At 71.0% G+C, this 55,913-nt stretch carries 55 protein-coding genes (2 of these 55 only partly in view); 35 read left to right on the forward strand and 20 right to left on the reverse strand.

Going from position 1 to position 55,913, the window contains the following annotated elements:
• A protein-coding gene (locus tag IE94_RS41510) for a hypothetical protein (RefSeq protein ID WP_280922656.1) crosses the window boundary here: on the reverse strand, positions 1–731 show its 5' portion. It extends 172 nt beyond the left edge of the window; only the first 731 of its 903 coding nucleotides appear in the window; its start codon is at positions 729–731; the stop codon falls past the left edge of the window.
• Between the two features lie 516 nt (positions 732–1,247).
• On the opposite strand from IE94_RS41510, the gene IE94_RS0100565 reads away from it, so the two are divergent.
• From IE94_RS0100565 to IE94_RS0100605, 9 genes are all read left to right on the forward strand, one after another.
• Positions 1,248–1,967 (forward strand): hypothetical protein, encoded by a 720-nt coding sequence (locus tag IE94_RS0100565; RefSeq protein ID WP_030145337.1) that lies wholly within the window; start codon positions 1,248–1,250, stop codon positions 1,965–1,967.
• An 18-nt stretch (positions 1,968–1,985) separates the two neighbouring features.
• A complete protein-coding gene (locus tag IE94_RS0100570; RefSeq protein WP_030145338.1) occupies positions 1,986–2,867 on the forward strand; it encodes a hypothetical protein in 882 nt (293 codons plus the stop codon).
• Positions 2,864–4,171, forward strand: a complete 1,308-nt coding sequence (locus tag IE94_RS0100575; RefSeq protein ID WP_030145339.1) for a TadA family conjugal transfer-associated ATPase — start codon at positions 2,864–2,866, stop codon at positions 4,169–4,171. The genes IE94_RS0100570 and IE94_RS0100575 overlap by 4 nt, the downstream gene beginning before the upstream one ends.
• A gap of 50 nt (positions 4,172–4,221) precedes the next feature.
• Positions 4,222–5,232: a type II secretion system F family protein gene (locus IE94_RS0100580; RefSeq protein ID WP_037921582.1), complete on the forward strand. Its 1,011-nt coding sequence runs from the start codon at positions 4,222–4,224 to the stop codon at positions 5,230–5,232.
• Positions 5,229–6,149, forward strand: a complete 921-nt coding sequence (locus IE94_RS0100585; protein ID WP_030145341.1) for a type II secretion system F family protein — start codon at positions 5,229–5,231, stop codon at positions 6,147–6,149. Before IE94_RS0100580 ends, IE94_RS0100585 begins: the two co-directional genes overlap by 4 nt.
• Before the next feature lie 89 nt (positions 6,150–6,238).
• A complete protein-coding gene (locus tag IE94_RS0100590; RefSeq protein WP_030145342.1) occupies positions 6,239–6,499 on the forward strand; it encodes a hypothetical protein in 261 nt (86 codons plus the stop codon).
• A gap of 208 nt (positions 6,500–6,707) precedes the next feature.
• Positions 6,708–7,088 carry a TadE family protein gene (locus IE94_RS0100595; RefSeq protein ID WP_245235163.1) on the forward strand — a complete coding sequence of 127 codons (381 nt, stop codon included), beginning with the start codon at positions 6,708–6,710 and terminating at the stop codon, positions 7,086–7,088.
• Positions 7,089–7,523: a TadE/TadG family type IV pilus assembly protein gene (locus IE94_RS0100600; protein ID WP_030145344.1), complete on the forward strand. Its 435-nt coding sequence runs from the start codon at positions 7,089–7,091 to the stop codon at positions 7,521–7,523. It begins immediately after the preceding gene.
• Positions 7,520–7,981 (forward strand): pilus assembly protein TadG-related protein, encoded by a 462-nt coding sequence (locus IE94_RS0100605; RefSeq protein WP_030145345.1) that lies wholly within the window; start codon positions 7,520–7,522, stop codon positions 7,979–7,981. Before IE94_RS0100600 ends, IE94_RS0100605 begins: the two co-directional genes overlap by 4 nt.
• Positions 7,982–8,026: 45 nt before the next feature.
• Here the strand turns inward: IE94_RS0100605 and IE94_RS0100610 are convergent, their stop codons facing one another.
• The 7 genes from IE94_RS0100610 to whiJ form a co-directional block, all read right to left on the reverse strand.
• The gene (locus IE94_RS0100610; protein WP_030145346.1) at positions 8,027–8,323 is read right to left on the reverse strand and encodes a hypothetical protein; all 297 of its coding nucleotides are present in this window, start codon (positions 8,321–8,323) and stop codon (positions 8,027–8,029) included.
• 24 nt (positions 8,324–8,347) lie between these two features.
• Entirely contained in the window at positions 8,348–8,689 is a 342-nt protein-coding gene (locus IE94_RS0100615; protein ID WP_030145347.1) for a hypothetical protein, read from the reverse strand.
• 22 nt (positions 8,690–8,711) lie between these two features.
• Positions 8,712–9,335 carry a hypothetical protein gene (locus tag IE94_RS0100620; protein ID WP_030145348.1) on the reverse strand — a complete coding sequence of 208 codons (624 nt, stop codon included), beginning with the start codon at positions 9,333–9,335 and terminating at the stop codon, positions 8,712–8,714.
• Positions 9,335–10,120, reverse strand: a complete 786-nt coding sequence (locus IE94_RS40805; protein ID WP_245235142.1) for a hypothetical protein — start codon at positions 10,118–10,120, stop codon at positions 9,335–9,337. The genes IE94_RS0100620 and IE94_RS40805 overlap by 1 nt, the downstream gene beginning before the upstream one ends.
• Positions 10,121–10,177: 57 nt before the next feature.
• On the reverse strand, positions 10,178–10,606 hold the full coding sequence (locus IE94_RS40810; RefSeq protein WP_245235143.1) for a WXG100 family type VII secretion target: 429 nt from the start codon (positions 10,604–10,606) through the stop codon (positions 10,178–10,180).
• A gap of 78 nt (positions 10,607–10,684) precedes the next feature.
• Positions 10,685–10,876, reverse strand: a complete 192-nt coding sequence (locus IE94_RS0100630) for a DUF397 domain-containing protein (protein ID WP_030145349.1) — start codon at positions 10,874–10,876, stop codon at positions 10,685–10,687.
• Positions 10,877–10,887: 11 nt separating this feature from the next.
• A complete protein-coding gene (gene whiJ, locus IE94_RS0100635) occupies positions 10,888–11,739 on the reverse strand; it encodes a transcriptional regulator WhiJ (protein WP_030145350.1) in 852 nt (283 codons plus the stop codon).
• Positions 11,740–11,951: 212 nt separating this feature from the next.
• Here whiJ and IE94_RS0100640 point away from each other — a divergent pair, with 212 nt between their 5' ends.
• Both IE94_RS0100640 and IE94_RS0100645 read left to right on the forward strand, forming a co-directional pair.
• Positions 11,952–12,377: an ATP-binding protein gene (locus tag IE94_RS0100640; RefSeq protein WP_030145351.1), complete on the forward strand. Its 426-nt coding sequence runs from the start codon at positions 11,952–11,954 to the stop codon at positions 12,375–12,377.
• A 33-nt stretch (positions 12,378–12,410) separates the two neighbouring features.
• Positions 12,411–13,316 (forward strand): RpnC/YadD family protein, encoded by a 906-nt coding sequence (locus IE94_RS0100645; RefSeq protein WP_030145352.1) that lies wholly within the window; start codon positions 12,411–12,413, stop codon positions 13,314–13,316.
• On the opposite strand, the gene IE94_RS0100650 is transcribed toward IE94_RS0100645, so the two are convergent.
• Both IE94_RS0100650 and IE94_RS0100655 read right to left on the reverse strand, forming a co-directional pair.
• Positions 13,306–14,415 carry a hypothetical protein gene (locus tag IE94_RS0100650; protein ID WP_030145353.1) on the reverse strand — a complete coding sequence of 370 codons (1,110 nt, stop codon included), beginning with the start codon at positions 14,413–14,415 and terminating at the stop codon, positions 13,306–13,308. The genes IE94_RS0100645 and IE94_RS0100650 overlap by 11 nt on opposite strands.
• On the reverse strand, positions 14,412–15,071 hold the full coding sequence (locus tag IE94_RS0100655) for a hypothetical protein (RefSeq protein WP_030145354.1): 660 nt from the start codon (positions 15,069–15,071) through the stop codon (positions 14,412–14,414). Before IE94_RS0100655 ends, IE94_RS0100650 begins: the two co-directional genes overlap by 4 nt.
• A 283-nt stretch (positions 15,072–15,354) precedes the next feature.
• On the opposite strand from IE94_RS0100655, the gene IE94_RS0100660 reads away from it, so the two are divergent.
• The 4 genes from IE94_RS0100660 to IE94_RS0100675 all read left to right on the forward strand — a co-directional run bounded on the left by IE94_RS0100660 (position 15,355) and on the right by IE94_RS0100675 (position 21,041).
• Positions 15,355–18,354 carry a bacterial transcriptional activator domain-containing protein gene (locus IE94_RS0100660; RefSeq protein WP_030145355.1) on the forward strand — a complete coding sequence of 1,000 codons (3,000 nt, stop codon included), beginning with the start codon at positions 15,355–15,357 and terminating at the stop codon, positions 18,352–18,354.
• Positions 18,351–19,157 carry a prepilin peptidase gene (locus IE94_RS0100665; RefSeq protein WP_030145356.1) on the forward strand — a complete coding sequence of 269 codons (807 nt, stop codon included), beginning with the start codon at positions 18,351–18,353 and terminating at the stop codon, positions 19,155–19,157. Before IE94_RS0100660 ends, IE94_RS0100665 begins: the two co-directional genes overlap by 4 nt.
• Before the next feature lie 77 nt (positions 19,158–19,234).
• The gene (gene mqnC, locus IE94_RS0100670) at positions 19,235–20,434 is read left to right on the forward strand and encodes a cyclic dehypoxanthinyl futalosine synthase (RefSeq protein WP_030145357.1); all 1,200 of its coding nucleotides are present in this window, start codon (positions 19,235–19,237) and stop codon (positions 20,432–20,434) included.
• A 7-nt stretch (positions 20,435–20,441) separates the two neighbouring features.
• Positions 20,442–21,041, forward strand: coding sequence for an imidazolonepropionase-like domain-containing protein (locus IE94_RS0100675; RefSeq protein ID WP_030145358.1), 600 nt, complete (start codon positions 20,442–20,444; stop codon positions 21,039–21,041).
• A 57-nt stretch (positions 21,042–21,098) separates the two neighbouring features.
• Here IE94_RS0100675 and IE94_RS0100680 read toward each other — a convergent pair whose 3' ends face one another.
• Entirely contained in the window at positions 21,099–22,103 is a 1,005-nt protein-coding gene (locus IE94_RS0100680; RefSeq protein WP_030145359.1) for a chitinase, read from the reverse strand.
• Positions 22,104–22,353: 250 nt separating this feature from the next.
• Here IE94_RS0100680 and IE94_RS0100685 point away from each other — a divergent pair, with 250 nt between their 5' ends.
• The 4 genes from IE94_RS0100685 to IE94_RS0100700 all read left to right on the forward strand — a co-directional run bounded on the left by IE94_RS0100685 (position 22,354) and on the right by IE94_RS0100700 (position 26,912).
• Positions 22,354–22,761 (forward strand): hypothetical protein, encoded by a 408-nt coding sequence (locus tag IE94_RS0100685; RefSeq protein ID WP_030145360.1) that lies wholly within the window; start codon positions 22,354–22,356, stop codon positions 22,759–22,761.
• Between the two features lie 18 nt (positions 22,762–22,779).
• The gene (locus IE94_RS0100690; protein WP_030145361.1) at positions 22,780–25,038 is read left to right on the forward strand and encodes a bifunctional polysaccharide deacetylase/glycosyltransferase family 2 protein; all 2,259 of its coding nucleotides are present in this window, start codon (positions 22,780–22,782) and stop codon (positions 25,036–25,038) included.
• Positions 25,038–26,147 (forward strand): acyltransferase family protein, encoded by a 1,110-nt coding sequence (locus IE94_RS0100695; RefSeq protein WP_030145362.1) that lies wholly within the window; start codon positions 25,038–25,040, stop codon positions 26,145–26,147. Before IE94_RS0100690 ends, IE94_RS0100695 begins: the two co-directional genes overlap by 1 nt.
• A gap of 69 nt (positions 26,148–26,216) precedes the next feature.
• Positions 26,217–26,912 (forward strand): demethylmenaquinone methyltransferase, encoded by a 696-nt coding sequence (locus IE94_RS0100700; RefSeq protein WP_030145363.1) that lies wholly within the window; start codon positions 26,217–26,219, stop codon positions 26,910–26,912.
• Here the strand turns inward: IE94_RS0100700 and IE94_RS0100705 are convergent.
• Positions 26,899–27,255: a PASTA domain-containing protein gene (locus IE94_RS0100705; protein WP_030145364.1), complete on the reverse strand. Its 357-nt coding sequence runs from the start codon at positions 27,253–27,255 to the stop codon at positions 26,899–26,901. The two genes, IE94_RS0100700 and IE94_RS0100705, sit on opposite strands and share 14 nt — an antisense overlap.
• A gap of 110 nt (positions 27,256–27,365) precedes the next feature.
• Entirely contained in the window at positions 27,366–27,878 is a 513-nt protein-coding gene (locus tag IE94_RS0100710) for a GNAT family N-acetyltransferase (protein ID WP_030145365.1), read from the reverse strand.
• A gap of 97 nt (positions 27,879–27,975) precedes the next feature.
• On the opposite strand from IE94_RS0100710, the gene IE94_RS0100715 reads away from it, so the two are divergent.
• Positions 27,976–29,268, forward strand: coding sequence for a geranylgeranyl reductase family protein (locus IE94_RS0100715; RefSeq protein ID WP_030145366.1), 1,293 nt, complete (start codon positions 27,976–27,978; stop codon positions 29,266–29,268).
• 99 nt (positions 29,269–29,367) lie between these two features.
• Here the strand turns inward: IE94_RS0100715 and def are convergent, their stop codons facing one another.
• Both def and IE94_RS0100725 read right to left on the reverse strand, forming a co-directional pair.
• Positions 29,368–29,994 carry a peptide deformylase gene (def, locus tag IE94_RS0100720; protein WP_030145367.1) on the reverse strand — a complete coding sequence of 209 codons (627 nt, stop codon included), beginning with the start codon at positions 29,992–29,994 and terminating at the stop codon, positions 29,368–29,370.
• 133 nt (positions 29,995–30,127) lie between these two features.
• The gene (locus IE94_RS0100725; protein ID WP_030145368.1) at positions 30,128–30,961 is read right to left on the reverse strand and encodes a C40 family peptidase; all 834 of its coding nucleotides are present in this window, start codon (positions 30,959–30,961) and stop codon (positions 30,128–30,130) included.
• Positions 30,962–31,757: 796 nt separating this feature from the next.
• On the opposite strand from IE94_RS0100725, the gene IE94_RS0100730 reads away from it, so the two are divergent.
• The 14 genes from IE94_RS0100730 to nuoN are packed head-to-tail and all read left to right on the forward strand — an operon-like array spanning position 31,758 to position 47,890.
• Positions 31,758–32,117, forward strand: a complete 360-nt coding sequence (locus tag IE94_RS0100730; RefSeq protein ID WP_003974383.1) for an NADH-quinone oxidoreductase subunit A — start codon at positions 31,758–31,760, stop codon at positions 32,115–32,117.
• Between the two features lie 12 nt (positions 32,118–32,129).
• Positions 32,130–32,684 carry a NuoB/complex I 20 kDa subunit family protein gene (locus IE94_RS0100735; RefSeq protein WP_005313804.1) on the forward strand — a complete coding sequence of 185 codons (555 nt, stop codon included), beginning with the start codon at positions 32,130–32,132 and terminating at the stop codon, positions 32,682–32,684.
• Complete coding sequence (locus IE94_RS0100740; protein WP_030145369.1) at positions 32,681–33,436, forward strand: NADH-quinone oxidoreductase subunit C; 756 nt, start codon at positions 32,681–32,683, stop codon at positions 33,434–33,436. Before IE94_RS0100735 ends, IE94_RS0100740 begins: the two co-directional genes overlap by 4 nt.
• Positions 33,433–34,755 (forward strand): NADH-quinone oxidoreductase subunit D, encoded by a 1,323-nt coding sequence (locus IE94_RS0100745; protein ID WP_030145370.1) that lies wholly within the window; start codon positions 33,433–33,435, stop codon positions 34,753–34,755. The genes IE94_RS0100740 and IE94_RS0100745 overlap by 4 nt, the downstream gene beginning before the upstream one ends.
• Entirely contained in the window at positions 34,752–35,624 is an 873-nt protein-coding gene (gene nuoE, locus IE94_RS0100750) for an NADH-quinone oxidoreductase subunit NuoE (RefSeq protein WP_030145371.1), read from the forward strand. The genes IE94_RS0100745 and nuoE overlap by 4 nt, the downstream gene beginning before the upstream one ends.
• On the forward strand, positions 35,621–36,970 hold the full coding sequence (gene nuoF, locus IE94_RS0100755; RefSeq protein ID WP_171987339.1) for an NADH-quinone oxidoreductase subunit NuoF: 1,350 nt from the start codon (positions 35,621–35,623) through the stop codon (positions 36,968–36,970). The genes nuoE and nuoF overlap by 4 nt, the downstream gene beginning before the upstream one ends.
• On the forward strand, positions 36,967–39,498 hold the full coding sequence (locus IE94_RS0100760; RefSeq protein WP_030145373.1) for an NADH-quinone oxidoreductase subunit G: 2,532 nt from the start codon (positions 36,967–36,969) through the stop codon (positions 39,496–39,498). The genes nuoF and IE94_RS0100760 overlap by 4 nt, the downstream gene beginning before the upstream one ends.
• A complete protein-coding gene (nuoH, locus tag IE94_RS0100765; RefSeq protein WP_030145374.1) occupies positions 39,495–40,874 on the forward strand; it encodes an NADH-quinone oxidoreductase subunit NuoH in 1,380 nt (459 codons plus the stop codon). The genes IE94_RS0100760 and nuoH overlap by 4 nt, the downstream gene beginning before the upstream one ends.
• Positions 40,867–41,544: an NADH-quinone oxidoreductase subunit NuoI gene (gene nuoI, locus IE94_RS0100770; protein WP_051777147.1), complete on the forward strand. Its 678-nt coding sequence runs from the start codon at positions 40,867–40,869 to the stop codon at positions 41,542–41,544. Before nuoH ends, nuoI begins: the two co-directional genes overlap by 8 nt.
• Complete coding sequence (locus IE94_RS0100775) at positions 41,541–42,383, forward strand: NADH-quinone oxidoreductase subunit J (protein WP_030145376.1); 843 nt, start codon at positions 41,541–41,543, stop codon at positions 42,381–42,383. Before nuoI ends, IE94_RS0100775 begins: the two co-directional genes overlap by 4 nt.
• Complete coding sequence (nuoK, locus tag IE94_RS0100780) at positions 42,380–42,679, forward strand: NADH-quinone oxidoreductase subunit NuoK (RefSeq protein ID WP_006133113.1); 300 nt, start codon at positions 42,380–42,382, stop codon at positions 42,677–42,679. The genes IE94_RS0100775 and nuoK overlap by 4 nt, the downstream gene beginning before the upstream one ends.
• Before the next feature lie 14 nt (positions 42,680–42,693).
• Positions 42,694–44,658, forward strand: a complete 1,965-nt coding sequence (gene nuoL, locus IE94_RS0100785; protein WP_030145377.1) for an NADH-quinone oxidoreductase subunit L — start codon at positions 42,694–42,696, stop codon at positions 44,656–44,658.
• Between the two features lie 5 nt (positions 44,659–44,663).
• Complete coding sequence (locus IE94_RS0100790; RefSeq protein WP_030145378.1) at positions 44,664–46,235, forward strand: NADH-quinone oxidoreductase subunit M; 1,572 nt, start codon at positions 44,664–44,666, stop codon at positions 46,233–46,235.
• The gene (gene nuoN, locus IE94_RS0100795; protein ID WP_030145379.1) at positions 46,232–47,890 is read left to right on the forward strand and encodes an NADH-quinone oxidoreductase subunit NuoN; all 1,659 of its coding nucleotides are present in this window, start codon (positions 46,232–46,234) and stop codon (positions 47,888–47,890) included. Before IE94_RS0100790 ends, nuoN begins: the two co-directional genes overlap by 4 nt.
• A gap of 76 nt (positions 47,891–47,966) precedes the next feature.
• Here the strand turns inward: nuoN and IE94_RS0100800 are convergent, their stop codons facing one another.
• Complete coding sequence (locus tag IE94_RS0100800; RefSeq protein ID WP_030145380.1) at positions 47,967–48,566, reverse strand: Uma2 family endonuclease; 600 nt, start codon at positions 48,564–48,566, stop codon at positions 47,967–47,969.
• 232 nt (positions 48,567–48,798) lie between these two features.
• Between IE94_RS0100800 and recQ the strand changes: the two genes are divergently transcribed.
• The gene (gene recQ / locus IE94_RS0100805; protein ID WP_030145381.1) at positions 48,799–50,841 is read left to right on the forward strand and encodes a DNA helicase RecQ; all 2,043 of its coding nucleotides are present in this window, start codon (positions 48,799–48,801) and stop codon (positions 50,839–50,841) included.
• A gap of 63 nt (positions 50,842–50,904) precedes the next feature.
• Here the strand turns inward: recQ and IE94_RS0100810 are convergent, their stop codons facing one another.
• From IE94_RS0100810 to IE94_RS0100825, 4 genes are all read right to left on the reverse strand, one after another.
• On the reverse strand, positions 50,905–53,703 hold the full coding sequence (locus IE94_RS0100810) for a fumarate reductase/succinate dehydrogenase flavoprotein subunit (protein ID WP_030145382.1): 2,799 nt from the start codon (positions 53,701–53,703) through the stop codon (positions 50,905–50,907).
• Complete coding sequence (locus tag IE94_RS0100815) at positions 53,700–54,494, reverse strand: ABC transporter ATP-binding protein (protein WP_078606387.1); 795 nt, start codon at positions 54,492–54,494, stop codon at positions 53,700–53,702. Before IE94_RS0100815 ends, IE94_RS0100810 begins: the two co-directional genes overlap by 4 nt.
• A gap of 133 nt (positions 54,495–54,627) precedes the next feature.
• Positions 54,628–55,524, reverse strand: a complete 897-nt coding sequence (locus IE94_RS0100820) for an ABC transporter permease (protein ID WP_037921418.1) — start codon at positions 55,522–55,524, stop codon at positions 54,628–54,630.
• On the reverse strand, positions 55,521–55,913 hold the final stretch of the coding sequence (locus tag IE94_RS0100825) for an ABC transporter substrate-binding protein (RefSeq protein WP_030145385.1). 975 nt of this gene lie beyond the right edge of the window; 393 of the gene's 1,368 nt are visible here — the last part of the coding sequence; its start codon lies off the right edge, out of view; its stop codon occupies positions 55,521–55,523. Before IE94_RS0100825 ends, IE94_RS0100820 begins: the two co-directional genes overlap by 4 nt.

A 55,913-nucleotide genomic window follows, 5' to 3' on the forward strand; every position in this document is an offset into this window, starting at 1 on the left:
ACGAGGAGGAGGGCCGCGTATCCGACGCCGGTGCCGACGGTGGCGGCCCAGGTCACGCCGCCCGCGCCGGCGAGGAGCAGGAGGCAGCCCGTCTCGTCGTGCCAACCGCCCGCGTCCGCCGTCTGCTCGTAGTACGAGACGGCCCAGGGCTTGGGCGGTACCGGTACCGGTACCGGTACGGAGGGCGTGGCCGTGGTCGAGGGCGAGGGCGAGAGGGTCGGTGTGGGCTCCGCGGGGGCCTCCGGTGCCGGTTCCACCGGCGGGTACGTCGGGATCGGTGCCGCGCCCTTGCCGCCTCCGCTCGTCGTCCGGCCCTCCAGCCACGGCGGTATGTGGGCCAGCGGGATGCCGTGGGCGCGGGCGATGCCGAGGATCTCGCGGTAGCCGGCGAGGGGGCCGCCGTGCAGGGCCCGCTTCCATTGGGTCCGGGCGTGCACGAGCAGGGCCGTGCCGACGACGGTCAGGCCGGCCGCGGCACCCAGCAGGGCGAACAGGTGGGCGTCGAGTGCCGGGGACAGCGGGAGTCCGAACGGCAGGAACAGGCCCGCCATCAGCGCCAGCAGGCCAAGCCAGGCCGCCGGTCGGCGTTGCTCCGCCTCCAGGGCCTTGCGGCGCTCCGCCAGCAGCGCGGTCACGGCCGCGTCGTCGGTGTAGTCGACGCCGTACCGGATGCCGATGTCCCGCGCGGCCTCCCGTACCCGGGTGTCGGACCGCAACACCGTCCCGCTCACCGGAAGTAGGTCCATCCCGTAGCCCCCAAGCTCTCCGTGGTCGCCCCGTCACCGATCCGAGCGAAGATCATGGCACGGGCCGTCGGGGCCCTCGTGAGTGAATCGTGCAGGACCGATGGGCGCTCCGTGACGAACAGCACGCGGACGGTGTCCGGTTCCGGGCGGGGTGGATTCGCGCGAGCACAGTGGGAGCGGCTGCTTGGCGGTCGGCGCACAACGGGCTTGTTCTGGCGCGAAGTTGCAGATGAGTAACGGTGGACCGGGCGGTCGGGCAGGGGGCGGGCATGCCTTGAGGGGCTTATGTGCGGCTGATACGGTGCGATGGCTTGACACTCGCCTTACTGCTGGTTATTCGCCCAGGTCGGGCGGGTGCGTCAGGGGTTGCCCCGGGACGTCAACGGTCGGGCGGGCACGGGTGAAGTGTCCGAAATTGCAGAGGATTCTGCGTACTTGGGGGCTCCGCGTCCAAGTGGGTTCGTGGCAGACAATTTTCTTGGTTGTACGGGGAGCGGTTGCGTGAAGATCCAGGAGCGTACGGGGGCGGGCGCGGGACGTTCCGCGGCTCCGGCTCAGCCGTCGGTCGGTGACCGGCTTCCCAGCCCTCCTCGCGAGCGCAAACCGGCGCTGGCCGCTCTGGCGGTGCTGCTGATCCTGGTGGGTGCGCTGGGCGCGACGATGCTGGTGCTGCGGGCCGGGGACCGGGTGGAGGCCATCCAGCTGACGGCCGACGTCAAGGCCGGTGAGTCCATCACCGAAGACAACATCAAGTCCGTCATGGTGAACGACGACTCCGGTGCCCACTTCGTCGCCTGGTCCCAGCGCGCGGGCCTGATGAAGCTCCAGGCCAAGTCCACCCTCTACAAGGGCACGGTCGTCGTCGGCGAGATGTTCGCCGACAAGTCCGCCGTGGAGGAGGGCAAGGTCACGGTCGGCGTCTCCCTCAAGGAGGGCCAGTACCCGAAGGGCCTGGACTCGGGCGACAACGTCGCCGTCTACCGCGTCGGCAACAAGGCGGCCGGCGGCGGCGACCAGGACGGCGCCTCCGGCTCGGCCGGTGCCGCCAACTCGCTGCTGGTCGAGCGGGCGGTGGTGGAGGACGCCACCGCGTCCTCCGGCGACAGCTTCTCCGGCACCAACCTGCCCGTCACGCTGACCGTCGACGCCGACGACGCCGCGGCACTGACGCAGGCCGCGTCCGCCGGCGAGGTCGCCGTCGTCCTCATCCCCGGCAACTAGAAGGCGACCGAAGAAGCCATGGCCCTCATCGCCCTCGCCGCCGACAAGGGTTCCCCCGGCGTCACCACCGCGGCCGTCGCCCTCGCGGCGGTCTGGCCGCGCCGTGTCCTGCTCGCCGAGACCGACCCGGCGGGCGGCGACCTGGTGTACCGGTCGGCAGCCGCGCACGGCGGTCCGCTGAACCCGAACACCGGCATGCTCTCGATAGCCGCCACCGCGCGCCGGGGCCTGGTGCCCGACCAGCTCTGGGACCACGTACAGCCGCTCAGCGGCGGCCTCGAAGTCCTCGTCGGACTCGGCATCTCCGAGCAGGCCGCCGGGCTGGCCGGCCTGTGGCCCACCCTCGGCCGGGCCTTCGCCTCCCTCGCCGACTCCCCGAACGCGCCCGCCGACGTCATCGCCGACTGCGGACGCGTCAGCGGGGACTCCCCGGCCACCGAGCTCTTCCCGCACGCCGCCCTGGTGCTGCTGCTCTCCCGTACCGAGCCCGAGGCCATCGCCCGGGTACGGGACCGCGCCGCCGCCCTGTCCAACAAGCTGCACGGCGGACCGCGCGGGGCCGCGAGCCTCGGGATGCCGCTGATCGGCGTCGTCCTGGTCGCCGACCCCAACAGCGCCGCCAAGCTCTCCGGGCAGGTCAACGACATGCTGGTGCACGCCCAGACCGGCGCCCGCGTGGTCGGCACGATCGCCGACGACCCGGCCGGTGCCGACCAGTTGGCCGGGCGCAGGCGCGGGCGGCTGGAGAAGTCGCTGCTCATCCGCTCGGCCCGCAAGGTCACCTCGGACCTGTACCAGCAGTTCGGGGCCGCCTGGTCCATGCCCACCGGCCCCGGCGCCGCAGGTCCCACCGGTCCCGCCGGCACCGGCATGTCCGGCCACGCGGGGGCCGGCCGATGACCGCTGTCGACCACTCCCTGGTCAAGCGGTTCCGGCAGGACGCCGGCGACCGCATCGCCGAGCAGCGCCGCCAGGACCAGGCCGCGGGCGTCACACCGATGTCCACCGAGGACGAACGGCACTACGCGCGCGCCGTCATCGCGCAGATACTCGAGGAGTACGCCCGCGCCGAGATCAACGCCGGGCGTACGCCGCTGGACGCGGAGACGGAGGAGGCGTACGCGGCCGCCGTGCACGCCGCGCTCTTCGGCGTCGGGCGGTTGCAGCCGCTGCTCGACGACCCCGAGGTCGAGAACATCGACATCAACGGCTGCGACCACGTCTTCGTCGGCTACTCCGACGGGCGCGAGACGCGCGGCGAGCCGGTTGCCGAGACCGACGAGGAGCTCATCGAGCTGATCCAGATCCTCGGCGCCTACTCGGGCCTGTCCTCCCGCCCCTTCGACTCCGCCAACCCGCAGCTGGACCTCAGGCTGCCCGACGGTTCGCGTCTGTCGGCCGTCATGGACGTGGCCCGGCGCCCGGCGCTCTCCATCCGACGTGCCCGCCTGGGCAAGGTCTTCATCTCCGACCTGGTCGGCAACGGCACCCTCACCCCCGAGCTGGGCCACTTCCTGGCCTGCGCGGTCCGGGCTCGCAAGAACATCATGATCGCGGGCGCCACCAACGCCGGCAAGACGACGCTGCTGCGCGCCCTCGCCAACGAGATCCCGCCGCACGAGCGGCTGATCACGGTGGAACGCGCGCTGGAGCTGGGCCTGGACACCTTCCCCGAACTCCACCCCAACGTCGTGGCGTTCGAGGAGCGGCTGCCCAACTCCGAGGGCCAGGGCGCCATCAGCATGGCGGAGCTGGTCCGCCGCTCCCTGCGGATGAACCCCTCCCGGGTCATCGTCGGTGAGGTGCTCGGCGACGAGATCGTCACCATGCTCAACGCGATGTCGCAGGGCAACGACGGCTCGCTGTCCACGATCCACGCCAACAGCTCGCACGAGGTCTTCAACCGCATCTCCACCTACGCCCTCCAGGCGACCGAGCGGCTGCCCATCGAGGCCAGCCAGATGCTGGTGGCCGGCGCCGTCAACTTCGTCGTCTTCGTCCAGCGGCGCAACGACTTCCAGAGCGGTGGGCGCCTCCAGCGCACGGTCACCTCGGTCCGCGAGGTCAACGGCGTCGACGGCCGCGTGCTGTCCAGCGAGGTGTTCGCCGAGACACCCGACGGCCAGGTCGTCCCGCACGCCCCCATCGCCTGCCTGGAGGATCTCATCGCCTACGGCTACCGGCCCAACGGAACGTGGGGGTGACCGGGAGAATGCGGATGACCACGCTCGCGGCACTGGACTCGCTCGGCTCCATGGGCGGACTGTTCTCGACCTCGATCCTGTACGCGCTCGGCTGCGGTGTCGCCGTCGGCGGCGGCCTCGCCCTCTTCCTGGTCGCGGTGCGCGGACTGCCCGCCAAGCCCGAGCACGAGAAGCGGCAGGCCAGCGAGCGCGTCAACGAGCTGATTCGCTGGGCGGGCCGGCGGGGCTCCGCCGCGGCCCTCGTCGGTCTCCTCGTCCTGCTCCTGACCCGCTGGGCGGTGCTGGGCATCGCGGCGGGTGTCCTGGTCTTCTTCTGGGACCGACTCTTCGGCGGCGCCTCCGAGGAACGCGCCGCGATGAAGCGGGTCGAGGCCCTCGCCTCCTGGACGGAGTCGCTGCGCGACACCATCGCGGGCGCGGTCGGCCTGGAGCAGGCCATCCCCGCCTCCGCACGAGCCGCCGCGCCCGTACTCCGCCCCCACCTGGACGCCCTGGTCGACCGGCTGCGCTCGCGCACCCCGCTGCCCGACGCGCTCCAGCACCTCGCCGACGAGATCGACGACGCGTCCGCCGACATCATCGTCGCGGCGCTGATCCTCAACGCGCGGCTGCGCGGCCCCGGTCTGCGGCAGGTCCTCGGCGCGCTCGCCAAGTCGGCGCGCGAGGAGGTCGACATGCGCCAGCGCGTGATGGCGCAGCGCGCCTCGACCCGCCGGTCCGTGCAGATCGTGGTCGCGGTGTCGGTCCTCTTCGTCCTCGGCCTGTCCATCTTCAACCGGGACTTCGTCGAGCCGTACGGCTCACCCGTCGGCCAGCTCGTGCTGGCCTGCGTGTGCGGGCTGTTCGCGCTCGGCTTCTGGTGGCTGCGCAAGCTGTCGACCATCGAGACACCGGAACGCTTCCTGGTCCGGGACGGCTCCGACGTCCAGTTCGTGCGCCCCCGCACGCCGGGTCAGCCGGGACAGCCGGGCCACTCCGGTCAGCCGGGACAGCCCGTGCAGCGCCTGCCGCAACCGGCCCAGCCGTCTCCGGCGTCTGGGGACGAGGGGGTACGACGATGAACCTGACCATGCCGGTCCTGGTCGGCGCCGTCATCGGCCTGGGCGTCTACGCCCTGATCCGCGCCCTGATGCCGAGCAGACGCAGCCCGATCCAGCAGGTCGCCCGGATCGACGCGATGCGGGCGCGCGGGGCGGCGTACGAGTCGTCCCGCGCGGTGAAGGACACCGGCCGTCTCGGCTCGCTGCGGGCCCAGGTCGGCGCCCGGGTCGCGGAGCTGTACCTCCAGCAGGGCTGGGAGCAGCGCTCGCTGCGCGCGGACCTCGCGGTGCTGGACCGCAGCTGGGAGAAGTTCCTGGCGACGAAGGCGCTGCTGGCGGTGGGCGGCCTGTTCTTCGGCCCGTTCCTGTTCGCGATCGTCTGGCAGCTGGGCTTCGGGGACAGCCCGATCATCCCGGTCTGGCTGGCCCTGCTCTGCGCCGCGCTCTTCTTCTTCCTCCCCGACCTGGAGGTCCGCCGGGACGCCGCCGAGAAACGCCGTGACCTGCGGCGCGTGATCGGGGCGTACCTGGACCTGGTTTCCATGAGCCTGGCCGGCGGCCGCGGCCTGCCGGAGGCGCTGATGGCGGCGGCCGAGGTGTCGGACGGCTGGGCCACCCACCGCATCCGCAACGCGCTGGCCGACGCGCGCATCACGGGCATCAGCCAGTGGCAGGCACTGGGCCAGCTCGGCGAGGACCTGGGCGTCGAGGAACTCAAGGACCTCTCCGCCTCCCTCGCCCTGGTGGCGGACGACGGCGCCAAGGTCCGCGAGTCCCTCGCCTCCCGCGCCGAGACCATGCGCCACCGCGAACTCTCCGAGATCGAGGGCAGCGCGGGCGAGAAGTCCCAGTCGATGCTCGTGGCCCAACTCCTGCTGTGTGCCGGGTTCCTGGTGTTCCTGATCTACCCGGCGGCGATGCGGGTGTTCCAGGTGTGACGCAGTCTCCGGCGCACCCGCCGCAGCCCCCATCCAGCAGCTCCGAGCCGCTTCGCTCCCAGAACTGATACGAGAGGACAGAACCCACCATGAACGGACGGAACCTCCGCACCGGCACCACGGGCATCGTGCCCGTCGACTTCCTGATCACCTTCCTGCGGGCCCGCGTGGACCGCGCCCGCTCCGGGGAGCTGGACCGCGGCGCCTCCGCGGTCGAGTGGGTCATCATCTCCGCGGTCGTCGTCGCGATCGTCGGCGTGGTGGCCGCCATCATCAACGCCGCGCTCAGCGACGGCGCCAACAAGGTCGGCGACTGCATCAAGGGCGCGGACGCGGGCAAGACCTGCTGACCGGCCGACGCCAGGTTCTGACGGGGACGACGTGACGGGACAGACGGGGACGAGGACGCCGGGCGTTGTGCGCGGCGTGCTCAGCGGCGCGCTCAGCGGCGCGCTCGGGGACGCGCTCGGGGACGTGCTCGGGGGCGTGCACAGGCGGGTGCGCCGCAGGGTGGAGGTGGCGCGGGAGGCCGCGACCACCCGGGGCGACGACTCCGGCATGACCGCGATCGAGTTCGTGCTGCTCACTCCGGTCCTGTTCTTCATGATCTTCGCGACGGTGCAGTTCGGCCTGTACTTCTTCGCCGACCACGTGGCGCAGGCCGCGGCCCAGGCGGGCGCGCGCAAGGCCCGCGCGACGGCCGACGCCCGGCCCGGCGCGTGGCGGGGTGAGGCCCAGGACGTGGTCGACAGCTACATCCGCCAACTCGGCCCGCAACTGGTCCTGTCACCCGACGTGAAGATGCTCCAGCCGGAGCAGAACACGGTCGGAGTGGAGATCACGGCCCGTATCCCCACGGTCTTCCCGGGCCTGGACCTGACCGTGCACGCCCAGTCGGCGGGCCCGGTCGAACGTTTCGTGCCGGAGGGGGACAACTAGATGAACCCCTCCGGTCCCATGGACGGTCGCCGGCGTCGCGACGACGCAGACCGGGGCCTGTCCACCATCGAGGTGGTCATCCTGGCCCCCGTGATGATCCTCTTCATCCTGGTCCTGGTGGCCTTCGGCCAGCTGGTCGACGGCCGCGGGGCGCTCGACGGCGCCGCCAGGGACGCGGCCCGCGCGGGCTCGATCCAGAAGGACCACGGCAGGGCGATCGCGGAGGCGAAGAAGGCCGCCGAGGCCAACCTCGCGGACGTCTGCTCCGGCCCGGTCTCGGTCGTCCAGAAGAGCGCGGGCTTCGAACCGGACACCCTCTTCACGGTCGAGGTGAGCTGCGAGGTGCGCGGCCTGGCCTCGATCGGCCTGGACATCCCCACCACCCTGTCGGCGACCTTCAGTTCCCCGCTGGACCCGTACCGGAGGACGGCGTGAGATCTCTGGTACGCGCGTGGCTCGCGGACCGGCGCACCCGGCTGGACGACCGGGGCTCGGGCGCCGGCGCGGTCATCGTCTTCGCGCTGGTCTTCCTCTCCCTCTCGGCCTTCGTCATCGATGGCGGCATGTCCATCTCCAAGCGGGAACGCGCCGCGGACATCGCGGAGCAGGCCGCCCGCTACGCCGCCCAGGACATAGACCGCGAGGCCCTCTACGACGATGTGGGAGGCCCCGCCCCGATCAACTACGAGAACTGCAACGCCCGGGTCAAGGCCTTCGCCGCCGAGATGGACATGACCGGCGCGGACATCGCCGCGACCCACTGCGTCACGGCCGACGCGGCCCAGGTCCAGGTCGAGGTCCAGCTCACTTACTCCCCGGTCTTCACCGGCATGTTCTACGGCGGCGACGTGGTCGTCCACGGCCAGGCGGTGGCGGAGAACGAGGTGGGGTGAGCGGGCGTCCCCGGCAGGTGTCGGCCACTCAATCCTTGCCAGTCCTCAGCCGAAGTACTTGCGGACCTCCCGCTCAGGGCTCCCCGGTTTGCGCCACTGTGCGGCCAGGTGTGAGGCCAGCAGAACGAAATTCTCGTCGGCGTTCACCGAATGGAACGTTCCGTCATTGAGATCCAGCCTGCGAACCCCGACCGGGTGACCGTCCTCGTCGGCCGGACGGACTGAACCCGCCTCTCGGTCCAGCAGGAGATGCAGCACGACTTCGTCGTCGACCTCTGCCCGGAACAGAAAGGCGGAGGAGGAGACACCTCGCACGAAGGTCAGTCGCAGAGAGAATGCCATCGCCAGTACCGGCCCCCAACGGCGCTACTTCTCCCCACCGCCACCTTTACTTCCCTTCCGCTTGTCCTCCGTCTTCACCGCGTCGTTGACCTGCTTGGTGAGTTCGTCGTCGAGCTTCTTGAACTCGCGGACCACGGCGTCCGACATGCTGGCGAGGGCGTCGAGCTGCTGGGTGATGTCCTCGCGGCCGTCCTCCCAGTTGGACTCGAAGTCGTCGAGCGCGTCGTTGACGCTGCCGTCGCCGATGTCGTCCTTGTAGGACTCGAAGAGCTTCTTCGTGTGGTTCAGCCGCGTCTTGAGCGACCGCAGCCGGCGTCCGTAGTCCTCCAGCTCGGTCAACGGCAGTGCGAGGTCGCTCTTGCCCATGGCCCGAAGTCCTCTCTGCGGTTCAGACGAAACGGAACGTGCCGGTCACAGCGTCGAAGATGTCGTGGAACGCCTCGGCGAGATCCAGCACCGGGCTGGCTCCGGAGACGAGGACGACCTGGTCGGTGGTTCCCGGGACGGGGATGTACGTCTGCGTCAGCACCATACGAAGGGTACGGCTGTCGCCCGGCGCCACGGGCACGTCCTCCACGCCGTACGTCCGTGCGGCCGGGCCCACTTCGGGAATGTCGACGGTCGTCACCTTCCGCCAGGCGTCCCCTTCGCGCCGCGCGGTGATCGTCCGCAGGCTGTCGGCGATGGCCCGGGGATCGGTGGACAGGGCGACCCCCTGCTTGTTCTTGGCACCGAGGACGGACACGGTGACGGTCGCGGAGAGCGGAACACCGTCGAAGTTCTCGTCCATGCAGCCCAGGTAGAGCGCACCGGAGTCGTGAGCGTCCTTGGCCATCTTCCGGAGCATGGCGGTCAGGTCGGGACGGTAAGGAGCCAGGTCAGGCGCCTCGCCGACACGTTCGTCCACCAGCGCGCGGATCGTCGACTCGCGGCCTTCGGGACGGGTGTCGAACTCCCACCACGATTCCGGGACCGAAAGGGATACACCAAGGGGCGTGGAACGTGTGGACATCAGGCCTCGTCGTCGTAACTGACCGGGGAGTAATCCTGGGCGTATTCCGTGAGGAACACGACCGCTTCACGAGGTAGGCGCAGCGGGGCGCGCGCCGTGTACTCAAGCAGCAGTTTCGGTGAGTAGTAGTCGATCGCTTCGTATTCCATGACGTCCGGCTCGTAGCGATCCACGACGCCCAGGACGGACAGCAGGGACGACTTGTAGCCCTCGTCGCGCAGCTCCTTCGGGACGATCGTCGTCACCTCGTCCCCCTGGAAGAGGCGCATCTGTCCCGCGGGGTTCTGTACGACTGCGTGTTCCACTCCGTGGAACTGCTGAAGTTCGGACATGTGGGATATGTTGACTTCGTTGGGCGAGATGCGAACGGGCCCTTTGGTCAGGTACCTTGCCAATTGTCGCGCCTTTGGGGTGAGGACCCGATAGGGGATCGTGCCACCGAAAGGGCGGGTAGATCCTTTGAACGGGCGGTAGATGCCGCGTAGGCGCCCTCCCGACCTCAGCTGCTGAACCTTCTTGAGCAGCCCTCCGCCGATGCCCTTCATGAACCCGGCGCCGAGTGCCTTCAGCCCGCCCGCCTTCCACAGCTTGCCCAGCTTGGCGAGGCTGGTGAAGCCCTTGGTGGCGGGGATGCAGTCCAAGGCGGCCCATAGGAGATCGCCCCAGCCGGCTTCCCCTTTGATGACCTTTCTTATCGTGTCCGCCATCACGACAAGCGCCGCAGCGAACACCAACCAGCCCAGTGGGCCGCCCACGATCATCACGATGATGCCGACGATCGTCACGACCCACTTGCATATGGTGACGATCTCGTCCCAGTGGTCGGAGGCCCAGGCCGGGTCCTACGAGTCGGTCTTCTCGGTCGCCCTGCGCACCCAGTCCTCGGCGCCGGTCAGGGCCGTCTGCGCGGTGGAAAGCTCCTCGCGGGCCTTGCGGCCGTCGCGCAGCGCCTTGTCGGCCTTCTCCTGGGCGTCCTGGAGATCGGGCCAGAAGGTGGCCAGCGCGTCGCCCGCCAGGTTGTACGACTTCTTGAGCTTGCGCAGCTTTTTCGGGGCGTCCTCGAACTCCTCGGCGAACACCTCCGCCGTCTTGCCCGCCCAGGAGAGGATCTCCTCCTCCTTGGCGATGCCCTTGAGGTCGCGCAGGACGTCGGACACGTCGTCCGCGAAGTCGTGCAGGGTACCGGCGAGTTTGCGAATGCGGTCCGGGTCGCCCGGCGTCGGGTCCTTGTCCAGGTCGAGTACGTACCAGTCCGCCGGCCTGTGCGACACCGTGTTCTCCCCCGTGCACGTGCGATGCCCTCACTTGGAACGCGCGTATGAATTTATCGCACCCGATCGTGCTGTCGGTCAGACGGCGGCCCTCTTGAGGCCCTGTATGAGGGCGGCGAAAGATCTGACCGGGATGGTGACCGTGCCCCGGGAGGGTGCCTTCGAGTCGCGTATGGCCACGCGGGTGGGCAACGCTGCGATCTCCACGCAGGTGTTGCCGTCGCCTCCCTCGGAGTAGGAGGACTTCCGCCAACGGGGGCGTACGGTCACGGTCCCGTACCTCACAATTCCTTCGCCAGCTGGTGGATGAAATCACGCGTCCGGTTGGGATCGAGTGACGCCTGCTCCACCTTACGAAACAGCGTTCGAAAGCGCTCCAGTTGGGACTGAGCGTCCAGGAACGCCGTGCCGTTGGGGGAGTCGCGAAGCACGGTGTCCAGCTGAGGGAGGGGCCCGCCCACATGCATCATGGCGGCGCTGGCGCCGGCGAAGTGATCGGCGTCGAACGGGATGACCCGCACCGTGACGTGTTCCCTCTCCGACTCGTCCAGGAGCCTGTGCAATTGCGCTCGTGACACTGCGCGGTCGCCCACACGGATGCGGAGCGCGGCTTCGTGGACCACGGTCTCGTAGGCCGCCGGGGCGTCGCGCTCGATCACCGCCCGGCGCCTCAGGCGATGCTCCACGCGTGGTCTCAGCTCGCTGTCCGGCAACTCCGGCACCATGTAGCCGAAGACCGCGCGTGCGTAGTCGGGCGTCTGCAGCAGTCCCGGGACGTGAGTGATCACGACCTCGTGCAGGAACGTCGCGTGGTGTTCCAACTCGGCGACGTCCTGGAACACCGGAGGCAGGACCCCCCGGAACTCCTCCCACCAGCCCCGAGTGCGATCGGTCGCCATCGCCACCAGGGCGTCGACCAGGGCCTCGTCGGCGCAGGCGTAGTGAGCGGCCAGCCGTCGCACACGCTCCTCGCTCGCCCCGGCGAAGCCTGCCTCAACCTGACTCATCTGGGCCGAGGTCGAGCTGATCAGCCCCGCCACCTCGCGCGCCTTCAGCCCGGCGGCCTCGCGCAACCTGCGCAGTTCCGTACCCAGACGTACCTGCCGCGCCGTTGGTCGACTCCTTGGCGCCACGTGCTTCCTCCGGGCCTCAACTCACCTGTCGTCGTACCGCTTACGGGGCCAGATTAGAGCAACAGCTTGCGGGGGCAAAAATTTTTGCTCTACCGTCGGTGATGCGCCGCACACGGAGTGCTGTCGATGTGCCGGAAGTGCACCGCGCCGTTCTGTCCATGACGGTTGCGGCGATGCCACCTGCCTCTCCCTCTCACTGAACGGAGTTCCCCATGCCCGAATCCGAGCCCGTCGACCCGGCGGCCCCCTGGGAGTACACCCTCTACATCCTCAACGACCTGCGCGCCGTCACCGTCTGCCGCCGCACCCTCCGGCTGATCCTCACCATGCACGGCCTCATCCGCCTCGTGGACACCGCCGAGTTGATCGCGACCGAGCTGGTCTCCAACGCCGTACGGCACACCAAGGGGCCCGCCGCGCTGCGGGTGCGGTGGGCGGCGGGTGTGCTGCGGGTCGGGGCGTGGGACGCCGACCCGGGGCCGCCCGAGCCGCCCGGGAACCTGGACGCGCTCACGGAAGCGGAGGAGGGGCGGGGGCTCGCCCTCGTGCGGGCGTGCGCGGACGTGTGGGGATGGCAACCGCTGGCCAGGGGCGGGAACCGGGGCAAGTACGTCTGGTGTGACCTTGTCGCGGCGTAGCGCGTTGATCGCGTCGTACAGGAGGGAGAGCTGATGGTCGGCTCGTCGCACGAGGCGCTGCACCGGGTCTTTCAGAAGGACCCGGCGCTGTTGACCCGGGCGTTTCAGAAGGTGCTGCGCGTTCCCTTTCCGGAGCCGCGTGACTTCGCGGTCCTGAACGCCGATGTCACGGAGATCGAGCCCGTCGAACGGCGTGTGGACACGCTGATGCGTGTGGAGACGGACGAAGGGGCCTACCTCCTCGTCGTCGAGGCGCAGGGGAAGCAGGACGAAAGGAAGCGGGGCAGCTGGCCGTACTACCTTGCGTACCTGTACGAGAAGTACCGCTGTGAGCCGGTACTCGTCGTGATCACGCAGAACAGCACGACGGCACGGTGGGCCGCGCAGCCCATCCGGCGGGGATTGCCCGGTTGGGAGTCGCTGACGGTGCGACCGTTGGTGATCGGTCCGGACAACGTGCCGGTGATCGCGAGTGAGCGGGAGGCGGAGAGGGATGTCCCGCTGGCCGTTCTGTCGGCCATGACGCACGGGCGGGGCGAACGGGCCGCCGCCATACTGGAACCGTTGGCTTTCGCTCTGCGGACCGTCGACGGTGACAGCGCCGCGGTGTTCGGACAGCTCATCGAGTCGTGTTTGGCCGATTCCCGGGCCAAGGAGATCTGGAGGGACCTGATGTCGGAGATCCGCTACTTCTTCAACAACCCGGTGGCCGAAAAGGTCCGCGAGGAAGGCCGTGTGGAGGGCCGTGTGGAGGGCCGGGAAGAGGGGCGGCTCGAGGACCGGGCCGGGATGACCCTCCGGATTCTGGAGTGGCGGGCCATCCCGGTGTCCGAGGCCGTGCGCGAGCGGGTGCTGGCCTGTTCGGACCTCGACCAGCTCGAAATCTGGGCCCGCCGTGCGGTGACCGCCGAGCGGGCCGAGGATCTGTTCAGCGATTGATGGACTGGATCTCCTGGACTTCCATGTCCCGGGTCGTCTCGAAAGTGCCGTCCGGCAGGTCGCCCTGGGCGCCGCCGGTGCCCTCCCAGGAGATCTCCCAGGTGATCGAGGCGTTCAGCGGGTACGGCTCGCCGTTCGACGCGCGGAGGTAGCGGATGCCGCAGGGCGGCGTCCGGTCGGCCTTGCCCTTCGTGTACGGCGTACCGATGGACCCGTCGGCGTTGATCGCGCAGTCGCCGGAGGCGGGGAAGGTCTCGGCGTCGGCCGTTCCGGGCTCCAGGTGGAGGGCGACGGGCTTCGCGGTCGTCTCCGCCCACAGGCCCGTGTCGGGCAGCTCGGCCCGGACCTTGACCTCCTTGAAGGTGCCCTTGTCCAGCCAGACCCAGGTGGGGAGGTTCACGGTGGACCTGGTCTGCGGCTTCAGCTCGACCTCGGTCTTCGGTACGTCGATCTGGTCGTACGCGTAGGCGGCGAGCGTCTCGGGAGTGGGGGCGTGTTCGTCGTCCGGGATCGTGCCGGCGTCCTGCCAGAACATGACGCGGCCGCAGTCCCAGGCCCTGGTGTCCTGCTCGTGCCCCTTGCGGACCACGCTGCGCCAGAACATCCCGTCCTTGCCCAGGTTGTAGTCCTTGTAGCCCTTGGCCATGGTGTTCTTCGACGTGTTGATGTCGAAGTTGTCCTGATCCTCGCCCTCCTCGTAGTGATCCACGAAGATGCCCGAAGTCCAGAACTCATGGGCGTTCACGGCGCCCAGGCCGCCGTTCTTCTTCAGGTCCGCGACCGCGGACTTGAGCTGTTCGGGAGTGAACACCGGCTCGTACCAGCAGACAGGCGGCTCCCAGTTGGGGTCGACGGAGGTCAGGTCCTCCATGGAACCGCTGCCGGTCCGGCCGTCGGGGTAGGTGAGCCGAATCCTGGACTGGGAGACCGACGACAGCAGGGTGCGGCCGTTCGCATCCCCCCGGGGGCTCTCGTCGGCTGGAGGGGTCGTGGTGTTGCCGGGGGTTCCATTGGCCTGGGCCGCCGGGGCCAGGCCCCCGACCAAGGCAATCGAGAGAGCTGCGGAGGACCAGTAAAGGGTGCGACGACGCACGGTCATCCCTTGCACTCTTTCACTCGCCCCTGTACCTCGATCTGCCGCGCCTGCCACACCGCCGCCGACGCCTCGGACGGGCTCATCAGCAGGCTGAACTTCTGGTAGCTGTCCAGGTTCTCGTCGGTGTAGTTGACCTTCCCGGTCTCGACCTTCTTGCTGTAGAACTTCGCCTGGTTGCGGCAGAAACTGACGAGCACCGACTTGCCCTCGCCCACGGGATCGATGTCGGCGTTGAAGTACCGGTCGTTTCCGGTGACCGTCCAGCCGTCCTTGACCCACGCCTCGATCTGGGACTTGGCGTACTTCTCGGCGCCGCCTGTCGAATAGAACTGGTACGCCGGGTCGTTCGGATCCTGCTGCGCGATGCCGTGGTCCAGGGCACGGATGTAGTTCGCGGCGTCCTCCAGCGCAGCGGCCTGCTCCGCGTCCGACGGCCTCTCGAAGTCGAAGACCAGCTTCAAGTCCTCGGGCAGGCTCACGTCCGGACGCTTCACGTCGGCCGCACCCGACGCCGAGGCCGACGGGGAAGAGGCGCTCGTTCCCGTTCCCGCCCCCTTGATGTCGTCCGGCGAGGAGTCCCCTCCGCCGCAGGCGGTCAGGAGCAGGGCCGCCGTCGCGGCGAAGGTGGCGGCGGTCATGGTGAGGGCGCTGCGGGCCACTGGTGTTCCCCCCGGGATACGACGTGTGCGACAGGGAACGAAGCTACCAGGGGGGAGTGCACGGCCTCTGGCCGGTTTTCGGCGATTGTGTGCGGAGCGTGAAGGGGGTGTTCGCAGAAGCGGGCAAACAGCGTGAAGGGGGCGGGCGTTGTGAGGTGGGGCGTCTTCGCCCCTTCGCCGCTGTCGGTGGGAGTCCATAAGATCTCGGTAGGCTCAGCACACCCCTCATACCGGACGCCCCCGCGGCCTTCGCCGCCCACGACCACGACCCAGGATTCCGCCCATGCCGCGACGCCGCACCACCAGCTCGTCAAGCTCGACGGCTCCCTCGGTGCCGAGAAACCGCACGCCCCAGCCCGTGCGGGTGCGGCGGCGGTCGTTCGGGGACTTCGTCAAGGCGTTCCTCGCCTTCGTGGTGCTGCTCGTGCTGGTCGCAGGGGTGCCGTTCGCGCTGGCCGTGACCGTCGGGTGGCCGCTGCCGGGAGGTGCGCCGAGCCTCGACTGGCTCCAGCGCGAGATCACCGTCAGCACCTTCCTGCACATCCTCACCGTCATCGTCTGGCTCGCCTGGGCGCAGTTCACCGCCTGTGTGCTCGTCGAGGTCAAGGCCGCGCTGTCCGGCGTCGGGGTGCCGGGGCGGGTGCCCGGGTCCGGGCCCAGTCAGCTGCTGGCCCGGCAGCTCGTCGCCGCCCTGCTCCTCGTCGGCGCCACCGCGGCGAGCCTCACGCCGGGGCTGTCGCAGCTGGGGCAGAGCCTGGAGGGGAACCAGAAGCCGGCCGCCGCCGCCGCCCAGCAGACGCCGGGACTCTTCGCCCAGCAGCAGGAGCAGGCCGCCGCCACCGCGAGCGCCCTCGCCGAGCAGGCCGGGCAGGCGGGGCAGGCCGCGGCCCGTGCCGACGGGGGCGCGGCCGCCGCGCACGGGGACACGAAGTACTACCGGATCCAGCCGCCCGAGGGGCGTCACCACGACTCCCTCTGGGAGGTGGCCGAACGGCACCTCGGCGACGGGCGTCGGTACAAGGAGATCTTCGAGCTCAACAAGGACCGGGTGCAGCCCGACGGGTCCCGGTTGTCCGAGGCCAGCCTCATCCGGCCCGGCTGGATCATGGAGATGCCCGGCGACGCCCGCGGCGGCGAGCTGGTCGAGATGCCCGACGAGGCGCCGAACGTCTCCGAGCAGGTGCAGCAGCACATCAGCGACTACGCCCGGACCGGGGACCACGCCCACCCGGGGAGTGGCGGCGGCGACGCCCAGGTGTCCCTGCCCGAGCAGCGGCCCGCGCCCACGCCCGCGAACCCCGTCAATCCCGTCACACCGGCCACTCCCGTCCCCGGCACGGGCGGGGAGCACGCCACCCCCGCCGCCGGACAGGCCGGGGACTCCTTCGGACTGCCCGAGGCCCTGCTCGCCGCGCCGCTGCTCGCCGCCGGTCTCCTCGGTGCCCTCGGGCGTCGGCGCCGCCAGGCGATGTGGCAGTCGGCGCTCGGCGCGGTCGGCGGGCGGCGCGGCATGGAGCCGCCCACGCCCACCGGTGACGCCCAGGACGTGCAGGACGCGCTCCTCGTCGGCGCCGACCCCGAGGGCGTACGCCTGCTCGACCGTTCGCTGCGCGGGCTGGCCGCCTCCCTGACCGCCGAGTCCCGTCCGCTGCCCGTCGTCTACGCGGCCTGGATGAGCGGCAACGGCGATCTGCACCTCCAGCTCGCCCAGCCCGCCGGGAAGCCGCCCGCGCCCTGGCAGCAGGGGCAGGACCAGACCTTCTGGATGCTCGCCCGCGCCGACGCCGAGCGGTACGAGGAGGCCGAGACGGCCGCGCCGTACCCCGGGCTCGTCAGCCTCGGCACCATGGACGACTCCCGGCTGCTGCTCAACCTGGAGGCGGTGCCCGGCATCGTCTCGCTCGGCGGCGCCGAGGCCGACCGGGCCGCCGTGTTCGCGTCGGTCGCCGCCGAACTGGCCACCAACGGCTGGTCGGACCGCATGACCATCACCCTGGTCGGGTTCGGGGAGGACCTCACGCCCCTCGCGCCCAACCGGATACGGCACCTCGACGGGTTCGAGGACCTCTTCGAGACCATGTCGGCCGAGACCCGGCAGCGGCGCGGCGCGCTCGGGGCCGCCGGGCACGACTCCGTGCTCACCGGCCGCACCGGGCCCGCCCAGCACACGCGCTGGGCCCCGCACCTCGTCCTGCTCGCCGCCCAGCCCTCCGACGACGACGCGCTGCGGCTGGCCGAACTCGCCGCCGACGCCGGTCGGCTCGGCATCGGCTACCTCGTCGGCACCCGGGGCACCGACCTGCCCGGCGCCGCCTGGGAGATGGAGATCACCGGCGACGGCCGCCTGCTCGCACCGCTGCTCGGGCTCGAACTGGACGCCCAGATGCTGCCGGCCGCCCAGCGGCGTGCCGTCGTCGAGCTGTTCACCGACGCCGATCCCGGCTCCGACCCCGAGGGCGGACCCGGCCGGCCGGCCAACGCCCCGCCGTTCCTCGTCGACATCAGCGAGCAGGGCCGGCCCGCGGTGTACGCCCGCCTCGTCGGGTCGTACGAGATCATCGGCCTGGACGCGCCCGACGGCGAGCGCAGCGCCCTGCTGCACGAGGCGCTGGCGCTGCTCCTGCTGCACCGCGAGGGCGTCCACCCGCGGGTGCTGTCCTCCGCGTTGTGGCCGCGCGGCGTGACCCCGGACGTGCGCGACGCGCTGCTGGAGCGGCTGCGGACCTGGCTGGGCACCGACCCCGACGGCACCCCGCGGCTCGGCACCGACGCCACCGGACGGCTCACCCTCGCCCAGTCCGTCGTCTCCGATCTCGACGTACTGCGCTCCCTCTACTACGAGGCCACGCAGGGCCGGGGCGTCGGCAGCCGCCAGGTGCGCGGGCGGCTGCTCACGGACGCGCTGGTGCTGGTGCGCGGGCCGCTGCTCGCCGACCGCCCCGAGGGCCGCTACCGCTGGCTCACCCACGAGATCGTCGACGCCCAGCTCCCGCTGCTGGTCGCCGACACCGGGCTGGCCCTCTGCGAGTTCCACCTGGAGAAGAACCGCGCGGAGAAGGCCATCGAGGCGCTGAACGCGGCGCTGCGCACGGCCCCCGCCGACGAGCGCCTGTGGCACGAGCTGCTGCGTGCCACGCACGCCACCGGCGACTCCGACCGGCTGCGCGCCCTCGCCGCCGACCTCGTCGACCGCAGCGGGGCCCGCGGGCTGCCGCCCCGTACCGAGGCGCTGCTCGACGAACTGCTGCCGACCTGGCGCGAGGGCGTCTCCGCCGCCGGATGAGCATCGACCTCGACCTTCTGGTCGTCCTCCTCGCCGCGCTGTGGGGCGCGGCGACGGGCGCGCTGCTGCCCCGCGCGGCCTACCGGTTCGCCGCACCGTCCGGGCAGGCGTGGCACACCGAGTGCCCGGGCGGCCACCCGGTCCGCGGCTGGCTCGGCGGGGCCCGCTGCCGGACGTGCCCCCCGACTCCGGCCCTGCTGGAACCGACGTACGACGCCACCACCGGCACCGAGTACCACCGTGCTCCGGCGGCGGTGCCCTACGGGCCCAGCCGCCTCGTCCTCGCTCCCGTCACCGCCGTCGTCTGCCTCGCCCTCGCCGCCGCCACCGGGACCCGGCCCGAGATCGCCGTCTGGCTGCTGCTCGCCCCGGTCGGCGTGCTGCTGTCCGTCGTCGACCTGAAGGTACGGCGGCTGCCCGACCCGCTCACCCTGCCGCTCGCCGGCGCCGCGCTCGTCCTGCTCGGCCTCACCGCGCTCGTGCCCGAGCACGCGGGGGAGTGGACCACCGCCGTGCTGGGCGCCCTCGCCCTCGGCGCCAGCTACCTGGTGCTGTTCCTCGTCAACCCGGCCGGCATGGGCTTCGGCGACGTCAAACTCGCCCTCACGGCCGGTGCCGTCCTCGGCTGGTACGGCTGGCCCACCCTGATGCTGGGCACCTTCGCCGGGTTCCTGCTCGGGGCGCTGTACGGCGGCGCCCTCCTCGTCGCCCGGCGCGCGGACCGCAAGACGGCCATCCCCTTCGGCCCCTTCCTCATCGCGGGCGCCTTCCTCGGTGTCCTGGCCGGGGCGTACGCGGCCTGAGCACGAACGGGCAAAACGCCTGGCGTACGCTGGGCAGGTCTGTCCACAACCCCACGAACCTTGCGAAAGGGACGCCGGTGACCGAGAAGGCCGACCTTCAGCCCATCCTCGACCGCGCCGCCGCCGGTGGGCGGATCACCCCCGAAGAGGCGCTCGACCTCTACCGCGACGCCCCGCTGCACGCGCTGGGCGCCGCCGCCGACGCCGTACGCAGGCGCCGGTACGCCGGTACGGAGCACATCGCCACGTACATCATCGAGCGCAACATCAACTACACGAACGTGTGCGTCACGGCGTGCAAGTTCTGCGCCTTCTACGCGGCCCCCAAGGACACGAAGAAGGGCTGGAGCCGCGACCTCGACGACATCCTGCGCCGCTGCGCGGAGACGGTCGAGCTGGGCGGCACGCAGATCATGTTCCAGGGCGGCCACCACCCGGACTACGGCGTCGAGTACTACGAGAAGCACTTCGCCGCCATCAAGAAGGAGTTCCCCGAGCTCGTCATCCACAGCCTGGGGGCGAGCGAGGTCGAGCACATGGCGCGGATCTCCAAGGTGTCCGTCGAGGAGGCGATCCGGCGGATCCACGCCGCCGGGCTCGACTCCTTCGCCGGGGCCGGCGCCGAGCTGCTGCCCGAGCGGCCGCGCAAGGCCATCGCGCCGCTGAAGGAGTCCGGCGAGCGCTGGCTGGAGATCATGGAGATCGCGCACGGGCTGGGCGTCGAGTCGACGTCCACCATGCTGATGGGCACCGGCGAGACCAACGCCGAGCGCATCGAGCACCTGCGCATGATCCGGGACGTGCAGGACCGCACGGGCGGCTTCCGCGCCTTCATCCCGTACACCTACCAGCCCGAGAACAACCACCTGAAGGGCCGCACGCAGGCCACGCTCTTCGAGTACCTGCGGATGATCGCCATCGCCCGCGTGTTCCTCGACAACGTCGCCCACATCCAGGGCTCCTGGCTGACCACCGGCAAGGAGGTCGGCCAGCTCTCCCTGCACTACGGCGCCGACGACCTCGGCTCGATCATGCTGGAGGAGAACGTCGTCTCCTCCGCGGGCGCCAAGCACCGGTCCAACCGGCTGGAGATCATCGACCTGATCCGCAAGGCCGGACGCGTCCCGGCGCAGCGCTCCACGACGTACGAGCACCTCGTCGTGCACGACGACCCGGCGAACGACCCCGTCGACGAGCGCGTCGCCTCCCACATCTCCTCCACGGCGATCGAGGGCGGCACGGCGCACCCCGAGCTGAAGCTGCTCGCCTCCAACTGACGCCGCCGTGCTGACGATCCACGCCTGCGAAGCCTCGCCCGAGACGGCCGTCCTGGTCGACGGCGCGCATCTCGCCGCCGTCGGCCCGTACGAGGAACTGGCCGCCGACCACCCGCGCGCGCGGGTGCGCCGGTGGCCCGGCATCCTGACCCCCGGACTGCTCAACCCGTACGGCCCGGAGCTGCTGGAGCAGGCGTACCACCCCGACCCGCGCGAAGCGGACCGGCTGGGCACCGAGCCGCTCTTCGGTCAGCGCGCGCTCGCACTGCTCGGCGCGGACGCGTCCGCGCGGGGCGCCAGCGCGCGCCGAGGGGTCCAACGCCTGCTGGCGCACGGCACGGTCGCCGTCGCCGGGGAACTGCGAGGCCGCGCGGCCCTGGACGCGGTGCGCGGGGCCGGACTCGCCGTGGCGGCGCGTCCGGCCACCCTGCCCGGGCCCGCGTCCTTCTCGCCGGTGCCGCTGGTGCTGCTTCCCGCGCTCGCCCCCGGGAAGCCCGCCCGGTTCGCGGTGTTCGACGTGCCCGACCGGGCGGCGCTCGTGCGGGAGGGCGCGTCCACGTGCGTGGCCACCGTCGTGGGCGGCCGTCTGGTGTACCGGGGGCGCTGAGCGCGCGGCCCCGCGCGGCCCCGCGCTGCCCCGCGGGGCCCGTCCGGCGTCCCCGGCCTACGCGCCGAACGCCGTTCCGAACGCCCCGTCCGCCTGCTCCACGCCGCTGCACGTGGTGAGCGCGTCGGCGGCCGAGGCGTCCGCGCCGCACGCCTTGTCGCGGAAGGCCGCCCACATCGACACCCAGGCGACGCCCTTGTCCTCGGCGAAGGCGCGCACCTCGGCCGCGTCCGCGAGCGTGAACGTCTCACCGGCGACGTCGTTGACGCCGAGCATCGAGGTGAGCGCCATGCCCCGCCAGGCGTCCGCGTCGGAGGTGCCGAAGACCTTCCGCAGCTGGGCGTGCGCGGCCTTCGCCGAGGCCAGGGCGTAGTCGCCCATGTCGCCGGTGTACGACTCGCCGTAGTTCATGGTCATGAGATTGACGGTGGAGACCCGTACGCCGTGGTCGTTGGCCGACGCCAGCAGTGCCAGGCCGTCGGTGTCCAGGCCCGAGGGCATCACCGGCAGGGTGAAGGAGACCTTCAGGCCGCTCCGTTCCTCCTGGAGCAGGGCGATCGCCTCCGAGCGCAGCGCGAGGGAGTCGGCGTCGCTCAGCTCGTCGCCCTCGATGTCGAAGTCCGCCCGCGTGGACCCGGCGGCGTCCAGGGCCGCGCCGTACGCCCGGGCCAGAGCCGAGGCGCGGTCGCAGGCCGCCGCCAGCTCCGTGCCGGACGCGCCGCCGAAGGAGACGCGGACGGTGGCACCGGAGTCCTTCAGCCGCTCGACGCGGGCGGCTACCGAGGTGTCGTCGATGTCCTGGACACCGTTCCAGCGGGGGACGCAGTCGTCGCCGGACGAGATGACGAACGCCAGGTTGTACGCCGTGGGGGAGCCCGCCGCGTCGGTGCCGGAGGCGGTGGTGGCACTGACGTAGGGGGCGTAGGCGGTGGTCGGCTCGGACGACGCCGACGGCGATGCGGGGGCCGCGTCGGTGGTGCCGTCGTCCTGTTTGGCGCAGCCCGCGGTGGCCAGGGCGAACAACAGGGCGCACCCGGCTGCCGCGGTCCGGTGAACCCTCATGAGCGCACTCTCCCGTTCTTGTCCTGTGTCGTCCGGCGTCCGGCGTCCGGCGTCCGTCGTCCGGCGTCCGTCGTCGGCGTCGGCGTCGGCGTCGGACCAGTGAAGGTGGCACGCGTTCCTGGGTCTTCGCTGAGGAAAGGGCGCCGTTCGGGGCCGTCTCCCAGGAAACGGACAGGAACGGCCGCTTTTCACCGGGACCTCTCAAGGAACTGCCAGTTCGCGACAGGCAAGGCTCCCTAACGTCCGGGGAATGCATCCCGAGCCTGCCACCGTCTCCCGTGCCGCCCCGCGCGGTCGCCGCCGCAAACGCGGCAACGGATCCGCCGAGGGTCCCGTGTTCGTCGACAGCACCGGACGCCGGGCCCGGCTGCTGCGTCGGCTGGGACTGCTCGTGGGGGCCGTGTGCGTCGGCTACACGGCCGTCCTGGGCCTGGCCTTCATGGGCGTCGGCATCTCGGTCAACCCGTCCTCGCTGCTGCCCTTCGGCGTGGGTGGCGGTGGCGGAGCTGGCGGACCCGGGGGCGGCCCCGGCCCCGGCGGCGGCACGCGTCCGCAGGGCGGGGTCGCTCCCACGGGCGCTCCCACGGGCGCGCCGCCGAGCACCGCCCCCACCGTTTCCCCCAGCGCGGTCCCCAGCACCGCCGCCCGCACCGACTGACCGGACGCCGCCACCCTCATGACCACGCCCAGCACATCCCCCGCCCCGCCCGCCCGGGGCCGCCGCCGCGCCCCCTCCCGCATGGAACGGGCCGCCGGCCGGGCCGCCGCGCTGCAACGCCCCCGCGTCCTCCTCGCCCTGCTGCTCCTGCTCGCGCTGACCTGCGTGATGCTGCTCGACGGCTATCTGCGCGCGGAGGTCGGCGGCGACCAGCGCGTCCGCACCGGCGCCTCGGCGAGCGACGTCCCCGACGACGTACTGGACGGCGGGCCGATCCTCTCCTTCCCCGGCGGACAGGCCGCCACCGTCTCCGTCCCGGACAAGACGATCGTGCTGACCTTCGACGACGGCCCCGACCCCACCTGGACGCCGCAGGTGCTGGAGATCCTGGAGAAGTACGACGTGCCCGGCACGTTCTTCCTGGTCGGATCGATGGTCTCGCGCCACCCGGGCATCGTGCGGGACATGGTCGAGCAGGGCAACGAAGTGGGCGTCCACACCTTCACCCACGTCGACCTCTCCTACCAGAGCCAGGCTCGCGTCACCCGCGAGATCGAGCAGACCCAGCTCGCCCTGGCGGGTGCGGCCGGCATCACCACCACGCTGTTCCGGGCGCCGTACTCCTCCGAGACGGACGCCATCGACAACTACAGCTGGCCCGTCTACGAGAGTCTCGGCCAGGACGGCTACACCAGCGTCTTCATCGACACCGACAGCGACGACTGGAAGCGGCCCGGCGTCTCGAAGATCGTCGAGTGGGCCACTCCGGAGGACGACGAGGGCGCCTCCGTCCTCTTCCACGACGCCGGGGGCGAGCGGTCGCAGACGATCGAGGCGCTGCCGAAGTACATCGAGAAGATGAAGGCGAAGGGCTACACCTTCACCACCGTCAGCGGTGTCATGGCCGATCAGCAGCCCACCGGCGCCGGACCCGCCGACGGAGCCACGGGCACGACGGGTTCCGGCGACAGCCTCCAGGCCGCCCACCACGAGGCCACCGGTGCCACCCTCTACGAGGGCAAGGCGCTGATCGCGGCCGTCGCGGTCGCCGAATGGACGGTGCCGGCGCTGTCGGTCGGGCTCGTCGTGGTGGGCGTGGCCGTCATGGGCCGGTTCGCCATGATGCTGGTCCTCGCCCGTCGCCACCACCGACGGCGCAACAGCCGCCGCTTCGGCTGGGGTCCGCCCGTGACCGGACCCGTGAGCGTGATCGTCCCGGCGTACAACGAGAAGGAGTGCATCGAGGCGACCCTGAGATCCCTGGCGCGCAGTACGCACCCCGTCGAGATCATCGTCGTGGACGACGGGTCGACGGACGGCACCGCGGAGATCGCCGAGTCCCTCGGGCTGCCCGGCGTCCGGGTCGTGCGGCAGGCCAACGCGGGCAAGCCCGCCGCCCTCAACAACGGCGTCCGGCACGCCCGTTACGACATCGTCGTGATGATGGACGGCGACACCGTCTTCGAGCCCGACACCGTGGGGCGCCTGGTGCAGCCCTTCGCGGACCCCTCCGTCGGCGCGGTCGCGGGCAACGCCAAGGTCGGCAACCGGCGCACCCTCATCGGCGCCTGGCAGCACATCGAGTACGTGATGGGCTTCAACCTCGACCGGCGCATGTACGACCTGCTGCGCTGCATGCCGACCATCCCGGGTGCGATCGGCGCGTTCCGGCGCGAGGCGGTCCTCCAGGTCGGCGGCATGAGCGACGACACCCTCGCCGAGGACACCGACATCACCATCGCCCTGCACCGCGCGGGCTGGCGGGTCATCTACGAGGAGCACGCCCGCGCCTGGACGGAGGCGCCGGGGTCGCTCGGCCAGCTCTGGTCGCAGCGCTACCGCTGGTCGTACGGCACGATGCAGGCGCTGTGGAAGCACCGCCGCTCCCTGACGGACAAGGGGCCCTCCGGCCGCTTCGGGCGGGTCGGGATGCCGCTGGTGGTGCTCTTCCAGGTGGTCACGCCGGTCTTCGCGCCGCTCATCGACGTGTTCACCGTCTACTCGATGGTCTTCGTCGACTTCCGCGCGGCGCTCCTCGCGTGGCTCGCGGTGCTGGCCGTGCAGCTGGTGTGCGCGGCGTACGCCTTCCGGCTCGACCGGGAGAAGTACCGGTACCTGCTGATGATGCCGCTCCAGCAGCTGGCGTACCGGCAGATGATGTACCTGGTCCTCATCCACTCCTGCGTCACCGCGCTGACCGGCGGGCGGCTGCGCTGGCAGAAGCTGAAACGGACCGGCGAGGTGGGGACGCCGGCGGGTACTTCGGGGACCGGCTGATGGGGGCGCACAGCAAGGGCGCCGCGCGCACCGTGCCGTCCGTGCGCGCCGAGGGCCGTGGGGGCGGTGGGGGTGCTTCGGGGCGGGACCGGTACTTCGACGCCCTGCGCGCCCTCGCCCTCGTCCGGGTCGTCGCCTACCACGCCTTCGGCTGGCCCTGGGCGGGGCTGGTCTTCCCGTCCATGGGGGTCATGTTCGCCCTGGCCGGCACCCTGATGGCCCGCTCGCTCCAGCGGCCCGCCGCCGTGGTGCTCCGGAGCCGGCTGCGCCGCCTGCTGCCCCCGTTGTGGTGCTGGGGCCTGTTCGTGGTGGGCGCGATGCTGGCGCGCGGCTGGATGCCGGGGTGGCAGATCGTCTACTGGGTCGTGCCGCTCGGCGACCCGCCGGGCAGCGCGTGGGGCGAGCAGGCCTGGGAGATCCTCTGGTACCTCAGGACGTATCTGTGGTTCGTGCTGCTCTCGCCGCTGCTGCTGCGGGTCTTCCGGCTCGCGCCCGTGCCGGTGCTGCTGCTGTCCCTGGCGCCGATCCTCGCGTTCCAGTTCCTCTGGCAGCCGCCGGAGAACCGCTTCGGCACCGGGCTGCTCGACCTGGCGACGTACCTCTTCTGCTGGGTCCTCGGCTTCGCGCACCGCGACGGTGTGCTGGCCCGCCCGAAGCCGGCCGCCGTCGTCCCCCTGTCGCTCGCCGCCCTCGCCTGCGGCGCCTGGTACGCCTTCGCGCACCGGGCCGAGTACGGCACCTACGACCTCGACGACATCCCGCTCGCGCAGGCCTTCTGGTCGGCCGGGTTCGTGACGCTGCTGATGTACTCCAAGGCGCGGCTGGGGGTCGACCTCTCGGGGCTGGTCCGGCTGCGGCGGCTGGACCGGCTGGTGAGCGTGTTCAACGCCCGCGCGGTGACGATCTACCTCTGGCACGAGCTGGCCCTGGTCCTGGCCGTGCCGCTGATCGACCGGTTCTGGGACGTGCCCGCCTTCGAGGCGTATCTGCCGCTGGACAGCCAGTGGTTCCTGCTGGCGGTGGGCTGGGTGCTGATCGCGGTGTTCGTGCTGCTGTTCGGGTGGGTGGAGGACGTCGCCGCGCGGAGGCGGCCGCGGCTGCTGCCGTGAGCCGGGGCCCGCCGCCGTGAGCCGGGGCTGCGGCACGGGCGGTCAGGACGGTGCTGCAACAATGGGCCCGTGACCCGCGCTTCCCTGAACAAGCAGCCGCACGAAGTCGCCTCGATGTTCGACCACGTCGCGGAACGGTACGACCTGACGAACGCCGTGCTCTCGCTCGGCCAGGACCGGGCGTGGCGCAAGGCGGTCGCCAGAGCCGTCGACGCCCGCCCGGCGCAGAAGGTCCTGGACCTGGCGGCCGGCACGGCGACCTCCTCGCTGCCCTTCGCCCGCACCGGCGCCTACGTCGTCCCCTGCGACTTCTCCCAGGGCATGCTCCAGGTCGGCAAGGAACGGCACTCCTGGCTGCCGTTCACCGCGGGCGACGCGACGCGGCTGCCGTTCAAGGACGACGTCTTCGACGCCGTCACCATCTCCTTCGGGCTGCGCAACGTGCAGGACACGGACGCCGCGCTGCGCGAGATGTACCGGGTGACGCGGCCCGGCGGTCGGGTCGTCATCTGCGAGTTCTCGCACCCGACCTGGGCGCCGTTCCGCACCGTCTACACCGAGTACCTGATGCGCGCCCTGCCGCCGGTCGCCCGCGCGGTGTCGTCCAACCCCGACGCGTACGTCTACCTCGCCGAGTCCATCCGGGCCTGGCCCGACCAGCCGGCGCTCGCCGAGCGGCTGGGCAAGGCCGGCTGGTCCAAGGTGGCCTGGCGCAACCTGACGGGCGGCGTGGTGACGCTGCACCGCGGGTTCAAGGCGAGCTGAGCGCTGCACAGCAGGACGGCGATTCCCCCGGCTCCGCCAGCTCCCGGCGGAGCCCGCCCGGCGGCGGACACGGCACGCGCGGCTCGCGGATGCCCCCGCCGCCCTCGCCCTCCCCGAAGTCGAACCACACGTACACCGTCGACTCCCGGGGCACCTGTGCGCCGGGCGGCGGATACTGGCGCACGACGTGGTCGACGACGGCGACCCGGAGGTCGGGCCGGTCCGGCGCGTGCAGGGAAAGGCCCAGGACGTGGGCGTTCTCGTACGCGTCCACGGCCATCAGACCGACCAGGCGCGGCACGCGGACGTCGCCGTTCTCGGGATCCTCGGGCACCAGGCGCACGGACGTCACCCCCCAGCGGTACCCGGCAGAGTAGCGCCGCGGAGCACCCCCCGGAAGCGTTGGGTGGCTGACTGTGACAGTCGGTCACCCTGCGTCATGAACGGACCTCGCTACGGGTGCAGGGCGAGGCGGTAGCAGTGCCCCCGCTGCTCGGAGGACGGGATCGCGAAGACCTCGGCGAGCCGCATGCCGAGCCGCTGCGTGATCGCGATGGACCGGGCGTTGCGCGCGTTGACCATCGTGACCACCTCCGTCACACCGGCCGTCCGCACCCGCTGGAGGGTCTCCCGGGCCGCCGCGGTGACATACCCCTTGCCCCAGTGCGCCCGCCCCAGCCGCCAGCCGATCTCGATCTCGCCCTGGGGACCCCAGTCGCCCGGCCACGGCTGGGCGCCGGTGAACCCGATGACCCGGTCCGACTCGTCCACCACGGTCCACAGGCAGAATCCGTGCTCGGCGTCGTGGCGGCGCTGGCGGGCGGTCAGCTCCTCGTAGACGGACAGCTCCGCGGCCCTCCCGCCGTGGAACTCCATGACGTCCGGATCGTCGAAGATCCGGTGCCAGGCGACGGCGTCCTCGTCGGTGGGGACGCGCAACCGTACAACGGGGAGAGGTCGCTTCACGGGGCAGCCCTTCAGCCGGGTGATCGGTGACGCTGAATAGACTGCCCATGACCAGTGCCGGTCGGCACGCAGATTCCGAACTTGGGGAGATCCCGCCGTGACCGTCGAGACTGAGCCGCTCTCCGAGAACACCGCCGACGTGATCGTCGTGGGCGCGGGGCCGGCCGGCTCCACCACCGCGTACCACCTGGCCAAGTCGGGACTCGACGTCCTGCTGCTGGAGAAGACCGCCTTTCCCAGGGAGAAGGTCTGCGGCGACGGCCTGACCCCGCGCGCGGTCAAGCAGCTCGTCGCCATGGGCATCGACATCTCCGAGGAGGCCGGCTGGCTGCGCAACAAGGGCCTGCGCATCATCGGCGGCGGCTCCCGCCTCCAGCTGGACTGGCCGGACCTGGCCTCCTTCCCCGACTACGGACTCGTCCGCAAGCGCGACGACTTCGACGAGCAGCTCGCGCGGCAGGCGCAGAAGGCCGGCGTGCGCCTGTACGAGCGCTGCAACGTGGGTGCGCCGATCGTCGACGACCGCACCGGCCGCATCACCGGTGTGCACGCCAAGCTGGGCGAGGACAAGCGCGAGGTCACCTTCCACGCGCCGCTGGTCGTGGCCGCCGACGGCAACTCCACCCGGCTGTCCCTGGCGATGGGCCTGCACCGCCGCGAGGACCGGCCCATGGGCGTCGCCGTCCGCACGTACTTCACCTCGCCCCGCCACGACGACGACTACCTGGAGTCCTGGCTGGAGCTGTGGGACCGGCGGGGCCCGCAGGACCGCCTGCTGCCGGGCTACGGCTGGGTCTTCGGCATGGGCGACGGCACCTCGAACGTCGGCCTGGGCGTCCTGAACACCTCCGCCGCCTTCAAGGAGCTCGACTGGCGCGAGATCCTCAAGGCCTGGTGCGCGTCCATGCCCGAGGACTGGGGCTACACCCCGGACAACATGACCGGCCCGATCCGCGGCGCCGCCCTGCCCATGGCCTTCAACCGCCAGCCCCACTACACCAAGGGCCTGCTCCTCGTCGGCGACGCCGGCGGCCTGGTGAACCCCTTCAACGGCGAGGGCATCGCCTACGCCATGGAGTCCGGCCAGATCGCCGCCGACGTCGTCGTCCAGGCCCACGCGCGGGCCACGCCGGCCCAGCGCGAGATCGCCCTGCAGCGCTACCCGCGCGTCCTGAAGGACACCTACGGCGGCTACTACAACCTGGGCCGCGCCTTCGTGAAGCTCATCGGCAACCCGAAGGTCATGCAGATCGCGACCCAGCGCGGCCTCACCCACCCGATCCTGATGAAGTTCACCCTGAAGATGCTCGCCAACCTGACGGACCCGACGGGCGGCGACGCGATGGACCGCATCATCAACGGACTGAGCAAGGTCGCGCCGAAGGCCTGATCAGCGGCGCCTTCTCAGCGGCGCGTCGTGAGCGGCGCGTCGTGAGCGGTGCTTGATCAGCGGTGCTGCCTGATCGGCGTGCCTGATCGGCGTGTCCGATCAGGCGGGGAACGCAGCGGCGTTGGCGGCCCGGCGCGCGAGGACCTCCTCGCGCCGGGCGGCCGACTGCCGCAGCGCCGCCTTCCGCTCCCGGCCGGAGAGCCGGTCCAGGTAGACCTGCCCGTTCACGTGGTCGGTCTCGTGGGCCAGGCAGCGCGCGAAGTAGCCCGTGCCCTCGATGAGGAGCGGCGCACCCTCCCGGTCCAGGCCGCGCACCACGGCCCGGTCGGGCCGCGGTACGGCCATGACGGCGCCCGGCACCGACAGGCACCCCTCGCCCTCGTCGAGCAGCCGCCGCGCGGCCGGGGCGAGGGCCTCGACGACCGGATTGACGATGTGTCCGACATGTCGGACACCGTCGTCGTCCGGGCAGTCGTAGACGAACAGGCGCAGGTCCACGCCGACCTGATTGGCCGCCAGCCCGGCCCCCTCCGCGACGTACATCGTGCGGAACATGTCGTCGACGAGCGCGGCGAGGTCGGGCCCGAACTCCGTGACGTCACGGCACGGCCGGTGCAGCACCTCCTCGCCGACCTCGGTGACGCGGCGCACCGCTCCGCGCAGCGCCTCGGGCGCGTACGGGGGACAGGAGGCGGCGGGCCGCCCCTGGACGAAGACGCTCGGCATGACGTTCTCTCCTTCGGCTCGTGGACGGGCCGGTGGAGCACCGGCCCGTGCTTGAGCATGCCAGGAGCCCGCGAAGGGCCGCAGCCCCCGAGCGGCTGCGGCCCTTTCGCGTGGGTACGGGCGGGGGTGCGGCTTACAGCACCCGCACCGCGCCGCTCGGCGGGTCGTAGGAGAGCGGCTTCTCGACGACACCGGTGGAGGAGTTCTGCGCGCCGACGAACATGCCGCCGCCGACGTAGACGCCCACGTGGTACGCGCTGCCCGCGCCGCCCCAGTAGAGGATGTCGCCCGGCTGGAGGTTGTCCAGGCCGACCTGGGTGCCGGCCGTCGACTGGGCCTGCGAGACGCGCGGGAGGCTGATGCCGACCTGCTTGAAGGCGGCCTGCACGAGACCCGAGCAGTCGTAGGCGGAGGGGCCGGTCGCGCCGGAGACGTAGGCCTTGCCGACCTGGGCCTGGACGAAGGAGACGACGGCGGCGGCCGAACCGGTGGCCGTGGACGTGCTGGTGCTGGTGCTGCTGCCGGTGCCCGTGGAGGAACCGGTGTCCGCGGAGGCGCTCAGGGTGGCGCGCTCGGCGGTGCGCGAGGCGCGCTCGGCGGCCTCCTTGCGCGCGGCCTCCTCGGCCTTCTTCTTGGCTTCCGCGGCCTTCTTCTTGGCCTCGGCGAGGTCGGCCTTGGCCTCCTTGGCGGCCTTGGCGGCCGCCGCGTCACGCTCGGCCTGCAGCTGGTAGCTGGCGGCGGCCTGCTGCGTGACGTCCGCGGAGTGGGCGACCTGAGCGGCCAGATCGGCCGTCAGGGTGGGCAGTTCGAGGGTCTGCGTCACCGGTTCGGCCGCGTTGGCCGACCCCGACGCACCGGCCACTGCCAGGGTGCTGAGGACGCCACCGGCAACTCCGGCCCGCATCGCGATCGTCGACGCGCTGCGGCGGGGCTTCCGGTGGCTGCGTATGTGAGCGGTGTGGGACATAGGGACAACCGGTATCAGTAGCTCCTCCATACCTTCAAGAAACGTGGGCTGCGCCACAGTTGTTCAATCGAGCCGCCGAATCCCGGGCGTGTCGCTCTTTATTGACGCCGTAACGGACATTGCGGACGGGCCGTAATCGGCCTGTGATCACGGTCTTTGATCGTTACGCCCGAATTGCCCCGCGCTTACCACTTGTTGGAACGCTTGGCCAAGCCCGGTTCTCAGACGCCTCTCATGAATGTGGCGCAGGTCACGGAACGGTTACCCCGGCGCACGCGTCCGTCGCGTGCGCGGCGGCCCCTCCCGCCCCGGCGGCCGGTACGGCGGTCGTCCGACGGCGTCCACCGCCGCTCGTGAACGCGTGCACGTGTCCACACCGGCCCCCGGCCATCCCCCTCACGTGTGAATGGCTCCTCTATCAAGGGTGTGCGTCCAGCGCCAATTTGCATGCAAGGGAAGCCTCTTGATATTGAGACGCGCCCCACTCGGACCCTCTGGCCAGCGACGACGAGCGAAAATGTCACCTCTGGTGATCAGGTGAACGCTTCTTGTGTGAAGATCACTGCTCATCCGACTTCATGATCGTTCGTCAGGTGGTGGAGATCACAAAGCTTGTGCAATACCCCGTGTCGCAGATCACAGAGAGTCGGGCATAGGATGCGAGGCAGTTGGGCTTGTGACCTGCTTCACATGTTCGCGATCTTCGTCGGGACGGGCGGGGCTCGTGGGGCTGTTGGGGCGGGTGAGTCCAGTGCAACCGCCAGCAGTCAGTGCCGACTGAGAGGAGCGAGGAGCGGTGAACGCGTATGCGCCCATCCTCGTACTGGGAGCCCTCGGGGCAGGCTTTGCGATCTTCTCCGTGGTGATGGCCACGCTGATCGGTCCGAAGCGGTACAACCGGGCGAAGCTCGAGGCCTACGAGTGCGGCATCGAGCCGACCCCCACGCCGGCCGGCGGCGGGCGCTTCCCCATCAAGTACTACCTGACGGCGATGCTCTTCATCATCTTCGATATCGAGATCGTCTTCCTCTACCCCTGGGCCGTCACCTTCGACGCCCTGGGGATTTTCGGGCTCGTGGAGATGCTGCTCTTCGTGCTCACCGTCTTCGTCGCGTACGCGTACGTATGGCGGCGCGGCGGCCTGGAATGGGACTGAGGGGCCTTTGACATGGGACTCGAGGAAAAACTGCCGAGCGGCTTCCTGCTGACCACCGTCGAGCAGGCCGCGGGCTGGGTGCGCAAGTCGTCCGTCTTCCCGGCCACGTTCGGCCTCGCCTGCTGTGCCATCGAGATGATGACCACCGGCGCCGGCCGCTACGACCTGGCGCGCTTCGGCATGGAGGTCTTCCGCGGCTCGCCGCGGCAGGCGGACCTGATGATCGTCGCGGGCCGGGTCAGCCAGAAGATGGCGCCGGTGCTGCGGCAGGTCTACGACCAGATGCCGAACCCGAAGTGGGTCATCTCCATGGGGGTCTGCGCCTCCTCGGGCGGCATGTTCAACAACTACGCCATCGTCCAGGGCGTCGACCACATCGTCCCGGTCGACATCTACCTCCCCGGCTGCCCGCCGCGGCCCGAGATGCTGATGGACGCCATTCTCAAGCTCCACCAGAAGATCCAGGGCTCCAAGCTCGGTGTGAACGCCGAGGAGGCGGCCCGCGAGGCGGAGGAAGCGGCGCTCAAGGCCCTGCCCACGATCGAGATGAAGGGGCTGCTGCGGTGAGCGACGCGAACAACACCGCGGGTGACGCGAACGGTGTGAACCCGGAGAAGGACCTGTCCGCGGAGAACCTCCCCGGCCAGCGGGGTCAGGGCGGCGAGGAGATCCGCGTCCAGCGCGGCATGTTCGGCGCCAACAACGGCGGCGACACCTCCGGCTACGGCGGCCTGGTCCGCTCCGTCCGGCTCCCCGGACCGGCGAGCAGGCCCTACGGCGGCTGGTTCGACGAGGTCGCCGACGAACTCGAGGGCGCGTTGGAGGAGCAGGGGCTCCTGCCCGGCAACGCCATCGAGAAGACGGTCGTCGACCGGGGCGAGGTGACCTTCCACATCGAGCGCGAGCACCTGGTCCGGGTCGCCCGCACCCTGCGCGACGACCCCGCCCTGCGCTTCGAACTGTGCACCGGCGTCAGCGGCGTCCACTACCCGCACGACAAGGGCCGCGAACTGCACGCCGTCTACCACCTGCGCTCGATCACCCACAACCGGCTGATCCGGCTCGAAGTCAGCGCGCCCGACAGCGACCCGCACATCCCCTCGCTGTTCTCCGTCTACCCGACGAACGACTGGCACGAGCGCGAGACCTACGACTTCTTCGGCATCGTCTTCGACGGTCACCCGGCCCTGACGCGGATCATGATGCCGGACGACTGGCAGGGCTTTCCGCAGCGCAAGGACTACCCCCTCGGCGGCATCCCCGTCGAGTACAAGGGCGCCCAGATCCCGGCTCCGGACCAGCGGAGGTCGTACTCGTGAGCACTTCCCACGCCTCCCCCAGGGAGACGACCGAAGGCACCGTCTACACGGTCACCGGCGGCGACTGGGACGAGGTCGTCCAGTCCGCGGCCCGCGCCGACGACGAGCGCATCGTCGTCAACATGGGCCCCCAGCACCCGTCCACGCACGGTGTCCTCCGCCTCATCCTGGAGATCGACGGCGAGACGGTCACCGAGGCCCGCTGCGGCATCGGCTACCTGCACACCGGCATCGAGAAGAACCTCGAGTACCGGACCTGGACGCAGGGCACCACGTTCGTGACGCGCATGGACTACCTGACGCCCTTCTTCAACGAGGCGGCGTACTGCCTGGGCGTCGAGAAGCTCCTCGGCATCGAGGACCAGATCCCGGACCGGGCCACGATCATCCGGGTCCTGCTCATGGAGCTGAACCGGCTCTCCTCGCACCTGGTGGCCATCGCCACCGGCGGCATGGAGCTGGGCGCCACCACGATCATGATCTACGGCTTCCGCGATCGTGAACTGATTCTCGACATCTACGAGCTGATCACCGGCCTCAGGATGAACCACGCGTACATCCGCCCGGGCGGACTCGCCCAGGACCTGCCGCCGGGCGCGGTGGACCAGATCCGCGAGTTCGTGAAGAAGATGAACAAGAACCTCCCGGAGTACGACAAGCTCGCCACCGGGAACCCCATCTTCAAGGCCCGCATGCAGGACGTCGGCTACCTCGACCTGGCCGGCTGCATGGCGCTCGGTGCCACCGGCCCGGTCCTCAGGTCCACCGGCCTCCCGCACGACCTGCGCAAGACCCAGCCGTACTGCGGCTACGAGACGTACGACTTCGACGTCCCGACCGCCGACACCTGCGACTCCTACGGCCGCTTCCTGATCCGGCTGGAGGAGATGCGCCAGTCGCTCAGGATCGTCGAGCAGTGCCTGGACCGGCTCCAGCCGGGCCCGGTCATGGTCGCCGACAAGAAGATCGCCTGGCCCGCCCAGCTCGCCCTGGGCCCGGACGGCCTGGGCAACTCCCTCGACCACATCAAGAAGATCATGGGCACCTCCATGGAGGCCCTGATCCACCACTTCAAGCTGGTCACCGAGGGCTTCCGGGTGCCGCCGGGGCAGGCGTACACGGCGGTCGAGTCACCCAAGGGCGAGCTCGGGGTGCACGTCGTCTCCGACGGCGGCACCCGGCCCTTCCGGGTCCACTTCCGCGACCCGTCCTTCACCAACCTGCAGGCCATGGCGGCGATGTGCGAGGGCGGCCAGGTCGCCGACGTCATCGTCGCCGTGGCGTCCATCGACCCCGTGATGGGAGGCGTCGACCGGTGACCACCTCTTCTTCGGAGCGGGGCGTCAGCCTGGGCATGCCGGAACTGCCCGCGCCCGCCTACCCGGACGACGTCCGGGCCCGGCTGGAGACCGACGCGCGCGAGATCATCGCCCGCTACCCGGACTCCCGGTCCGCCCTCCTGCCGCTGCTGCACCTCGTGCAGTCGCAGGAGGGACACGTCACGCGCACCGGAATGCAGTTCTGCGCGGACATGCTGGACCTCACCACCGCCGAGGTCACCGCGGTCGCCACCTTCTACACCATGTACCGGCGCAGGCCGAGCGGCGACTACCAGGTCGGCGTGTGCACCAACACGCTGTGCGCGGTCATGGGCGGCGACGCCATCTTCGAGTCCCTCCAGGACCACCTCGGCGTCGGCAACGGCGAGACCACCGAGGACGGCAAGGTCACCCTGGAGCACATCGAGTGCAACGCGGCCTGCGACTTCGCACCCGTCGTGATGGTCAACTGGGAGTTCTTCGACAACCAGACCCCGGCGAGCGTCAAGGCCCTCGTCGACGACCTGCGCGCGGGACGGCCGGTGACGCCCACGCGCGGTGCGCCGCTGTGCACCTTCAAGGAGACCGCCCGGATCCTGGCGGGCTTCCCCGACGAGCGGGACGGCGCCGTCGCGGCCGGCGGCAGCGCGGGTCCCGCCTCCCTGGCCGGCCTGAAGCTGGCGAAGGGCGAGGCGCCCGCCGCGCGCGTGGTGCACCCGCGGGACGGCGGGCCGCACGACGCGCCGCAGGACCGGGCCGTGCACGACCCGTCCCCGACGGAACACCTGAGCTCGCACGACGCGCCGCAGGACACATCGGCATCCGACCCTTCCAACCCGGCAGGGCCTACCGCCGAGGAGGGGGAGTGATGACCGTGGCAGCCGAGATCAGGGGCAGCAGCCCGGAGAAGCTGCTCGCACCCGTGCTGTCGGCCTTCTGGGACGAGGACGAGTCGTGGACTCTCGACGTCTACCGGAGGCACGAGGGGTACGAGGGGCTCCGCAAGGCGCTGGCGATGGCGCCGGACGACCTGATCGCGTACGTCAAGGAGTCCGGTCTGCGTGGACGCGGCGGTGCCGGGTTCCCGACGGGGATGAAGTGGCAGTTCATTCCTCAGGGGGACGGCAAGCCTCACTATCTAGTTGTCAACGCCGACGAGTCGGAGCCGGGGACCTGCAAGGACATCCCGCTCCTCTTCGCGAACCCGCACAGCCTCATCGAGGGCATCGTCATCGCGTGTTACGCCATCAGGTCTTCGCATGCCTTCATCTATCTGCGTGGTGAAGTCGTCCCAGTGCTGCGGCGGTTGCACGAGGCCGTGCGCGAGGCCTACGCGGCCGGCTTCCTCGGCGAGAACATCCTGGGCAGCGGACTCGATCTCACCCTCACCGTGCACGCGGGCGCGGGCGCGTACATCTGCGGTGAGGAGACCGCACTGCTCGACTCGCTCGAAGGCCGCCGGGGTCAACCGCGGCTCCGTCCCCCCTTCCCTGCTGTGGCCGGCCTCTATGCCTGCCCGACTGTGGTGAATAACGTCGAATCGATCGCGTCAGTTCCCGCGATCCTGAACAAGGGCAAGGACTGGTTCAGGTCGATGGGCAGCGAGAAGTCCCCGGGCTTCACGCTCTACTCGCTCAGCGGCCACGTCGCGGGCCCCGGCCAGTACGAGGCCCCGCTCGGCATCACGCTGCGCCAGCTCCTCGACATGAGCGGCGGCATGCGCCCCGGCCACCGCCTCAAGTTCTGGACACCCGGCGGTTCCTCGACCCCGATGTTCACCGACGAGCACCTCGACGTCCCCCTCGACTACGAAGGAGTGGGCGCCGCCGGTTCCATGCTCGGCACCAAGGCGCTCCAGTGCTTCGACGAGACGACCTGCGTCGTGCGCGCCGTCACCCGCTGGACCGAGTTCTACGCCCACGAGTCCTGCGGCAAGTGCACACCCTGCCGCGAAGGCACGTACTGGCTCGTCCAGTTGCTGCGCGACATCGAGGCCGGCAAGGGACAGATGTCCGACCTCGACAAGCTGAACGACATCGCCGACAACATCAACGGCAAGTCCTTCTGCGCCCTCGGCGACGGTGCCGCCTCGCCGATCTTCTCCTCGCTCAAGTACTTCCGCGAGGAGTACGAGGAGCACATCACGGGCCGCGGCTGCCCCTTCGACCCGGCCAAGTCCACGGCCTGGGCCGACCGCACGGAGGTGAAGGCATGACAGTGACCACCAATGCTCCCTCGGGAGGGGGAGAGGCGGCGGTCCCGCCGGAGGACCTCGTATCGCTGACGATCGACGGCGCCGAGATCAGTGTGCCCAAGGGCACCCTGGTCATCCGGGCCGCCGAGCAGCTCGGCATCGAGATCCCCCGGTTCTGCGACCACCCCCTCCTCGACCCGGCCGGCGCCTGCCGCCAGTGCATCGTCGAGGTGGAGGGCCAGCGCAAACCCATGGCGTCCTGCACCATCACCTGCACCGACGGGATGGTGGTGAAGACGCAGCTCACCTCGCCCGTCGCCGAGAAGGCCCAGCACGGTGTGATGGAGCTGCTGCTCATCAACCACCCGCTGGACTGCCCGGTCTGCGACAAGGGCGGCGAGTGCCCCCTGCAGAACCAGGCCATGTCGCACGGCCAGGCCGACTCCCGCTTCGAGGGCAAGAAGCGGACCTACGAGAAGCCCGTGCCGATCTCCACGCAGGTCCTGCTCGACCGCGAGCGTTGCGTGCTGTGCGCCCGCTGCACCCGGTTCTCCAACCAGGTCGCGGGCGACCCGATGATCGAGCTGATCGAGCGGGGCGCGCTCCAGCAGGTCGGCACGGGTGAGGGCGACCCCTTCGAGTCGTACTTCTCCGGGAACACCATCCAGATCTGCCCGGTCGGGGCGCTCACCTCGGCGGCCTACCGGTTCCGCTCCCGGCCCTTCGACCTGATCTCCTCGCCGTCGGTGTGCGAGCACTGCTCCGGCGGCTGCGCGACCCGCACCGATCACCGGCGCGGCAAGGTCATGCGGCGCCTGGCGGCCAACGAGCCCGAGGTCAACGAGGAGTGGATCTGCGACAAGGGCCGCTTCGGCTTCCGTTACGCCCAGCAGCGGGACCGGCTCACCACCCCCCTGGTGCGCAACGCGGAGGGGGAGCTGGAGCCGGCCTCCTGGCCGGAGGCGCTGCAGATCGCCGCACAGGGACTGCTCGCCTCCAGGGGCCGCACCGGCGTGCTGACCGGCGGGCGGCTCACCGTCGAGGACGCCTACGCGTACAGCAAGTTCGCGCGCGTGGCGCTCGACACCAACGACATCGACTTCCGCGCGCGCGTGCACAGCGCCGAGGAGGCCGACTTCCTGGCCGCCCACGTCGCCGGACGGGGCCGCGACCTTGGGGTCACCTCCCGGACGGAGTCTGGGGGAGGCACCGGCGTCACGTACACGTCGCTGGAGAAGGCGCCCGCGGTCCTGCTGGTCGGCTTCGAGGCCGAGGAGGAGGCGCCCGGCGTCTTCCTCAGGCTGCGCAAGGCATGGCGGAGGCACGGGCAGAAGGTCTTCTCGCTGGCCACGCACGCCACGCGGGGCCTGGAGAAGGCGGGCGGCACCCTGCTCCCCGCCGCTCCCGGCACCGAGACCGAGTGGCTGGACGCCCTCGCGAGCGGCGTCGGCCTGGAGGAGGGCGGCGCCCAGGCGGCCGAGGCCCTGCGCGCCGAGGGCGCCGTGATCGTCGTCGGTGAACGGCTGGCGTCCGTGGCCGGAGGCCTCACCTCCGCCGTACGGACCTCGGCGGCGACCGGCGCCCGGCTGGTGTGGATCCCGCGCCGGGCCGGTGAGCGCGGCGCCATCGAGGCGGGCGCGCTGCCCTCGCTGCTGCCCGGCGGCCGTCCGGCGACCGACCCGCGCGCGCGTGAGGAGGTCGCCGCCCTGTGGGGCCTGGCCGACCTTCCGCACCGCTACGGCCGCGACACCGGCGAGATCGTCGAGGCAGCGGCCCGGGGCGAACTCCAGGCGCTGCTCGTGGCGGGCGTGGAGGTCGCCGACCTGCCCGACCCCACGCGCGCGCGTGCGGCACTCGACGAGGCCGGGTTCGTGGTGTCGCTGGAGCTGCGGCCCAGTGAGGTCACCGAACGCGCCGACGTGGTCCTGCCCGTCGCCGCGGTCGCCGAGAAGCCGGGCACCTTCCTCAACTGGGAGGGCAGGGTGCGCTTCTTCGAGGCCGCGCTCAAGCCCGACCAGATGACCCGCCGGCTCGCCCCCACCGACGCCCGCGTCCTTCAGATGCTGGCCGACGCCATGGACGTACACCTGGGACTGCCCGATCTGCGCACCACGCGCGCGGAGATCGACCGGCTCGGCGCCTGGGACGGGCCGCGAGGCGGGGAGCCGCTCCAGACCGCGGGCGCGCTGCCGCGGCCGGCCGCCGGAGAGGCCGTGCTGGCCGGGCACCGGCTGCTGCTCGACCAAGGGCTGCTGCAGCAGGGCGACGAGGCCCTGGCCGGCACCCGGCACGCCGCACGCGCGCGCGTGTCGGCCGCCACGGCCGCCGAGGCGGGCGTCAAGGACGGCGAGCTCCTCGCCGTCACCGGACCGGCCGGAGCCGTCGCCTTCCCGCTCCAGGTCACCGACATGCCCGACCGGGTGGTCTGGCTCCCGCTGAACTCGGCCGGCACCGGCGTCGCCTCCGACGCCGGGGTACTGCCCGGAACCCTCGTCCGCATCGGTCCGGCGACGCCCGCGGGCGTCGCCCCCAAGGAGGTGGAGGCATGAGCCCGTACCTCGCCGCTGAAGACCTCTCGATGTTCGGCACCGACCCCTGGTGGCTGGTCGTCGTCAAGGCGGTGTTCTGCTTCGCCTTCCTGATGGTGACCGTGCTGTTCTCCATCGTGTGGGAGCGCAAGGTCGTCGCCTGGATGCAGCTGCGCATCGGCCCGAACCGGCACGGCCCCTGGGGCATGCTCCAGTCGCTCGCCGACGGCATCAAGCTGATGCTCAAGGAAGACGTCGTCGTCAAGCGCGCCGACAAGGCGGTCTACATCCTCGCGCCGATCGTGGCGGCCATCCCGGCCTTCATGGCGATCGCGGTGATCCCCTTCGGACCGGCGGGCAACGAGGTCTCGATCTTCGGCCACCGCACCGCCATGCAGCTCACCGACCTGCCGATCGCGATGCTGTTCATCCTGGCGGTCGCCTCGGTCGGCATCTACGGCATCGTGCTCGCCGGCTGGAGCTCCGGGTCGACGTACCCGCTGCTCGGCGGACTGCGCTCCTGCGCGCAGATGATCTCCTACGAGATCGCGATGGGCGCCGCGTTCGCCTCGGTGTTCCTCTACTCCGGTTCGATGTCGACCTCGGAGATCGTCGCCCAGCAGGACGACCGCTGGTACATCGTGCTGCTGCCGGTCTCCTTCATCCTCTACATCGTCACGATGGTCGGCGAGACCAACCGCGCCCCCTTCGACATGCCCGAGTCCGAGGGCGACCTGGTGGGCGGCTTCAACACCGAGTACTCGTCGATCAAGTTCGCGATGTTCATGCTCGCGGAGTACGTGAACATGGTGACGGTCTCGGCGGTCGCCACCACGCTGTTCCTCGGCGGCTGGCGGGCCCCCTGGCCGATCAGCACCTTCTGGGAGGGCGCCAACCACGGCTGGTGGCCGCTGCTCTGGTTCGTGGTCAAGGTCCAGCTGCTGCTGTTCTTCTTCATCTGGCTGCGCGGCACCCTGCCCCGGGTCCGCTACGACCAGTTGATGAAGCTCGGCTGGAAGGTCCTCATCCCGGTCTCGCTGGTCTGGCTGATGCTGGTCGCGACCGTGCGGGCTCTCAGGAACGAGAACTACGGCTTCAGCGACATCGCCCTCTACATCGGCGGCGGCGTCCTGGTCCTGCTGCTGTTGTCCTTCCTCGTCGACATGTACCGCGACAAGGGCGGCAAGGCCGCCGAACAGCCCGCCGAGGCGGAGGCCGCCTTCGACCCGATGGCCGGCGGATTCCCCGTCCCGCCGATGCCCGGACAGCAGGTGCCGCCGGTGCCCAGGCGCCGTCCCCGCCGGGAGCGGGAGCTGATTGTCAGTGGTGGGCCCGATACTCACAGTGACGGACCTGCGGTCGGACCTACGGATGGAAAGGAGGCGTCCGATGGCTGAGGAACACAAGGAGCACAGGGAAGACCCGGAACAGGTGGATCCCAAGGGGACCGAACCCGGTTTCATGAACCCGGTGGCCGGCTTCGGCGTGACCTTCAAGGCCATGTTCAAGAAGCGGCTGACCGAGCAGTACCCGGAGCAGAAGAAGACCACCGCTCCGCGCTTCCACGGACGGCACCAGCTCAACCGCCATCCGGACGGCCTGGAGAAGTGCGTCGGCTGCGAGTTGTGCGCCTGGGCCTGTCCCGCCGATGCCATCTACGTGGAGGGCGCGGACAACACCGACGAGGAGCGCTACTCGCCGGGCGAGCGGTACGGCCGCGTCTACCAGATCAACTACGCCCGCTGCATCCTGTGCGGCCTGTGCATCGAGGCCTGCCCCACGCGCGCGCTGACGATGACCAACGAGTTCGAGCTGGCCGACTCCAGCCGCGCCAACCTCATCTTCACCAAGGAGCAGCTGCTCGCCGGTCTGGAGGAGGGCATGGTCGACTCGCCGCACGCCATCTACCCCGGCACCGACGAGCAGGACTACTACCGGGGCCTGGTAACCGAGGCCGCGCCGGGCACGGTGCAGCAGGTCGCCCACTCCAAGGGGGAGGTCGTCCAGGAGGGCGACTCGACCTTCGGCGGGACGGAGCCGGCGTCGGAGGAGGTGATCCGCCGATGAACACGCAGCTCGCCGCGTACTCGACCTCCACCGGAGAGGCCGTCCAGTTCTGGATCCTCGGCACGGTCGCGGTGATCGGCGCCCTGTGCACCGTCTTCATGAAGAAGGCCGTGCACAGCGCGCTGTGCCTCGCCGGGACCATGATCGTCCTGGCGGTGTTCTACCTCGCCAACGGCGCCTACTTCCTCGGCATCGTGCAGATCGTCGTCTACACCGGCGCCATCATGATGCTGTTCCTGTTCGTGGTGATGCTCGTCGGCGTCACCGCGGCGGACTCGCTGAAGGAGACCATCGAGGGGCAGCGCCGGCTGGCCCTGGTGTCCGGGCTCGGCTTCGGCATCCTGCTGATCGCCGGCATCGGCAACGCCTCCGTCACCGAGTTCACCGGCCTCGCCCAGGCCAACGCGAACGGCAACGTGGAGGGCATCGCGTCCCTCATCTTCACCAAGTACGTCTTCGCCTTCGAGATCACCGGCGCCCTGCTCATCACGGCCGCCGTCGGCGCCATGGTGCTCACCCACCGCGAGCGCACCGAGCGCGCCCGGACCCAGCGCGAGCTGTCCGAGCAGCGCGTGCGCGACGGCAAGTACCTGCCGCCGCTACCGGCCCCCGGCGTGTACGCCCGGCACAACGCGGTGGACATCGCGGGTCTGCTGCCCGACGGCACCCCCTCCGAGCTGACCGTCAGCAAGACGCTGCGCGAGCGGGGCCAGATCCGCGACGTGTCGATGGAGGCGCTGGGCGACCTGAAGGCGCTGGAGCAGCGGGCCGAGGAGCGGCTGGAACGCAAGGCCGTCGGCCCGGCGGGCTCCGGGCGGTCCGAGGAGGCGTCGAAGTGAATCCCGTCAACTACCTCTACCTCGCGGCCCTGTTGTTCACGATCGGCGCCACCGGCGTGCTGATCCGGCGCAACGCGATCGTGGTCTTCATGTGCGTCGAGCTGATGCTCAACGCCTGCAACCTCGCGTTCGTCGCCTTCTCCCGCCTGCACGGCAACCTCGACGGCCAGATCATCGCCTTCTTCACGATGGTCGTCGCCGCCGCGGAGGTCGTGGTCGGGCTCGCGATCATCGTGTCCCTGTTCCGTTCCCGCCACTCGGCCTCGGTCGACGACGCCAGCCTGATGAAGCTGTGAGGGGCTGCTGAAACGTGGAGAACCTGATTGCGCTGCTGGTGGCGGCGCCCCTGCTCGGAGCGGTCGTCCTGCTGTGCGGCGGACGCAGGCTGGACCGCGTCGGCCACTGGATCGGCACCCTGCTGGCCGCCGTGTCCTTCGTGATCGGCGTGGTCCTCTTCGCCGACCTGCTCGGCAACGGCGCCGAGGAGCGCACCCTGACGCAGCACCTGTACAGCTGGATCCCGGTGGAGGGATTCCAGGCCGACGTCGCCTTCCGGCTCGACCAGCTGTCGATGACGTTCGTCCTGCTGATCACCGGTGTCGGCTCGCTCATCCACCTGTACTCCGTCGCGTACATGGAGCACGACGAGCGCCGCCGCCGCTTCTTCGGCTATCTGAACCTGTTCCTCGCGGCGATGCTGATCCTCGTCCTCGCCGACAACTACCTGCTGCTGTACGTCGGCTGGGAGGGCGTCGGTCTCGCCTCCTACCTGCTCATCGGCTTCTGGCAGCACAAGCCCAGCGCCGCCACCGCCGCGAAGAAGGCCTTCCTGGTCAACCGCGTCGGCGACATGGGCCTGTCCATCGGCATCATGCTGATGTTCCTGTGGTTCGGCACCTTCGCCTTCGGGCCGGTGCTCGGCGGCCACGGGGAGGCCGGACTCGCGGCCGGGGCGGACGAGGGCAAGCTCACCGCGATCGCCCTGATGCTGCTGCTCGCCGCCTGCGGCAAGTCCGCGCAGGTGCCGCTGCAGTCCTGGCTCGGGGACGCGATGGAGGGCCCGACCCCGGTCTCGGCCCTCATCCACGCCGCGACCATGGTGACGGCGGGCGTGTACCTGATCGTCCGCTCCGGCGCCATTTTCAACGGCGCGCCCGACGCGCAACTGGTGGTCACCGTCGTGGGCGCGGTCACGCTGCTCTTCGGTGCGATCGTCGGTTGTGCCAAGGACGACATCAAGAAGGCGCTGGCCGGTTCGACCATGTCGCAGATCGGCTACATGGTGCTGGCCGCGGGCCTCGGCCCCATCGGCTACGTCTTCGCGATCATGCACCTGGTGACGCACGGCTTCTTCAAGGCCGGGCTGTTCCTCGGCGCCGGCTCCGTCATGCACGGCATGAACGACGAGGTCGACATGCGCCGCTACGGGGGACTGCGCACGTACATGCCGGTCACCTTCGTCACCTTCGGCCTCGGCTACCTCGCCATCATCGGCTTCCCGGGCCTGTCCGGCTTCTTCTCCAAGGACAAGATCATCGAGGCGGCGTTCGCCAAGGGCGGCACCGAGGGCTGGATCCTCGGCGCCTGCGCCCTGCTGGGCGCGGCCATCACCGCGTACTACATGACGCGCGTGATGCTGATGACGTTCTTCGGCGAGGAGCGCTGGCGCAACGCCCCGACGCCGTCGCCGGCCCAGCCCGACGTGGAGCCCGCCGCCGAGACACGTGGCGCGTACGAGCCGCCGCACCCGCACGAGTCGCCGGGGCTCATGACGATCCCGATGATCGTGCTGGCCGTCGGATCGGTCGCGGGCGGTGCCTTCTTCAGCATCGGCGACCGCTTCCTGCACTGGCTGGAGCCCATCACCGGGCACAGCCACGGCGACTCGCCGATCAGCGCCGGGGCGGTCACCGGGGCGACGGTGGCCTGCATGGTCATCGGCGTCGCCCTCGCCTGGGCGCAGTACGGTCGCCGTCCGGTCCCGGCCGTCGCCCCGCGCGGCTCGCTGCTCACCCGGGCGGCGCGCCGTGACCTGCTCCAGGACGACTTCAACCACGTCGTCCTCGTCCGCGGCGGCGAGCACCTCACGCGCTCCCTGGTTTACGTCGATCACACCCTGGTCGACGGAGTCGTCAACGGCACGGCGGCCTCGGTCGGCGGCCTGTCCGGGCGGATGCGCAAGCTGCAGAACGGCTTCGCGCGCTCGTACGCGGTCTCGATGTTCGGCGGTGCGGCGCTCCTCGTCGCCGCGACCCTGCTGATGAGGGCGGTCTGATACCGATGTCCTTTCCCCTGCTGACAGTCACGGCGGCCCTCCCGGCCGTCGGGGCGATCGCCACGGCAGCCGTGCCGGCCGCGCGACGCACCGCGGCCAAGTGGCTGGCGCTGCTCGTCTCGCTGGCCACGCTGGCGCTGGCGATCACGGTGCTGATCCGCTTCGACCCCGACGGCGACCGCTACCAGCTCACCGAGTCCCACTCCTGGATCGCGGACTTCGGCGTCCGGTACGAACTGGGCGTGGACGGAATCGCGGTGGCGCTGATCGCGCTGACCGCCCTGCTGATCCCGTTCATCATCCTGGCGGGGTGGCACGACGCCGACCCGCTGGAGACCGGCAGCAGCCGGTGGCGGCCGACGCAGGGCTTCTTCGCCCTGATCCTGGCCGTCGAGGCGATGGTGATCATCTCGTTCGAGGCCACCGACGTCTTCCTCTTCTACATCTTCTTCGAAGCCATGCTGATCCCGCTGTACTTCCTGATCGGCGGCTTCGGCGACCGGGCCCACGAGCACGGTGAGAAGACGGCGGCGACCCAGCGGTCGTACGCCGCCGTGAAGTTCCTGCTCTACAACCTGGCCGGCGGACTGATCATGCTGGCCGCGGTGATCGGCCTCTACGTGGTCGCCGGGAACTTCTCGCTCACGGAGATCGCCGAGGCGCGGGCCAACGGCTCGCTGGACATGGCGACCGACACCGAGCGCTGGCTGTTCCTCGGCTTCTTCTTCGCCTTCGCGGTGAAGGCCCCGCTGTTCCCGCTGCACACCTGGCTGCCTAACGCCATGGGGGAGTCGACCGCGCCGGTCGCCGTGCTCATCACGGCGGTCGTCGACAAGGTCGGCACCTTCGCGATGCTCCGCTTCTGCCTCCAGCTCTTCCCGGAGGCCAGCAAGTGGGCGACGCCGGTCATCCTGGTCCTGGCGGTCATCAGCATCATCTACGGCGCGTTGCTCGCGGTCGGCCAGCGCGACATCAAGCGGCTGATCGCCTACGCGTCGATCTCGCACTTCGGCTTCATCATCATGGGCATCTTCGCGATGACCAGCCAGGGCCAGTCCGGCGCCACGCTGTACATGGTCAACCACGGCATCTCGACCGCGGTGCTGATGCTGATCGCCGGGTTCCTGATCTCGCGGCGGGGCTCGCGGCTCATCGCCGACTTCGGCGGCGTGCAGAAGGTCGCCCCGATCCTGGCCGGCACCTTCCTGATCGGCGGCCTGGCGACCCTGTCGCTGCCGGGGCTGGCTCCCTTCGTCAGTGAGTTCCTGGTCCTGGTCGGCACGTTCACCCGCTATCCGGTGATCGGCATCATCGCCACCCTCGGCATCGTCCTCGCCGCGCTCTACACGCTCGTCCTCTACCAGCGGACGATGACGGGCCCGGTGAAGGCCGAGGTGAACGGGATGCCCGACCTGCGGGTGCGCGAGCTGGTGGTGGTGGCACCGCTGGTGGCGCTGCTGATCTTCCTGGGCGTCTTCCCGAAGCCCGTGACGGACATCGTCAACCCGGCGGTGGAGCAGACCCTGTCCGACGTACACCAAACGGACCCTCAGCCTGAGGTGGAGGCGGCCAAGTGAGCGCAACAGCCGTCCACAGCCTGTGGACAACGGCGACGACGGCGGCCGACCCGATCGCCAAGATCGACGCGCCGAAGATCGAGTACGGGCAGCTGTCGCCCGTCCTCATCGTCATCGGTGCGGCGATCATCGGTATCCTGGTCGAGGCCTTCGTGCCGCGCAGGTCCCGTTACCACGCCCAGATGTTCGTGTCCGCCGTCGCCCTGGTCGCGGCGTTCGCCGCGGTCGTCGCGCTCGCCGCGCGCGGGTACGGCACGACCAAGGCCGGCATCACGGCGATGGGTGCCGTCGCCGTCGACGGACCGGCCCTTTTCCTGCAGGGCACCATTCTGCTGACGAGCCTGGTCGGCCTGTTCACCTTCGCCGAGCGGCGTCTCGACCCGGAGGCGCACGGCAACCGCGTCGACTCCTTCGCCGCGCAGGCGGCCGCCGTACCGGGCAGCGAGAGCGAGCAGAAGGCGGTCAAGGCGGGCTTCACCACCACCGAGGTGTTCCCGCTCCTGCTCTTCGCCGTCGTCGGCATGCTGGTCTTCCCGGCGGCCAACGACCTGCTGACGCTCTTCGTCGCCCTGGAGGTCTTCTCCCTCCCGCTGTACCTGCTGTGCGCGCTGGCCCGCCGCAAGCGGCTCATGTCGCAGGAGGCGGCGGTCAAGTACTTCCTGCTCGGCGCCTTCGCCTCCGCGTTCACCCTGTTCGGCATCGCCCTGCTCTACGGCTACGCGGGGTCCATGTCCTACGGCACGATCGCCCAGGTCGTCGACGGCACCGTCCAGAACGTCACCCCGGCGCTCGCCGACACCATGGGCAACGACGCGCTGCTGCTCGTCGGCTCCGCGCTGATCGTCATGGGCCTGCTGTTCAAGGTGGGCGCCGTGCCGTTCCACATGTGGACGCCGGACGTGTACCAGGGTGCGCCGACGCCCGTGACCGGCTTCATGGCGGCGGCGACCAAGGTGGCGGCCTTCGGCGCCCTGCTCCGCATCCTCTACGTCGTCCTGCCCGGCCTGCGCTGGGACTGGCGGCCGGTGATGTGGGGCGTGGCGATCGTCACGATGCTGGCCGGCGCGATCGTCGCGATCACGCAGACCGACATCAAGCGGCTGCTGGCGTACTCGTCGATCGCGCACGCGGGCTTCATCCTCGCCGGTGTCATCGCGACCACGCCGGAGGGCATCTCGTCCGTCCTCTTCTACCTGGCCGCGTACTCCTTCGTCACGATCGGCGCCTTCGCGGTCGTCACGCTGGTGCGCGACGCGGGCGGCGAGGCGACGCACCTGTCGAAGTGGGCCGGGCTGGGCCGCAGGTCGCCGCTGGTGGCGGCCGTCTTCGCGGTGTTCCTACTGGCCTTCGCCGGCATCCCGCTGACCTCCGGGTTCTCGGGGAAGTTCGCCGTGTTCAAGGCGGCGGCCGAGGGGGGCGCGGCCCCGCTGGTCGTGGTCGGTGTGATCTCGTCGGCGATCGCGGCGTTCTTCTACATCCGGGTGATCGTGCTCATGTTCTTCAGCGAGCCGCGCCCGGAGGGCCCGACCGTCGCCGTGCCGTCCCCGCTGACGATGACGGCGATCGGTGTCGGCGTGGCCGTCACCGTGGTGCTCGGCGTGGCGCCGCAGTACTTCCTGGACCTGGCAGGTCAGGCGGGGGTGTTCGTGCGCTGACGCCGCGCGTGCGGCTGCACGGCTGTGGTCCGGCCCTCTTCTCAGGGGTGCCGGACCACAGCCGTCTGTGTCGGGGCTACTCGCCGCCGCGGCGCGCTTTGATGGCGGTCAGATCCAGGTCCGTCGGGAAGGGCGCGCTCACCTTCATGCGTTCGCGGAAGATGCCGACGCTGGTGTAGGCACGGGTGGTGGGCTCCAGCTCGAAGGCGTGGACGACGGCGAGGCCCTTCTCGTTCTCCACCCGCCAGTAGTGGGCGATGCCCGCCCGGGCGTACTTCAGGGGCTTGGTCTCGCGGTCGCGGGAGACGGACTCCGCGGAGACGACTTCGATGGCCAGGGTGACGGCCTCGGCGGGGTAGCGGGTCTGCTCCGGGTCGTCCACCACGTCGCCCCGCACGACGATCACGTCCGGCTCGGGCCGGTTCTGACGGTCGATGTCGATGGTGAACTCGCGGATGACCTCGAACTCTGCCGGCGCGAGGGACTGGAGCTGCCATTCGAAGAAGCTCACAGCGCGTGAGTGGAAAAGAGTCTGCGGACTCACGAAGACGAGGCTCCCGTCGATCAGCTCCGTGTGCGGAGGCAGGTTCGGAAGCCGGTCAAGGTCGTCTGCGGTCCAGCCGCCCTCCGGCGGGGTCGGCCAGGCGGGCGTGGACGCCTTCGGTGCGACGCTCATCAGTGCTCCCATGGGACGGAGTCTCGCGGGTGCAATCAGACTATCCGCCGGAAACGGGCGGGTCTCCCGCGAACGTGTGAACGATCGTCGTGTCCTTGACGCGGGCCGCGTCGGACAGCCTGTGGATAACTTCGGGGCTGTCGGCGCGGACCCCTATCGTGGAGGCAGTGGTCGGGGCAGGACGGACCAGACAGACCAGACGGGCGAGGCAGTACGTACGGGGGACCAGACGATGGGCGGGACGGGCGTGATCGGCGAGATGGCAGAGACAACGGCGCAGGTGAGGGACCGGGACAGCGAGGCGCTGGCCACCCTGCACCGGGTCTTCGGGTACGACGCCTTCCGCGGCGAGCAGGAGGCGGTCGTCGAGCACGTGATCGCCGGTGGCGACGCGGTCGTGCTCATGCCGACCGGTGGCGGAAAGTCACTGTGCTACCAGATTCCCTCCCTGGTCAGGCCCGGCACCGGCATAGTGGTCTCGCCGCTGATCGCGCTGATGCAGGACCAGGTCGACGCGCTGCGGGCGCTCGGCGTGCGGGCCGGGTTCATGAACTCCACGCAGGACTTCGACGAGCGGCGTGTGGTGGAGGCCGAGTTCCTCGCCGGCGAGCTGGACCTGCTCTACCTGGCGCCCGAGCGGCTGCGCCTGGCCAGCACCCTTCACCTCCTCTCCCGCGGCAAGATCTCCCTCTTCGCCATCGACGAGGCGCACTGCGTCTCCCAGTGGGGCCACGACTTCCGGCCCGACTACCTCTCCCTGTCGCTGCTGGGCGAGCGCTGGCCGGACGTGCCCCGCCTCGCCCTCACGGCGACGGCCACCGACGCCACCCATCGCGAGATCACCGAGCGGCTGGGCATGCCGGCGGCGCGGCACTTCGTCGCCAGCTTCGACCGGCCCAACATCCAGTACCGCATCGTGCCGAAGTCCGACCCCAAGAAGCAGCTCCTGAGCTTCCTGCGCGAGGAGCACCCCGGGGACGCGGGCATCGTGTACTGCCTCTCGCGCAACTCGGTGGAGAAGACCGCCGAGTTCCTGTCGCGCAACGGCGTCGAGGCGGTGCCCTATCACGCGGGCCTGGACGCGGGCACCCGCGCGGCGCATCAGTCGAGGTTCCTGCGCGAGGAGGGCCTGGTGGTCGTGGCGACCATCGCCTTCGGCATGGGCATCGACAAGCCGGACGTGCGGTTCGTCGCCCACCTGGACCTGCCCAAGTCGGTCGAGGGCTACTACCAGGAGACCGGCCGCGCGGGTCGGGACGGCCTGCCCTCCACGGCTTGGATGGCCTACGGCCTGAACGACGTCATACAGCAGCGCAAGCTGATCCAGCTGGGCGAGGGCGACGAGGCGTTCCGCCGCCGGGCCCAGTCCCACCTGGACTCCATGCTCGCCCTGTGCGAGACCGCCCGGTGCCGCCGCGGCCAGCTCCTCGCCTACTTCGGCCAGGACCCGGACCGGGCCGGCTGCGGCAACTGCGACACCTGCCTGACTCCGCCCGTGACCTGGGACGGCACGGTGGCGGCGCAGAAGGTGCTGTCGACGGTGGTGCGGCTGAAGCGGGAGCGCGGGCAGAAGTTCGGCGCCGGACAGATCATCGACATCCTGCTGGGCAAGCGCACGGCCAAGGTGATCCAGTTCGACCACGATCAGCTCTCCGTGTTCGGCATCGGCGAGGAGCTGACCGAGGGCGAGTGGCGGGGCGTCGCCCGGCAGCTGCTGGCCCAGGGCCTGCTCGCGGTCGAGGGGGAGTACGGCACGCTGGTGCTGACCGAGACCAGCGGCGAGGTCCTGCGGCGGGAGCGGGAGGTGCCGCTGCGCAAGGAGCCCAAGAAGCCCGCCGCGGCCAAGTCGACCGGCGGACGCGGTGAGCGCAAGGCGAAGGCCGCCGCGGCCGAGCTGCCCGCGGAGCTGGTTCCCGCCTTCGAGGCGCTGCGCGCCTGGCGTGCGGAACAGGCCCGTGAGCAGGGCGTCCCGGCATACGTCATCTTCCACGACGCGACCCTCCGGGAGATCGCCACCGTCTGGCCCACCTCGGTGGCGCAGCTCGGGGGCATCAGCGGGGTCGGTGAGAAGAAGCTGGCGACGTACGGGGAAGGCGTGGTCGAGGTGCTGGCCGGGATGGAGGGGCCGGGCTCCGCCCCGGTGGCCGCGCCCGCACCGGCACCGTCGGCCGGCCAGGGCACCGGTCCCGGTTCGCATTCCGGTTCGAACTCCGGCGCGGAGGACTGGCCCGAGCACGAGCCGGAGCCCGAGCCCGAGCCCGACGACTGGATATAGGCACTCGCCGGGGCCGGGCCGGGCCGGACCTCCGACCTCAGACCCCGGTGACCTTCCGCGGTGTCACAACGCCCGGCTCGCGTACGCCCTGACGTCGGCGTCCGTGTCACCGGTGACGGTCGCGAGCGCCGTCCGGGCGTCCTCGGTGACGGCCGTGTGCCGGGTCAGGGCGAGGACGGCCGCCTTGCGGACGTCGGCGTTCCGGTCGGCCAGGGCCCTGGCGAGGACGGGGACCGCGCGGTCGGAACCGGCGGCGGACAGCGCGGTGGCCGCGCCCGCCCGCACCTGCCAGGTGGGGTCGGACAGCGCGGTGACCGCACGGTCGGCCAGCGGGCCGGGGCAGCCCGTGTCCGCGAGGGCCGCGAGGGCGGCGCCGCGGACCAGGGCGTCGGGGTCCTCGGTGAGCCGGTCGAGGGCACCGCCGGTGCGGGGCTCCGCCCGCAGCGTCCCCAGTGCCTTGGCGACCGCGACCCGCACCTCACGAGAGGGATCGTCGGCGGCCGGGGAGAGCGACTTCGCGGCGTCCAGCGAGACCAGCCCGCGCACCCCCTCGATGCGCACCGGGACGTCGGGGTCGCGGAGGGCGGTGGCGAAGGTGCCGGCGCTGCCCAGACGCAGGATGCGCAGCAGGTCGAGGGCGGTGGCGCGGACGACGGGGTCGTGCTGGGCCAGTGCCTCGGCGAGGGGTTCGCCCAGGGCGGGTTCGGGCGTCAGCGTCTCGGCCAGTTCACGCAGGGAGGCGGCCGCGGCGGAGCGCACCTCGCCGTCGGGATCGGACAGGGCGGCGGCGAGTGCCGCACCGGTACCGGCCGGGACGGTCTCGGTGAGCACGGTGACCGCCGTGCGCCGGACGCCCGGTTCGGGATCGGCCAGGTAGGGGCGGAGGGCGGAGAGTTCGGGCTCGCTCTCGGCCAGGGCGAGCAGTTCCAGCAGCCTGGGGGATCCGGCGGCGCCCGGCTCGGCGGCCGCGGTGACGGCGGTGCCGGCGGTGCCGGCGGTCATGGCGGTGTCCGTGGCGTCCGCGGTGTCCGTGGCGTCCGTGGTGTCCGTGGTGCGGCCCCCGGTGGCGAAGGGCGCGGCGTCGCGGGCCCCGGCCGTCGCCACCTGCTCCGGGTGCACCTCGCCGAGGTGCCGGGAGGGGCCGCCGACCGGAGTGAACTCGTCGATCGGAACCAGATAGGGAGCCACGGGACGCACCGTGAACTCCATCGCACCGGAGGGGGACTTGTGCAGATCGAGGTGGTGGAACCAGGACGCGTCGTCGCGCTCGGGGGTGTCGACGCGCTCGTGGTAGAGGCCCCAGCGGGATTCCGTGCGGGCCAGGGAGGCCCGGGCGGCCATCTCCGCGCAGTCGCGGATGAAGGTGACCTCGGTGCAGCGCATCAGCTCGTGCGGGGTGCGGGCGCCCATCGCGGCGATGTCCGTGCGCATCCGCTCGAAGGACTCCAGGGCGAGCGACAGCCGGGCGCCGGATTTCGGCGGCGCCACGTAGTCGTTGACGAAGCGCCGCAGCTTGTACTCGACCTGCGGCTGCGGCGGGCCGTCGGGGTTGCGCAGCGGGCGGTAGACCAGTTCGTGCGCCTCGCGCAGCTGCTCGGGCGGCAGTTCGCCCGCGTAGGCGGTGTACCGGGCGGCGTCCGCGCCCGCCAGGTCGCCGAAGACGAACGCGCCGATCATGTAGTTGTGCGGCACGCAGGCCAGGTCACCGGCCGCGTAGAGGCGGGGCACGGTGGTGCGGGCGTGGTCGTCGACCCGGACGCCCGAGGCGGAGTGGCCGCCGCACAGGCCGATCTCGGAGATGTGCATCTCGACGTCGTGGGTGCGGTAGTCGTGCCCGCGGCCGGCGTGGAAGGTGCCGCGTGTCGGCCGCTCGGTGGAGTGCAGGATGGACTCCAGAGCAGAGACCGACTCCTCCGGGAGGTGGCTGAGCTTCAGGTAGACCGGGCCGCGGTCGCTGGCGACCTCCGCGGCGAACTCGGCCATCATCTGCCCCGACCAGTAGTCGGAGTCGACGAAGCGCTCACCGTGACGGTTGACCTGGTAACCGCCGAAGGGATTGGCGACGTAGGCGCACGCCGGGCCGTTGTAGTCCTTGATCAGCGGGTTGATCTGGAAGCACTCGATGCCGGTCAGTTCGGCGCCCGCGTGGTAGGCCATGGCGTAGCCGTCACCGGCGTTGGTGGGGTTCTCGTAGGTGCCGTAGAGGTAGCCGGAGGCGGGCAGGCCGAGCCGGCCCGCGGCGCCGGTCGCGAGGATCACGGCACCGGCGCGGACGGTCACGAAGCGCCCCGTGCGGGTGTTGAAGCCCGCCGCACCGACCGCCCGGCCCTCCGCCGTCAGGACTCGCACCGGCATCACACGGTTCTCGATGCGGATCCGCTCGCGCATCTCGCGCCGCCGCAGCTGCCGGTACAGGACCTTCTTGACGTCCTTACCCTCCGGCATCGGCAGCACGTAGGAGCCGGACCGGTGCACCTGGCGGACGGCGTAGTCGCCGTGCTCGTCCTTCTCGAACTTCACCCCGTACGACTCCAGCCGCTGGACCATGGCGAAGCCGCGGGTGGCGGTCTGGCGGACGGTGGACTGGTCGACGATGCCGTCGTTGGCGCGGGTGATCTCCGCGACGTAGTCGTTGGGTTCGGCGCGGCCGGGGACGACGGCGTTGTTGACCCCGTCCATGCCCATGGCGAGCGCGCCGGAGTGGCGGACGTGGGCCTTCTCCAGCAGCAGCACGTCCGCACCGTGCTCGGCGGCGGTCAGCGCGGCCATGGTGCCGGCGGTGCCGCCGCCGATGACGAGGACGTCGCAGGAGAGTTCTTCGGCGTCGGTGAGGGCGGGGATCTCCACCAGGTGGCCTTTCATGTGCCGAGGGATGTCAGGACGTCGCGCCGCAGCGCCAGGCGGGCGGGGGCGTTGTGCGCGGTGCGGTCCCGGGGCCGGGGCACCTCGCGTACGGCGGTCAGTCGGCCGGCGCCGAGCAGGGCAACGCGGTCTCCGAGGAACAGGGCCTCGTCCACGTCGTGGGTGACGAAGACGACCGTGGCTCCCGTGCCCCGCAGTACCTCCACCAGCAGGTCCTGCATGCCGGCACGGGTCTGGGCGTCGAGGGCGCCGAAGGGTTCGTCCATCAGGACGGCGCGGGGACGCCCGGCCAGCGCACGGGCCAACTGGGCGCGCTGGCGCTGCCCCCCGGAGACACGGTGTGGCAACTGCCCGGCCTGTGCGGCGAGGCCGACCCGCTCCAGCCAGGCCGTCACCTGTGCCCGGCGTTCGGTGCGGGGCAGGCCCTGGATGGCGAGGGGGAGTTCGACGTTGGCGCGCAGGGTGCGCCAGGGCAGGAGGGCGTCCTCCTGGAAGACCAGCGCCCGGTCCGCGCCGGGGCCGTCGACGGGGTGCCCGTCCTGCTCCGCCGTTCCGGCCAGCGGCGGCAGCAGACCGGCCAGCGTGCGCAGCAGCGTCGACTTGCCGCAGCCCGAGGGCCCCACCACGGTGAGGATCTCGCCGGGGGAGACGTCGACGTCCACTCCGCTCACCGCGGCGGCGTCCGGGTGGCCGAGGGTGGCGCCGCGCAGGGTGAGCCGGGTGCCGCGGGGGGACGTTCCGACCCCGGTCGGCGGTCGGGCCCCGTCTGCGGCGGCGATCCCGATGCCCATCCCACCGCCGACCTCGGCTCCGGTCCCGGTCCCGGTCCCGGTCTCGATCCCGGTCCCGTTCGTCGTCCCGGTCCCGGTCCCGGTCCCGGTCCCGGTCCCGTGCCCGTTCTTGTTCTCAGTCTCAGTCTCCGTCTCAGTCTCGGACGAGGTGCTCATCGCGTGCCTCCTCGGGATGTGCGGGGGTGTCCTCGCGTACCGCGGCGCGGGCGGGCGACGGCGCCGCACCGGCCGGCGCCGGCTTCGGGCGGGCGGCGGGGACGTGGGCCGTGCGCGGCAGCCAGCGGGTGAGGCGGCGGCCCAGCAGTTCCACGGCCGTGGAGGTCAGCCAGCCGAGCACACCGATGGTGACCATGCCGACGAAGACGCCCGGGTAGTCGACGACCGTGTAGTCCTGCCAGGTGCGGTATCCCACGCCGTACTGACCGGAGATCATCTCGGCGGAGATCACGCAGATCCACGAGACGCCGATGCCGACGGACAGACCACCGAAGACACCGGGCAGCGCGCCCGGCAGGACCACCGAGCCGAGGACGCGCCACCGGCCGCCGCCCATGGTGCGGACCGCCTCCTCCCACACGGGCGTCAGCGCGCGCACCGCGTGCCGGGTGGAGACCAGGACGGGGAAGAAGGCGGCGGCGCAGGTGATGAAGACGATGCCCTGCTCGTTGGAGGGGAAGAGGAGGATCGCCACGGGGACGAGGGCGATGGCGGGAACGGGCCGGATCACTTCGAGCACCGGACCGAGCAGGTCCTCGGCGAGCCGCGAGCGGGCCACCAGCACACCCGTGGCCACGCCCAGGACTGCGGCGAGCAGGAAGCCGGTGAGGATGCGGGTCAGGCTGTCGGTGAGGTCGGTCCAGTAGTCGGGCCCCGCCAGCCGGTCGGCGAAGGTGTGGGCCACGTCGGTGACGGTGGGGAACTGCGAGAAGCGCAGCCACAGGTCGATGTCCCGGCTGGTCAGCAGCTGCCACAGGCCCAGGGCGACGGCGAGCGAGGCGATCCGCAGCGCGTAGCGGGCGGAGCGGTTCACGACGCCCGCCCCAGCGCCTCGGCGTACGGGACGACGCGCGCTCCGCCGTGCCCGGCGAGGTACGCCCGTGCGGTCTCGGGCGCGACGAAGGGCAGCAGTGCGTCGCCGTCGGCCACCCACACCGCCTGGTCGGCGAACCACAGGGTGCCGGTGGTGGTGTCGGGGACGTACGCGGCGCGGACCTCGTCGCAGTGCGCGGCCACGTGCCGCAGCAGCGCGGTGGGGGAGGTGAAGGAAAGGGTCTTCCGCGCGCCCTCGGTCCAGACCTCGCCGGCCGGTTCCGGGGGCGTGGCGGCGAGCCGCTCGGCGTACTCGGCGGGGCCGAGGGCCTTCTTCACGTACTGGTCGTCGACGAAGGCGTCCACGTCCACGTCGCCGGTGAGTTTCGC

It is taken from the genome of Streptomyces violaceorubidus (assembly GCF_000717995.1).
GTDB lineage: Bacteria > Actinomycetota > Actinomycetes > Streptomycetales > Streptomycetaceae > Streptomyces > Streptomyces violaceorubidus.

What these genes read in the sequence shown, in the direction of transcription:
- IE94_RS0100575 (WP_030145339.1), top strand. Translation starts at nt 2,864, where the DNA reads ATGACCGCTGTCGACCACTCCCTGGTCAAGCGGTTCCGGCAGGACGCC.
- IE94_RS0100735 (WP_005313804.1), top strand. Translation starts at nt 32,130, where the DNA reads ATGGGACTCGAGGAAAAACTGCCGAGCGGCTTCCTGCTGACCACCGTC.
- IE94_RS0100815 (WP_078606387.1), bottom strand. Translation starts at nt 54,494, where the DNA reads ATGGGCATCGGGATCGCCGCCGCAGACGGGGCCCGACCGCCGACCGGG.
- IE94_RS0100690 (WP_030145361.1), top strand. Translation starts at nt 22,780, where the DNA reads ATGACCACGCCCAGCACATCCCCCGCCCCGCCCGCCCGGGGCCGCCGC.
- IE94_RS0100615 (WP_030145347.1), bottom strand. Translation starts at nt 8,689, where the DNA reads ATGGGCAAGAGCGACCTCGCACTGCCGTTGACCGAGCTGGAGGACTAC.
- IE94_RS0100585 (WP_030145341.1), top strand. Translation starts at nt 5,229, where the DNA reads ATGAACCTGACCATGCCGGTCCTGGTCGGCGCCGTCATCGGCCTGGGC.
- IE94_RS0100600 (WP_030145344.1), top strand. Translation starts at nt 7,089, where the DNA reads ATGAACCCCTCCGGTCCCATGGACGGTCGCCGGCGTCGCGACGACGCA.
- IE94_RS0100760 (WP_030145373.1), top strand. Translation starts at nt 36,967, where the DNA reads ATGACAGTGACCACCAATGCTCCCTCGGGAGGGGGAGAGGCGGCGGTC.
- IE94_RS0100685 (WP_030145360.1), top strand. Translation starts at nt 22,354, where the DNA reads ATGCATCCCGAGCCTGCCACCGTCTCCCGTGCCGCCCCGCGCGGTCGC.
- IE94_RS0100775 (WP_030145376.1), top strand. Translation starts at nt 41,541, where the DNA reads ATGAACACGCAGCTCGCCGCGTACTCGACCTCCACCGGAGAGGCCGTC.
- IE94_RS0100620 (WP_030145348.1), bottom strand. Translation starts at nt 9,335, where the DNA reads ATGTCCACACGTTCCACGCCCCTTGGTGTATCCCTTTCGGTCCCGGAA.
- IE94_RS0100580 (WP_037921582.1), top strand. Translation starts at nt 4,222, where the DNA reads ATGGGCGGACTGTTCTCGACCTCGATCCTGTACGCGCTCGGCTGCGGT.
- IE94_RS0100610 (WP_030145346.1), bottom strand. Translation starts at nt 8,323, where the DNA reads ATGGCATTCTCTCTGCGACTGACCTTCGTGCGAGGTGTCTCCTCCTCC.
- IE94_RS0100640 (WP_030145351.1), top strand. Translation starts at nt 11,952, where the DNA reads ATGCCCGAATCCGAGCCCGTCGACCCGGCGGCCCCCTGGGAGTACACC.
- IE94_RS0100695 (WP_030145362.1), top strand. Translation starts at nt 25,038, where the DNA reads ATGGGGGCGCACAGCAAGGGCGCCGCGCGCACCGTGCCGTCCGTGCGC.
- IE94_RS0100570 (WP_030145338.1), top strand. Translation starts at nt 1,986, where the DNA reads ATGGCCCTCATCGCCCTCGCCGCCGACAAGGGTTCCCCCGGCGTCACC.
- recQ (WP_030145381.1), top strand. Translation starts at nt 48,799, where the DNA reads ATGGGCGGGACGGGCGTGATCGGCGAGATGGCAGAGACAACGGCGCAG.
- nuoH (WP_030145374.1), top strand. Translation starts at nt 39,495, where the DNA reads ATGAGCCCGTACCTCGCCGCTGAAGACCTCTCGATGTTCGGCACCGAC.
- IE94_RS0100660 (WP_030145355.1), top strand. Translation starts at nt 15,355, where the DNA reads ATGCCGCGACGCCGCACCACCAGCTCGTCAAGCTCGACGGCTCCCTCG.
- def (WP_030145367.1), bottom strand. Translation starts at nt 29,994, where the DNA reads ATGCCGAGCGTCTTCGTCCAGGGGCGGCCCGCCGCCTCCTGTCCCCCG.
- IE94_RS0100590 (WP_030145342.1), top strand. Translation starts at nt 6,239, where the DNA reads ATGAACGGACGGAACCTCCGCACCGGCACCACGGGCATCGTGCCCGTC.
- IE94_RS0100800 (WP_030145380.1), bottom strand. Translation starts at nt 48,566, where the DNA reads ATGAGCGTCGCACCGAAGGCGTCCACGCCCGCCTGGCCGACCCCGCCG.
- IE94_RS0100650 (WP_030145353.1), bottom strand. Translation starts at nt 14,415, where the DNA reads ATGACCGTGCGTCGTCGCACCCTTTACTGGTCCTCCGCAGCTCTCTCG.
- IE94_RS0100725 (WP_030145368.1), bottom strand. Translation starts at nt 30,961, where the DNA reads ATGTCCCACACCGCTCACATACGCAGCCACCGGAAGCCCCGCCGCAGC.
- IE94_RS0100790 (WP_030145378.1), top strand. Translation starts at nt 44,664, where the DNA reads ATGTCCTTTCCCCTGCTGACAGTCACGGCGGCCCTCCCGGCCGTCGGG.
- IE94_RS0100645 (WP_030145352.1), top strand. Translation starts at nt 12,411, where the DNA reads ATGGTCGGCTCGTCGCACGAGGCGCTGCACCGGGTCTTTCAGAAGGAC.
- IE94_RS0100595 (WP_245235163.1), top strand. Translation starts at nt 6,708, where the DNA reads ATGACCGCGATCGAGTTCGTGCTGCTCACTCCGGTCCTGTTCTTCATG.
- IE94_RS0100810 (WP_030145382.1), bottom strand. Translation starts at nt 53,703, where the DNA reads ATGAAAGGCCACCTGGTGGAGATCCCCGCCCTCACCGACGCCGAAGAA.
- IE94_RS0100680 (WP_030145359.1), bottom strand. Translation starts at nt 22,103, where the DNA reads ATGAGGGTTCACCGGACCGCGGCAGCCGGGTGCGCCCTGTTGTTCGCC.
- nuoI (WP_051777147.1), top strand. Translation starts at nt 40,867, where the DNA reads ATGGCTGAGGAACACAAGGAGCACAGGGAAGACCCGGAACAGGTGGAT.
- IE94_RS0100665 (WP_030145356.1), top strand. Translation starts at nt 18,351, where the DNA reads ATGAGCATCGACCTCGACCTTCTGGTCGTCCTCCTCGCCGCGCTGTGG.